The following is a 57671-nucleotide window of genomic DNA, read 5'->3' on the forward strand; positions in this document are numbered from 1 at the left end:
TTGCCTCTTGCCTCTTGCCTCTTGCCTCTTGCCTCTTGCCTCTTGCCTATTGCCTATTGCCTTTTTCAGCAATTTGTGTGTTTACAACCGAGATACAAAGGCTATAATTGATCGAGCTTAACGTCTGCTTCCGTTGGCACCACTGATTCTTCTGGAATCTTTGTTGTTGATAGATTATCATCAGCCACAGGATTACCATTTTCGTCCACGAAGGTTAAGCCTTTTTTAACAATGACTCCATTGGGATAATCATCGGATTGGGGTACCGAAAATACCGTGACTTTAATCCCCCTCCTATCTTCAGGTTCCGGTATAGGTTGGAAGACATCAATCTTCAACTTCATTGCCAGTTCAGGAGCAACGTCTTGGTTGGTTAGAAAACTAAAATCTTTACTATCAAAGGGAAAATCCTCGGCAAAATTGAAGGGAAACTCATCATTAATTGATCCAGTAGCAGTATAACAAGGATCCGGTGATGTACCTTCCGTAACAGTAATTGATTTTGCCCACATATCAGATAATGGATGATTGTCAGATAAGTTTATGGGCAATTCTTCAGTAATGCTATAGGTATTATCGACTTCCTCCATAAAGGTTGGGATATTGTTAATCTGTTCATAATTGGGGATTTTATCCTCTGCCATATTATCTCCTGTTTATCTAAATTAAATTCCACCTATTGGTTAGTTGCTTTGTAAGCATTCAGCGGTCAGCGGTCAGCGGTCAGCGGTCAGCGGTCAGTGATCAGTGGTCAGTAGTTAGTGGTCAGTAGTTAGTGGTCAGTAGTTAGTGGTCAGCTTATTTTATTCAAAAGCTGTTCGCGTAGCGTGCGCATTAGCTGATAGCTGATAGCTGATAGCTGATAGCTGATAGCTGATAGCTGATAGCTGATAGCTGATAGCTGATAGCTGATAGCTGACGTTGCTTTTAATAGTTGGACATTAAGGTTTGGTGGCGGACGCGCCACCAGATAGCTGTAGTTACTTGGCATAGGCAGCATACCAGCCAACAGCATCATTACTATCAGTGGCATCAGGATTGCCAAAGATAACAATTTCGGTTTGTCCATTGGGGGGAAATGAGAGGACAAAAAACTTAAGGGCAACCTTCTTGATTTTCAACAAGTAAGCTGTACCAGAAGTGCTAGTCGAATCAACCAGTAATTCCACCGTCTTGAAGGACAGCTTCAGTACACTCTGGAGAGGAAAACCGAGCACATCCCCACCAATTCCCGGTAGTCTCAATCCCACAAAGGTTGTTGCTCCCTCCTGGGAACCATCCTGATTGGGTTCCCAGATAATCAAGAGATTAACCACAAACTGAGCCGATCCCGACAATGCCCCCAGACTACCCAAATTAAACTCGAAGTTAAAACCAAAGCCACTGTCGGGCATAGAACCACTGCCCAAGGGAGTCTTCACAGTAAGATACCCTTGAGGCTTGCTATCGGGTTGAGCAGGGTCGAGATAGACGAAGTTAGTCAGCTTGAGGGGAAATTTGCTGTAGAGACTATGGGGGCGGGCTTTACTGCGAGCCAAATCAAAGGCAATTTCGCTGGGATCCACACTAAAGGTGATATCCTGGGTACCATTGGTATGCTTGCAGTTCATCACAATACTCAGCTTTGAAAACTGCAGGAATTGTTCGTTCTTGGCTAGCTCATCCAGTTTTTGCTGCAACTCGGCTGATGCTTGATTGAGAGTATCAATCCCTACTTGATAATCGTCTTCCAAGGCACGGGCACTGCGGTTGACCAGGTTGCTGGCAGTTAAAACTTCATCGGACAGGGAAGTATCTGACCCAAAGGATAATCCATCAAAGGTCTCTAGGTCACGGAAATTGAGACGGCCCCAGAGGGTAAATCGTCCAATGGTGAGTGTAGTATCATTACCTGGGGGATCTGTGGAAAAAGTGGCCTTAACGATGTCAACATTATTGAGAATATGACTATCGGGTAGGGCAAAATAGTTCTCGCCGCTAAAGCTAAAGCTATAGGTAATCACCCCATCGTGTTCTTCCGTAAAGCCCTGGAGAATGACAATATTCCGTCCTGAGCGACTATTGAGTAATTGGGTAGCTTCGTCAAAGAGTTTATCTAGGGTAAGATTGACCTGACTGGAAAATGCCGTGATTTGTGAATTTTGGAACTGCACCCGTAAGTTGGCCACCTGGAAGGCATAGCCCAAGGGACCGGTTTCTGGCACGGAGTTGTCTTGATAGTCCAGCAATCCAAACAGGGAAGACTGTTCCGCTACCAATTGCCCATTTTGGGGCAAAATCGGGGTGCCATTACTCCCGACATACTGAGCGTAGAAGTTATCCTGGTCTTGTATGCCACATTCTAGGGCTTTCAAGTCTGGAGGCAGTCCTGTCCCCTCTGGCAGCTTGACATTTAATGCGATCATCCCTGACCAAAAGGTGCTGCTGCCAACCCGGGCTAGAGGGGCAGCATTATCCCGGTCTTTTTCAGCAGCATTGGGGTCCTCTGCGGTTGCGATCGCATTTTCAAAGAATGTCACTAAGCGATCGCGCACTGCTTTAATCTCTTTGACCCGTTCCTCGGCATCAGTTGCCGTCCCGACAAATACCTCCGGTTGTTCCCACAGGGCGGTATCCTTGAGAATATCAATCAGGGGCTTATCTAGGAACTTAAACAGTAAGACCGTATCACTATCCCCTGTGCCCTGTCGCCAATTGTCTGGATTAAGATCAAAGGTCCACCCTTTAATAGTTAGTTGGTTGTTCTGAAAATGCTCTTTGATAACTTGAGGAGGTTCATTGGTATCAAAGGTTTTTAGGGAACTCGGGTCAGTGATCACCAGGAACATCTGACTGGACTGGAAAGCTGAACGGAGGGATGAACCCCGTTCTAAGTCCTGCAAACTCACATCCTCATTGTCGGTATCCTTTGCCAGTAATAGGCTATTGAGGGTTTGATAATCAGAGGAATAAGTTGCCAACAATCCCAGGGACGTTGTACCGGTGATGGTTTCCGTTGTTGAGCTAGCAGCAGCAGCTGTCATGGCCTGAGCGTCAGGGGTAGCTGATCTACTCAAGGCACTGAATGCTTGGGGACTAGATGTCCCGGCTCCTAGTATTCCTTGAGTGTCACCGGTAAGTTGAGTGGTGTCCGTTTCAGCAACAATTTTAATTTGTTTGCGCCGCTGGGGATTGAGGATTTGTTCCTCCATTTGCTGATAGTGAGCCAGGGTTCCACTTACTCCACCATAGGGAAACAAGGGTAAATATTCTCCCCTTGGCAGTCCTGTAACGGGAACCTCCAAAAACGTGAGGGGATCATCAGTGGGGTCTTGGTTTTCATCCTGGAACGTTGATGCTTGATACAGCAAGGACTGCTTGGGTTGGGAAAAATAGACCGGTAAATTCGTTACTTGGTCATCTTCAGTTACTTGGTCATCTTCAGTTACTTGGTCATCTTCAGTTACTTGGTCATCTTCAGTTACTTGGTCATCTTCAGTTACTTGGTCATCTTCAGTTACTTGGTCATCTTCAGTTACTTGGTTATCTTCAGTTACTTGGTTATCTTCAGTTACTTGGTTATCTTTAGTTACTTGGTCATCTTCAGTTACTTGGTCATCTTTAGTTACTTGGTGGTAATATTCAATATATCCCCAAGCTGTAGTTGTTCCCGATTCTAGACGCTGCCCAGCTTCATTCGTTTCTACAATTTGCTCCGGAACAAAATCCGGCGCAAAGGTGGGTTTTCCAGCTTCCAGATGCAGAATATTAACCTGTTGACTCGACAGTTGAATGTATTCAATCCCGGCTAATCCACACAAAAAGTTATCTTCATCTCCGATCGGTAATTCCTGACCACTGGGGATGGGGGTATTATCGTAATGGGGAACCGAGAGAGTATATTTCCCTTGGGGGACTAGATACAAGGGTGAACCAAAGATGCTAGAATTCTGCCCTGGACGCTCTGCAAAGATTAGCCTACTGTACCCATATCGGGAATCGGGAGTGACATGAATGGAATATCCCAAATTGGTGCGATAACAAGAAGGCAAGGATAAATCCGAACTATTAGAGTTTCCTGGCTCTACAAAGGATAAATCCGAACTATTAGAGTTTCCTGGCTCTACAAAGGCAAAGTAAGTGCGATCGCCATTCAAGGGTTGGAGTGGATCTAGGGCGCTATATAAAGTCAGATTTTGGCTACCATCCCCCTGCTCAGAATAATGGGAGGCAGCATCGCTATCTTCCCCCAGAAAGGGATATCGATGGCTAGAAATCAGGAAGTCCTGGTCGCTATTCAATCCTGCAAAACCAGACAAGGGGTCAGTCGGGTCTAGTAAGGAGTTTGCGGATTTGAAAAACATCCGCAGGGTAACATCCAGATAGACCAGTTCCTCAAAAGAGGCTGTGCCAGGAGATTGGTTTTGCAAGGTCAGGGCAAAGGTCAGGCAACCGGCCAACTCTCCGCTAAAGGGTAATGCCATAGCTTCCCCTGCTTCATTGACCTCAATACCTTTCAGTTGATTAGCACCATAACCTGTGGACAAATAAAAGGGGTCAGTTTTCGGTGATTCAGTTTCCGGTGATTCAGTCCCAGTGCTAGGCAGGTTGTGTAGAGACGGATCGGGGGCAAACACAAATCCGTCTTTGGTTGCGTTCAACTGACAAATTACACCACTAGCGATCGCTAATTCATAGTTCCGGAAATTGAAAAAGGTCAGTCGCTCTACAGTATCTGTTGGGGAAAGAGTCAGGGCATGAAATCGCCAGCGAGAGACTAACTCCTCTGGGTTATCAATCCACAAAAACCGGGTATTGCGTACCGAAGGTGTAATCATAAATTCACCAATGCGGTCGCTCAACACCGAAAGGTCTATGGCATCATTCCCCTCTGGCACAGCTTTGAGAAATAGATATACTCCCTGCTTTATTGTCCAAGTTTCTTCCAGGGAAAGGGTTTGAGAACCTTCTATCGATCCGCCCTTCACCCAAAACCCAATGCTATAGGGCAGGGTAGGGTTAACGGATTCAGGTAAAAAGTAGAGCGCCTGTGCTGTTGATTGGGTAAAGGTAGTCATCTGTTCACCCCCTACAGGACAATGCGATCGCCTTTGACCAGAGGCAAATCAAGCACTGGACTATCTTCGTCCAGGTAGATAAACCGATAGCTAGGTTCGTTAGACACCCCTTCGTGTAAAAGGCGGCTCAACCTCGGTTTTCCGGTAGAGTTCAGTAGGGATTCTCCTAGGGATACGGACGGAATACTGACACGTTGCTCCATCAGTTGTCGTAAAGTCGTTCCCACCGGAACAAATACCGGTTGTTCCTGTAGCACCACCGTAATTTCTGGAATCACTGTTGCTCGTCCTCGGAAATAAAAGCTAGCAACGTTTGTCTTTTTATCCAGGTCTGTTACTGTTGCGGCTCCCATAATGGTTGCAGCCTGTCCGGGATCGAGGGAACCTGCAGAGGGAGCTGCCAAACTAGGATAAACCAGCCGCAAGTAGGGTTTTTGATAGCCAACTTTAAAGGTATCCAGACTACTTCCAGCCCCTACCGTAGCAATATCTGTGGTGACATAGGGCTGAATTTGGGACAAAAACCCATCAAAATTAATCATTAGGTTAGTGCTATCCCGATAACTGTTGAGGCTGTAGTAAGACGTGCCACTGCCCACAAACCCTGAATTAGCCGTAGATTGGGCTGGATGAACGAATTGATAGTTTTGGTAATCGACCCGTAACCGCATTCCAGCTTGCAAATCCACTGAGCCATTAACAGTATCCAAGCCGTAGTAGTAGTAGAGAATTTCCTCAACCAACAACGGCATCCGTTCAGCAATGCGGGTTTTGACCAGGGTGAGGGTGCCAGCAATCAGATTACTGTTGGTATCTAGTTGAGCAATAAAGTTGTCGTAATCGGTCTTAAGTTGATCTAGCCAATTGTCACTGCTTTCCGGAGGAGTGATGGTCAGGGTGCAGCTTTGATCGACATTTTCTGTCAGGGTAAAGATGCCTGCGGTGCTGGAGATGTTATTGGAATCCGCAGCAGTGTTGAATAACTGGGGCAATGTTGTGGTTTGGGTGATAGTAGCAGGGTCGTTGCCATTCCCCAAATAAATAACAGGTTTTTCCTCCACCACCGTAAAGTAGTAGTCCGCTTGATGGCGAAACTGTTCCGCAAAGATCACATCTACTTGGGAGTTTAACCGTTCCAAAATCGCTTCCAGGATGTGATTGGGAGTCAGGGGTGGGCGGACTAGGGTAAACTCCGGCACGGTAAAAGTGTTTACCGTCCCTGCTTGATCGGTCCAATCAAAGGTTCCAGAGACTTTTGCCAAAAAGCCTAACTCAGTCAGTTCCAGGATTACAGTGGCGTTCATCACGGAAGCGATCGCTACCTGGTCGATAATCTTTTGGGAGGTACCAGGTTCAAAGATTGGACCTAAGGTAACTTCAAACGGTAGACTTAAATTTCTTTGCCCTTCCAGGACAAACTGCTCATTGCGCCACCAGCCATGGAGTACAAGGTTTTCTCCCAACCAATTGCCCTTGATAACGACTTTCCCATCGTCAATGCCCAGGGGGTCAAATTGACTCCGTTGTTGATCGTGACGAGCAAAGAGTAGCTTGAAATCTACCGTCCAATCAAATGGGCGATAATCCCTTAATTGGGGGAGTACCAGTTCAGACACAGAGGTGATGGAAGACATCTGCCATATCTCCCCCGTGCTATCTGGTTTCAGGAATAGAGACAACCCCTCTAGGGTATTAATTTGTCCTAATCCGATTGGAAGGTCTAATTCCGGTGAATTCAGGGCAAGTTTACCTGGCGCATCCCCTTGAACTGCCGTAAAGGGAATTGACGTTTTCCATAACGTGCTATCCACTTGTCCCCACTTAAAGTACCAGCTTGGGGAGCTTCCAGGTTCTGATTGCCATTCCAGGGCAATCTTGGTGAAGTCAAACTCCGGGGTAACTTCCCGGATTTCAGAGGTGTCAACCTTGAGATTGAGCTTAGACTCTGAATAGTGCTCTACATCCGGCATACTCTCCAAAGTCAGTTCAGCAGTTAGGGGTTGGTCCAAGGGACTGGGCATATTAGTCAGCGTCAGGTTGCCCAAAATTTCAATAGTGGGGTAGTAGCGCTGGTAAATCGCCTCTGGTGTCAGGGCAGAGTCATAAATTGCCACCTCGTAGAGTTGCCCTTCCCAAGGGAAATCTTGATTCCTTGGCAAGTTGCCTCTGCGTTGGAGAAATAAAACATCATTTGCTAACGCTAACTTAACAGCAGGATCATTGGTCCAAGGATGAAGCTCCTCATCACCCCTGTTTTCCCGAGGATAATCCTCTTCATCATTCCGACTTTGCCAACGATTACCCCTCTGATTCCAATTTCTCCAAAAATGACGCTCCTCATCATCGCTATTAATCCATTTTGAATTGTCTAGCTGCCCATTGAGATACACCTTGGCATTATCACTCTCATCCCCCAAGTTATTCTGCGAGAAAGTATAGACAACATAGGTTAGCTCCTCGGTTGTTACTGTCTCGGGACTCGTCGTCAGGATTTGCCAATATCGGTTTCTATCATTAGTATTAGTGCGCAATAGCACACTATACTCGTCGTGATGGTACCAATCCCCCGACCAGCGATTGCCATAATCCTTTAGCCATTCTGAATCCCCTTGAGCCAGAGTCACATAGGGATTTTGAGGATCTTCGGATAGAGTAACGACTATAGCTGGGTATTTTTGACCCGTTTGGCTAGGCTTAATCCAGGTTGCAATAGTGATTTCGTTGGTCTGTTGGCATGCCTTGATCAGTTTGCTAGCAGAACTTAGGTTTGCCGCTTCTAGGGTGGCATTTTCACTCTCGATCAAGCCATCTTTAACAGCGATAGACCCTAATCCCCACTCCACTGTTTCTGGCTCCGTTTGAATCCGTAAGTCGATAGCGGGTGCATCTTCGCTATTCCTCAAGGAGCAATCATAAACCCATTCTCCCGACTTTTCTCCAAACCAATAGAGCACCTGGGGTTGAAGAGGATTTGAACCAGGTTTGACCGTAAAAGTCGTCAACTCTAAATTGCCCCAAGGTTGAATTGGGATTTCCTGAGGATTATTGGGATTGTAATTAAAAATTAGTTCAGAGCCATCGCTCACCCCTGCCTCAAGGACGATATCTTGACCAAAAAGAACCGCCGTCACTGTTCCACTGACAGTAGCGGTTTCGGAATTAAGTTGCTGGGTAAAACTCAGATTTAAATCTTTGAAATGAGTTGAGCCTTCGGGACTAAATCCAAAAGAGTCAGTAGATTGAACTCCTAACGTAAATGAATCGCTGTCGTAGGTGAGTTCAATATTATAAAATGCATCGAAAGGTGAGGCGGGTAATCCCGGTAAAATTAGGCTACCTTGATAAAGGCTCTTATCAATGGTTTCTCCAGGTTTGAGAATTTGTGCAACTGATGATTCTGCTAGAAACTCGGATATTGTTTGTTTGCTATAGCGTTCCTTATCGAGTCCTTCAGGAATTGTAATCCAATAAATCTGGAAACCAGTCTGAGCATCAATCTCGTATTTAAAGTAGTACTCAGAACCTAGACTCAATAATGTTATAAATCCGTCTGCGAGCATAAAAACTCCTTTGAATTCTATCTAAGAGGATATCTCCCAAGTTTTTTGATACTGAATTTTGCCCCCCTAGCCCCCCAACTTTGGGGGGAACAAGAGTCAATTTGCTTCTAAAAGTCCCCCAAAATTGGGGGATTTAGGGGGCTTGGATGTAGCAAATGAGACTTCTCAGACAACCTCTAAGGATTCAGCAACGTTGGTTATAAAATCAAACAAGGAGCAAGTGCAGTTTTATCAAGTTGAGCCGGTTGAGCTTGCTCAACAAAATCTATCACAGACTACCCCTAAGCAGAGCATTTTCTTTACTAAACTTAATATTTACTAAACTTAATCAATTAGCCGATAAAATAAATTAGCAGTATCCTGAATAGATTCCCTAGGCCGAGAGCCACTCCAGGTTTTTCCTTGATGTGCTTGCTGTCTGCCTAGTTGACGTTTAGGTTTTTATCCTGTATCTTGTTTTTCTTATTTCTGAGTTTACGTTTTTTTTGAGTAGGTCTGTTGATGGCGGTTTTGATGAGATTTTGCGATCTAACTCTGCTACTTACAGGCAGTTTCTCTATTTCTTGTTTCAGTTCTTCTCTTGTTCCTTGCTGCTGAGCTATAGCCTTGGCTGCAGTCATGAGCATTTCTACCACTTCCTCCTTCGGCAACTGGTTGAATCTTTCTGGATCTAGTTCGATCGGCTTTTATTTGGTCACGATTGCAATCCTATACCTTTGTTTCGCTTTTGTCAATACCCCACACCCTTAATCCTTACTTTAGTCGGGGAATCAAAAACGACTCGGCGGTTAAAAACACCGTGAAAAGTTCCATTTTCCAACATGTCTTTTATTTGCTACACTTTTATCAGTAGAGTAAAGCGATAAAACTTTGATGTTGATCTAGGAAATAAAAATTCAGGATACTGCAGATAATTGCAGAAAATTTAATGAAGTTTACCTATAATAATATTGGCCTATAGCAATCCGTGTAGGAATTGATATAATTTTGATGCGATATTCCCTACTCCCTACTCCCTACTCCCAGATCCGCTGTTCCCTTTGCTATATAAAAGCATTATTAAAGCATGGATATACGGTAAAGAAAAAAACGAAATGATGCCTGAAATTATGGCGTTGCTGAATTAAGGAATGAATGCGCGATCATATGGTTTTGTTAAAGCCCCCTAAATCCCCCAAGCGAGCAATCCCTCGCTTGGGGGACGCAAGAAAGTTTTGTTCCCCCCAAGCGAGCAATCCCTCGCTTGGGGGGCTAGGGCGTGTCTTCAAACTCGGAGATCCCCCTAAATCCCCCTTAAAAAAGGGGGACTTTGAGTATCGCTCCCCCCTTATTAAGGGCGTACGTACGTACGTACGTACGTACGTACGTACGTACGTACGTACGTACGTACGTACGTACGTACGTACGTACGTACGTACGTACGTACGTACGTACGTACGTACGTACGTACGTACGTACGTACGTACGTACGTACGTACGTACGTACGTACGTACGTACGTACGTACGTACGTACGTACGTACGTACGTACGTACGTACGTACGTACGACGTACGTACGTACGACGACGACGACGACGTACGACGTACGACGTACGTACGTACGTACGTACGTACGTACGTACGTACGTACGTACGTACGTACGTACGTACGTACGTACGTACGTACGTACGTACGTACGTACGTACGTACGTACGTACGTACGTACGTACGTACGTACGCGTGCGCGAGNGNAGNNNTCTAAATCTTGCGGAAAACTTTGAAAACATGCCCTAGGGGGGCGAAACCATACCCAGAATCAGCAACGCCGAAATTATTGCCAAAGATTAGCTGATAATTCGTAAGCATATGCCCTAGGCGCACGCTACTTGAGGTGCATTCAGTCGTCAGCTGTCAGCCGTTGGCCTTGGGCTTTGGCCACGGTACGGGAATGGCCATGCTATGGGAATGGCCAACGGCTGAATGCTTACAATTAGATCAGCCAACTCGACGAAAGGGAAAGACTCACAGTGACGTGGGAATCCCCCGGCACGAGGATTGTTCCCCCCGGGGGAGGATGCCAATCGAAACCATACCCTAAAATGAGAGAGTTTTCCTATTTCATCAGTAAATTGGCGATATTGTTAATCTTTGTTAATTTTTAATAATTTTTATGGTGAGATCCCCAAGGGATGTTACTATCCGGTGTTTATGTATAAAAATTGTTAACGTGGATTAATGGGTGGAGAGATTTGGTGAGCCACTTAAGTCTAGAGCAAGAGGAGCAACTCCAGAAAATAGGGACTTATCTCAGCCAACTCAGGCAGGAGAAATCTATACCTATTGAGGAAGTCGCTGACACAACCTTTATTCGATTGCATATATTGCAAGCCCTTGAAGCAGGGCAATCCGAGCCCTTGCCCGAGCCAGTTTACATTCAAGGCTTCATTCGTCGCTATGCAGAGTTTCTCGGTCTAGATGGTCCAGGGATAGCCAAAACGTTTCCAGTTAATTCTGGATTGTCCTTGAAAACCGAGGAAACCGAGGAAACCGAGAAAACCGAGGAAAGCGAGCCTGGTCAGTTAGTCTTGTATACAGGTACCCCCTCACAACAGAAATCTCAGACTCTAACCTCTGCTCAAAAGATTCCTAGGATTGTAGCCAAAAGCAAGACTGTCAAGACTGTAGCCAAAAGCTTACAACCCTATTATCCTTACATCATAATAGTAAGCTTGATCAGTGTTGCTGGTGGACTAATTTATCTACTCAACACCGTGTTCACCTATCTCACTAATCGACAGATCGAAAACTCATCCGTTGCTCAGGAGCAGACAACCCCAGATAAACCAGAACAACCAGCACCAGCCCCTAAACCCGAACCTAAACCACCCCCCAAACCTAAACCTTCCCCATCTAATCCATTAATTAAAGTAAGCTTGAGTATTACAGAGCAATCTTGGGTACGAGTGGTAGTTGATGGCAAAATCGAGTTGGAAGAAACCTTACCCAAGGGATATCAGAAAACCTGGATTGCTAAACAAAAACTGACTGTGAGGTCAGGGAATGCCGGAGGTGTCTTGTACACTGTGGATCAACAGCAAGCAAAATCCCTCGGGAAACGTGGTGCTGTGGTACAGAGGAGTTTTAGCTTAGCTGCTCAGTAGATCAGTGGCAGTAGCTTGTAGGGTGGGCAAAAACAGTTTGGTTTAAATGAGTATTCATGATTAGATTACTTTGCCCACCCTACTGGAATTGGGATTTTTTTTCTAATCATTCAGTAGCTTGTAGTAGCTTGTAGGGTGGGCAAAAACAGTTTGGTTATTTTGAGTATTCACGATTAGATTACGTTGCCCACCCTACTGGAATTGGGATTTTTTTTCTAATCATTCAGTAGCTTGTCGGGTGGGCAAAAACCCTTTGGTTATTTTGAGTATTCACGATTAGATTACGTTGCCCACCCTACTGGAATTGGGATTTTTTTTCTAATCATTCAGTAGCTTGTCGGGTGGGCAAAAACAGTTTGGTTTAAATGAGTATTCATGATTAGATTACTTTGCCCTGTGGTACAGAGGAGTTTTAGCTTAGCTGCTCAGTAGATCAGTGGCAGTAGCTTGTAGGGTGGGCAAAAACAGTTTGGTTTAAATGAGTATTCATGATTAGATTACTTTGCCCACCCTACTGGAATTGGGATTTTTTTTCTAATCATTCAGTAGCTTGTCGGGTGGGCAAAAACCCTTTGGTTATTTTGAGTATTCACGATTAGATTACTTTGCCCACCCTACTGGAATTGGGATTTTTTTTTCATATCATTACCGATTGATGAACCATTATAAAATGGTAATATCAATCACTAGATCGTTAAAGTCGCGATCGCTTAGCGGCTCTGTTAGAGCATCGCTTTCTTCACTATCATTACCACTTAAATCTTCAAAAGCGAATGTGAATGTGTTGTCACTCCCATTTCCAAGTTCAAGGATGTGGCTCATGCCATCACTGTTAGCAGCTGTGAAAGCAAAGAATATGTCAGCATCACCATTTTGAACATCATCCAATTCCCCATCTGTAACTAAGTAGGGAGCTAAGATAGAGCCTCCAGGAAGTGTAACATCAAAATTCACCGTGGTCAAGTTTTCGTCTACCTTGAAATCAACCACGCTGGCATCAATGGCAGCTTCTGCATAACCCTCTTGGCCAGGAGTAAGAGATTGACCCGTGATCGAATCAATTATCGTTCCTTGTTGATCAGCAATTACATAAAAGCCAATTAAATTGTCATAGTCCGCCTCTCTAGTCACAGTTGCTGTAGCTTGTCCCGACAAGCCGGTTAAATCTAGCAGTCCATCAGATGAGGGATTGTTATCGGAGCTGATTACGAAGGCATTGTCTGGAATTGTAGTAATTTCGGTGTTGAGCTTGATAATGTCAGCAAACGTCACTTCCTTTATGGCTGCAATTTCCTCTTGGGTAAAGAAACCGCCATCCTCAATCGGTCTCTCGAACCAGAAGCGGTCAGAATCCCGTATCCGCTCGTATTGCTCCCATAGCATTGCTTGAATAGTTTCTCCCGCACTCGATGGAGCAACAGGATCTTCTGCAAACAGCCCAATCAATAAGTCGATATCTTCCACAGTCTGGTAGAGGTTTTCGAGAGTATTTGCCAACTCTGCATTTGAAGTAATTTCCGCAAAAGTCGTTACCCGTGGTAGACCGAGACTTGCTCGCACTTGGTTATAGTCAGCCAAGCCATGATCCCGTCCCCGTTGCTGATTAGCAGAGTAAAGGTCAAATCCGATCGCTCCTGGTACTAAAGCGTTGCGCAGGTCAAAAACTATATCAGTATCAACATCTTCAGTAATTGTTTGACTCGCACCGCGCAAGATATTATCTATATCGCTACTATCATTAATATTGGGTGAACCAAATGTTCTTAATAATTGCAAACTGGTGAGATTACCATCAGCATCAATAGTGTCTATACGGTTATTAGTTTGGGTATGACCAACACGAAGACCAGCAGCGGCGAATTCACTAGTGATTTCTGGGGTTTGATCAGAGTTATAGCTGCTGTAGTCAGTGATCACATCACCCACCATCAGGGGGAGCCACTCGTACAGGACAATAGTTTGATATTGGGCAATATTAATCTGGCGAGAGCGTTGATATATCTGCTCATCTGTCCAGTCAGGATGAAACCTAGAAAGTTCTTGGGCAAGGCGGTTATGATTACGCATCCAGAGGGTATGCTGGGATGCCAAACTATCGTTCTCGTTAACCCGTGTATCCCCCGCTAGAAAACCCACATCCATAAAAGCGCCTTTACCACTGATCAGTTCTCCATCAGCACCTGTGATGTTAAGGGGTAACAAGTCGTCATTAGTGGCAAATGTCTCATCTGAGAAGACGTTGAGCTGACCTTCTGAAAAAGCACGAATTGCTTGATATTCTTCTTCCGTAGACCCATAAACTACAGAAAGATCAAGCCAAGAGGTAACAGTATTAATGGCTTTTCCTGGGCTCCCAGACTCCCCAGTACCGCTGAAAAACGCATCCCGTTCAAAGTCAAACTCCAAGCCACCATCTGCCTGTGTAGAAATTTCTTGAGTGGGAGGAGTGTTTGGTGGAAAATTCGGGTCATCGGCTGGAATGTCAATGGGGAAATTGAGCAATTCTAACCGGTTCTGGTTCTCTTCTTTTGACCCATTTGCTGCTAAATCAGTGTCGTGGTTGACGAACTGACCAAAAGCCCAAATGAAAGCGCTTAAGCCATTACCATTGGGATCAGACTCTCCTTCCTCTAGGTTAGAGGTGGCATTACTGATCACTCGGGTACTAGGGCGATCGGGTGGATTAAGCAATACAAAGGGCGCATCAGATACATTGCTTAAGCCTTCTGTATTGGATATGACATTCAATCCCAATCCATTTAATCGGTCTGCTTCGGCTTGGGTAAATATCGGAATGGGTTGGCGCGTAACGGTATTGCCATCTATACCAATCAGAGCATTGCCTTCTGCATCAAATGCTATACCCGCCGGTGACTGGATTCCGTCTTCATACTCAATTGGAGACAAACGCAGCAACGGGGTATTAGGGATACCCAAAGAGACTTGGTCTAAATTATTCCTACTGCCGTCGATCAGGCGAATGGTAATCCCTTCATCGTTTACAACTAATGTGCTGTCGGCAAATGGGTCTCGTTGAAGAACACTGTTGAGATTTGTCATAACAAATGGTTAAATAAACCTAAGGCTTATCTATAAGAGTTCCCAACCATCAGGAAAAAATCCTAGAGGTTAAGTTAAATTAGGTTTTTTTTTTACAGCTGACACCATAATATTGACCTGAAAATATTGCTGTTTTTAGGTAGTTTTATGGTTGACCTCTAGGGTTGACTGTGCTTAGCTTACAAACGTCACGAATAAAGAGCCTGTTACTTTTAGAGCTCCTGAAAGTTTAGACGATAGATTTTATAATTGCTAAATTATTTGATATTTTTTTTTATTTAAGATAGTTTTAGCCATAAACTGGAGCTTTTTAACAGGTTTTATTCGAACCCAATTTAATTTGCAATCAGAGGATTGTAAATACTTTTGTCTGCTCTATATCAAATCTTTAATTCTCTGATGAGATGTATTTGATACTTTTAAATTTTATACCTTTACCTTATAGGAGCCGGGATTAGGGAGCAGGGAACAGGGAGTAGGGAGCAGGGAGCAGGTAACAGGGGAAAAATCCTGTGTACTTCATGAATATGATAACCGCTATATAAGTCTCAAAATAATCAGCTTTTTAGGTGTAATGTTTATGATAATTTTTCGCCCATTTCAACGACCTTTGATTAACTAAAAAAAATTGAAACTCTTCTGCCTTCTGCCGTAAGCATTCAGCCGTCAGCTATCAGCTATCAGCTTATGCGCTACGCGCACGCTACTTGAAGTGCTAGCAGGCGCTTTAACTGGACGGACTCGGATCAGTACAACGACCAGGGATTTTCAACTAGCCTTACCAGCCCGTCAGCTTGTTTACTACCTCCCGTTGATTAGCTGACAGCTGAGGGCTGATAGCTGAATGCTTACCTTCTGCCTTCTGCCTTCTGCCTTGGATCCAATACATTTTACTTATTACCAGCGGATGTGGTATGATTACCTTTTTACTTAGATAAACTTAAAAAAAGATAAAGAGAAGGCTTCAATAAAATTTACAAAAATCCTAACTCAAGGGATGACTGAACTTGACGGCTTAAGTTGACTAAGGTCACTTGTTTAACTTGGCCGAATAGGTCAGACTGGTTTTCGGTGCATCTCAGTGGTGCAAAAACACTAAACTCCAATACTGAAACCCCTATTATCTCGTTAGTTGAGTGATCGATTTACAAAATATGGGAGCTAGCCAAATGAACTTTGGTGTTTCTACAGGTGCGACCCGTGGAACGGGCATCTTGCCGTGGAATGGGCATCTTGCATGAAACTGGCATCTTGCCAGTTTCATGCTTATTTTCGGGCGGGCAGGATGCCCACTCTACTTCTATTCATTCGAAGATTCAGCAACGCGGATTTTTAATCAGAGTAACTATCCGGAGATCAGATTAGACACAACGGGAGAGGAGATAACGTCACTTGTAGGGCGTTGCTCACCTAAGGAATGGTTTAATAAAAATCAAACCATGCAATGCCCTAATTGTCATAGCCACAAAACTCATAAATATGGTCATCACAATTGAGACATTATTTAGCCAGACTACATCGAATTTCTCTATGCTACTCTAAATCTGAAGAGATGTTGAAGTTATCAATTAGGCTTCTTATTTATTATTTAAAGTTTCATAAAATCCCCATTTTTGGTTAATCATTCCATTATTAAGCAACGCGGTGGCGAGTGTCAAACGCGCCCTATATTTCCATGAACTCTTGTAAAGTTTTGGGTTCTTCAGTACCTACTATGCTAAATTTACAGTTAAAAATCTCCGAAAATATTACTGTGTAAGGGTTATGAGGCTATTTAACCATCAATTTTTCTGAATAATGCCTCTTCCTCCTGCTCCCTGCTCCCTGCTCCCTGCTCCCTTTGGCAAAGTGTTAATTTAGCATAACAAGTACGGAAGAGCCAAGTTTTGTAAATCAGTTGCATAAGTTTGTAAATCAGTTGCATAAGTCTGATTGCTTGGACATAGAAGTAGATAGAAGTAACAAGCTTTGAGAAAAAAGGAGCAACTGATATGGCGACTATTCAAGGAAACAACGGAGATAACTCATTAATTGGTACTGCAAATAACGATATGATGTGGGGTTATGATGGTAACGACACTTTGTGGGGGCAAGATGGTAATGACCAGCTCATTGGTGGTAATGGTTCAGACCAATTAATTGGTGGTTTTGGTAACGACACTTTGTGGGGGGAAGATGGTAACGACACTTTGTGGGGGGAAAATGGTAATGACCAATTAATGGGTGGTTCTGGTAACGACACTTTGTGGGGGGAAGATGGTAACGACACGTTGTGGGGGGAAAATGGTAATGACCAGCTCATTGGTGGTAATGGTTCAGACCAATTAATTGGTGGTTCTGGTAACGACACTTTGTGGGGGGAAGATGGTAACGACACTTTATGGGGAGGATCTGGTAACGACACTTTGCAGGGACAAGATGGTAATGACCAGCTTATTGGTGATGGCGGTTTTAACGACTTGATTGGCGGTAGCGGTGCTGATCAATTTGTCTTATCAACAGAGGGATTTACCACGATTACAGACTTTGAAGACGGAATTGATCGCATACAAGTATCAAATCGGACGTTCAATGATCTGGGGTTCATACTAAGTGGTCTGCCAAACAGTTTAATAATTGTAGATAACATTACAGGTTTTGGTATTGGCTCACTGTTAAATGTGAGCCAAGGAGATATTACAGCAGCTGATTTCATAGCTTAACAGAAGCACTTGTCAATGGCGTCAGTCCTGTTAATTCCCAGGAAATTACAATGCCCCCTCGCCATAAGCTGTTTTGCATTTAAATTGCACAACAGCAAGGCAGAAGGCAGAAGGCAGAAGGCAGAAGGTAAAAGAGTTTCAGGTTTTTTTTCCTGATTTAATCAAGCGATGCAGTTGCTCATGGGGGTTTCCCCCATGAGCAACTGCGTCAAGACAAGGTCGTTTAAATGAGCGACAGCTTATATAGCAATTTCTTACCAAAAACCATCAAGTGTTAGAACAAAACTAGGCAAAACTGGTTCTCCGAATAATTTATCAGGCTGCTCTAATACTTGTTTGGGTTTCCCAGATTGATAAATTTCCACTTGCTTGGCTAATCGGTTGAATAACCAACCCAATTTAACGCCATTATCTAAGTATTCCTGCATTTTTAGTTGGGCTGGTTTGAGGTTGTCCGTTGGAGACATTAATTCGATTACAAAATCTGGTGCTAGGGGTGGAAATTTTTCCCGTTCTGCCAGTGTTAGAGCCTCCCATCTTTCCCGCTTAACCCACGCTACATCTGGTGAACGATCAGCTCCGTTAGGTAGATGAAATCCTGTGGATGAGTCAAACACTATTCCTAATTGAGATTGTTCATTCCAGATTCCCAAACGAATCAGAAGATTAGCATTTCTTGCTCCTGTCTCTCCACCGGTTGGAGCGATAATTACCAAATCTCCTTGTACTGTTCGCTCTAGTTTCCAGTCGGGATTAGCACAACACAGGTCGTAAAACTGTTGGGATGTTAGTCTGGCATTTTCTGGCATCCTCAAGATTGATTGTGTCATGAGCAAAGGGCACAGGAAATAGGGAACAGGGAATAGGGAAAAGGGAACAGGTAAGAGGGAGGCAAGAGGCAATAGGCATGCTAGCAATAGTGGCGTAGGGTGCGTTAGGGACGGGCTCACTCTCATTTTACGCCTGTTCGTCCCTGGTTGGTACAGCCCGTCCCGTAACGCACCACTCAGGGGCTCACTCTCATTTTACGCCTGTTCGTCCCTGGTTGGGACAGCCGGTCCCGTAACGCACCACTCAGGGGCTCACCCTCATTTTACTTAGATCTTGCACCAAGTTTAAAATTTACCTGTCAAGCTAGTAAACAGGGAACAGTGATAATATTTGACTATTTTAGTACTAAAATTGATTGTTATTACTGCCGTTATTAAGTTTTTTTTACTGGTGCAATATCTCTCTTTTAGGAGCAAATTATTCGGGTGCATCTCCTAAAAGCTGTTTGACACGGTGGTGCGTTACGGGGCTGGCTATCCAAAGCCTGGCTACGAGGACGAAAATGAGGCCCCCCTAACACACCCTACGCAACTTTTTTACAAATATGAGATGCACCAAATAATTCCAACAATATCGTAAAAAAAACTAGTTAAAAATTAGCGTTTGCGTAGCATCATTTTCAGAATATTGCTGTTTTTTATTAATCCTAAAAATTCCAAAAAAAGTTTTTTAAACCCTTGACAATCATAATTATAATCATTACAATAATCATTAAATGACCACAATGAGTTCAATTATTAACTTATGCGATAAGGATTTACTAAAAACTTCAAAAAACAACCTGCTAAGCACACTTTGAAAGGGTCTCGGGAAGCAGTAATTTATAGTATGCAAACCATGTATGCCCTAGGGTATGCGGAGATTTGCGAATGGACTCCTCTGGAGCCGACTGAGGTTCCAGGCGAAGTGATAACTACACTAAACAAGTATTGGTTGTTGCCATAACACCTTGAATTTCTGGGGGGTTTTCCCCCCAGTCAAAGGTTCCGGTCTGCTTAAATAGGATCACATCAGGTTAGGTTTAGTAACTGAGTGACATAGCAGAAGTCAGAAGTCAGAAGTCAGAAGTCAAAAGTAAAACTCTTGCGCTTACTTAGCTTTGAGACTTTTGTAATGTCCTAACTGCCCTGTCTTGATGCAGTCGCTCATGGGGGAAACCCCCAAGACCGTAATGGTGCGCTTTCCGTTGGCGAATTAAATTCGCCACGGGTCGCACCTCTGCATCGCTGGCGACTGCTATATAACAATTTCAACGGACTTATTGTGGAGTTTAAATAGCCGTGGATAGTATTTCTACGGCTATTTTTTTGTAAGTATTCAGCTATCAGCTATCAGCTATCAGCTATCAGCTATCAGCGGTCAGCTATCAGCGGTCAGCTTAAGCGCTACGCGCACGCTACTTGAGGTGCTATCAGCTATCAGCTTATGCACTACGGGCACGCTGTCTTGATGCAGAGGTGCTTTTGAATAAAATAAGCTGACGGCTGACGGCTGACGGCTGACGGCTGACGGCTGACGGCTGACGGCTGACGGCTGACGGCTGACGGCTGACGGCTGACGGGCTGTTGATTCGATTGATTGAGAAACCCTATAGTCTTAAGAGACAAGCCGCTGGGAAAATTAAATATTCCAGGAAAAACAGTTTCCAGATAAACTGATAAAAACTAGCGATCGCATTTTTATCCTCCAAGTCTACCTGGTAAGAGCGCCACCACATTACTGCTAATGCTACCAGATGGGTTCCTACCAAGAAGAGGATATTTACTGAACCGAGGAGCAGCACACTAGCTAGCACCATGGCGAGATAGCAAGCAGTAATCACCCCCCGTGCTATATTAAATACCGCCAATTTACCGAGGCGGATGGTAAAGGTAGTGATATTGAAAAGCTTATCCCCATCGATATCTGGGACATCTTTGAATATTGCGATCGCAACGGTAAAGACTAAGATAAACCAGGTCAATGCCCACACTGCTGCGGTGGGCATCATCACTTGTCCCTGTTGCAATGCCCAACTAAAGTGTAAAAACAGACCTACATTAACGATTGCTCCCCGTACTGAAAAAATACATAGCGCTGCCCAAAAGGGAAACCGCTTCAGCCGGATCGGTGGCAAGGAATAGCTTGTACCAATTGCCAAACTAATACTGACCATCAACAACAACCACGGTCCCAATAACCAAGCAAACAGTAGCGCTAGGATACCAGTTATCGCCACAATCCCCTGACCTTGTTGCAGAGAAAACTCCCCTGCAGCAATGGGAAGATGGGGTTTATTAATCTGGTCAATCTCCACATCGTGGACTTGATTTAGTCCTACGATATAGACATTACCGCACAAACAAGCAATCCAAGCTCCCAACAGTTGACCGAACCCTTGCCAAGTCCAACCACTGTTAGTCATGGACACGGCAATGGGATAGAGGGCAAAAATACTTAAACTCGTCCCAATAATCGTATGGGGACGAGAAAATTTCCAGAAACTGTACAGCCAAGCGGCTGGTTGCTCCAATAGATTAATCGAGGGAGGAGTAGATGTTTTAGAGGAAATCTGACTCATGGATCAGGTTAATGGTATTAGGGATTAAAGTTTAGGTTAATGGTTTTACTACTTAAACTTAGTGTAAGGGTTCTTAATACGTAAGCATTCAGCGGTCAGCGGTCAGCGGTCAGCCGTCAGCCGTCAGCTTATTTTATTCAAAAGCTGTTCGATGTAGCTTGGCCGTAGGCCAATGGCTGTTCGCGTAGCGTGCGCGTAGCGCATAAGCTGATAGCTAATGGCTGAATGCTGATAGCTGAATGCTGATAGCTGATAGCTTACCTAAATCCCTAATCCCTAAAGCTCTACACCTGTACCGGCGTCCGATAATCTCTTCTCTCCTCGAAATTCCCTGCTGGTTCTTCCTCAAGGTTGGTAATTAAACGAACCCCGCGCTTAAAGGTAAGGTAATGCCATGCCCACTGAATCATTACCAGCAACTTGTTATCAAACTCAATCAGGAAGAAGATGTGGATAAAAATCCAGGCTAGCCAAGCGGGGAAACCAGAGAACTTAACAAACCCCAAATCCACTACTGCGGCATTCCGTCCAATCACCGCTAAATTACCATAATCCTGATAATGGAAATCCGGTACTGTCTCCTCCTTGAGGCGCTTCTGAATCAGAGTAGATACATACTTGCCTTGTTGCATCGCCACTGGCGCAACTCCTGGTAGGGGCTTACCGGTTTGATGAGAGAAATTCGCCAAATCACCAATCACAAAAATATCCGGATGTCCGGCCAAGCTCATATCCGGTTGTACTATCACCCGTCCAGCCCGGTCTAGCTCGACACCAGTAGCGTTTGCTAGCGCCTTGCCCATGGCAGATGCTTTCATCCCTGCTGCCCACAGAACAGTTTTGGCGTTAATTTCCTCTACCTGCTCTCCTCGACGCATGGTAACTATATCATTATCAATATTAGTAACTAGAGTCTTTGTCTGTACTGTCACCCCTAACCGTTCCAGAGAATTTTGGGCTTTTACTGATAACTCCGGTGGGTAAGGAGGCAAAATCCGATCCATCCCTTCCAACAGCACAATCCTCGCTTCGGAGGTATCAATATCGCGGAAGTCATTTTTTAAGGTGTCGTAAGCCAATTCTGCCATGGCTCCGGCTAATTCCACTCCAGTTGGTCCGCCTCCTACCAACACAAAGGTCAACCAAGCGCGACGTTTCTCGGGGTCAGTTTCTTTTTCTGCTGCTTCAAAGGCAGAATAAATCCGACGTCTAATGTCTAGGGCATCTTCAATGGTTTTCAAACCAGGAGCGTCTTGTGCCCATTGATCATTACCGAAGTAGTGGTGGCTAACGCCAGTGGCCACGATCAAGGAGTCGTAAGATATTTCTTTGTCTGCTAGTTGAACGGTTTTCTGGTTCGGGTCAAGACCAATTACTTTCCCCATCAGCACTTGAGTATTTTTCTGGTGACTCAGGATTGCCCGCAGGGGTGAGGAAATATCACCAGCGGATAAGCCCCCGGTAGCCACTTGGTAGAGTAGGGGCTGGAACAAATGAAAGTTCCGTTTATCGATTAGAGTTACTTTCACTGGTGCCTTTCTCAGAGCCTGAGCAGCATAGAGTCCACCAAATCCGCCACCAACAATGACCACATGGTGAGGAGATTGGGTCTTTGCTTCACTAACCATAGAACTAACCATAGAACTAACCATAGAATGTCTTACCTCTCCTGAATTTGTTTACGATTGATTACGAATAACGTCCCTGCCTTAACCGTAGACCTTTTGTAAAAGTCAGTTTTTAGGAGGTAACTATCTTGACATCTCCCCCGGTTGAAACACGGGGGATTCTACAAGGTTGTTACGCGGCAGGTTGAAACCGTGCCGCTCCACATCTTGTTCGATATGATCTAGACAGAGATCCAAAAAGATCATATCGATGTGGGAGTGTCAAGCTCCCTCTACCCACCTTGGTAAGGTCGAGACCTAACTGTGTGGCTACTTTCCTGGCGATATTGGCGGCACCATTGCAATCCGCATTTACCAGGTCACCTTTAGAAGTTTTGTACATTCCACGCTTTACCCGTTTTCCTGACGGTGTCCATCCTTGGGGTTTTTCACCATGTTTTGGGAGGCTGTCGTCATCTAGGTAAGACGCTTTACTGGTGTACGCTTCTTCGGTAACTGTTAGTTTTATTCCATATTCGCAGGCTAGTTGCTTTAATCGCTCAATGAGTCTTTTAGTGGGAATTACGACGAAGTTTTGATTTCCCCGTCGCCCCATATTTATTGAATCTTTTTGTCGTTCATTCCACCCAATAATTAGATTTCCAATACGATCACTCAAACACCGATTGATAATAAAACGGGCAGCCTTGTTGATCCCATCACGCATCTGGTTATTGCGTTTTCTTTGAACCCTATCCAGGTTCGCATCCCAATAAAACTCAGGCTTTCCGGCTTTGTACTTAGCAACCAACCGGGCATAACCCTGATTCAGAGATTTGAGCTTTCTGCCATCAATAATTAGGCTTTTCCCATGAGTTGAAACTCCGGTCAGCCAATTATCTCCACCATGATCAAAGCTCCAAGCTTGAGAATAATCTAAATTAGAATTTTGTTCTACTGGTTGCTTTCCATTATCAATAACCCAATCGATCCAGAGCTGTCCTAGATATGGGCGAATGGTTACCTCTTTTACCCAGTCTGGATCTATGAACCATGGTGGCTCTAAGGTGATTTCAGTAAGTAATTCTGGCTTACTTTCTTTGCTAATAGACGGATAAAATAAACCTTTTTTGTAAGTAAGTGCCTGGCGAGGAAAGGTAACAGCAGCTAGACCACCTTTTTGGCGATACCTGATCAGCTTTGGTCTATCTACCTGACCTTTATAGTAAAGGCCGACTAATTGGTTATAGCTAGCAATTGACTCGGCTACAGTTTTGAGGTTTTGTTGCGCTGATTGAGCCGCCATCGCCTTGTAATGAGGGTTTTCTTTAAGGCTTTTACATAGCTCAGCATACTTCACAGCGCACTTGTACGTTTTCCATCCGTACCTTAGATCGTCTCCGCGCCAGTAAGTTGTAAATGCTTCTGGTTGCTGCTCCAACCAACTATAATGTTTTTGCTTGGAGTAATAGGTGGCACAATTCCACAAACTATTGGCCTGTTCGCACTGAAATAACCAAAAAGCATTTTCTTCGTCCGTGAATTTCGCTTTGATTGGAATTGTTCTGTACATATTTATATCACCTCCTTACTTATTATAACTTACTTGAATGGATACGGCGGGTTTCAACCCGCCGCGTCTGTTTCATCCCCTCCTTAGAAAGAAGGGGCTCTCACATTCCCGGATTTCTTGGTAGTTATCACGCTGTTGTTGGCTATTTACGCAAGAGGTCTCCTCTTTCCCGATGCTTCTTAATATAACTTAACATTAAAAACTATTAAGTGTGTCGTGAAAACAACCGAATTTCATAATATAATGATAAGTTTAATTTTTAATTAACATAAGAGCCCCAAAACAAGCTCAACCCGGATTGTCAATCCTAGGAATTGTAAGGGTTTGGTAACAGTTGGTTGTTATTCGAGTCAGTGTGATGCACATTGGATTTCTCAACCCTCACGGTAATTTTGACCATAAAAATAGCTACATTAGCGAACATCCCGATTTCGGTGGTCAGTTGGTCTATGTCAGGCAAGTGGCAGATGCGATCGCAAAACAAGGTCACCAAGTAGATATTCTCACCCGCCACATCATTGATCCGGATTGGCCAGAATTTGCCGAGAAATTTGATGGCTATGGGAGTGTAGACAACCTTCGGATTATCCGATTGCCAGCCGGACCACAAGAGTTCCTGCGCAAGGAGTTGTTATGGCCCTATCTCGTCCAAGACTGGGTACCAAACATCCTGGAGTTTTATCGAGAGGAAGGTCGATTCCCTGATATCATGACTACCCACTATAGTGATGGGGGACTGTGTGGAGTGCTGATTGAGCAACAGACCGGGATACCTTTTACTTTCACAGGTCATTCCCTAGGGGCTCAAAAAATGGATAAACTCCACGTCACTCCAGAGAATCTGGCGGAAATTGATCACTATTACAATTTCCGATACCGGATCCTAGCCGAACGGTTGAGCATGAACCACTCAGCCCTCAATATTACTAATACGGCACAAGAGCGGTTCCAACAGTACAGTCATCATGCTTATCGTGGAGCAGTGGATATAGAAGATGATCATCGATTTGCCGTGATTGCACCGGGAGTGAATGCTTCTGTTTTTGGTTCCGATGCGATCGCTAATAATGAACAAGCGACTTATCAACTGATTGAAGAGCGATTGCGCCGGGACATCAGTGAGTCACGGCGCAATCTACCAGCTATCTTGGCATCCAGCCGTTTAGATCCCAAGAAAAACCTCCTAGGTTTGATGCAAGCATTTGCTGATGATGTGATAGTGCAACAGAAAGCCAATGTGGTGCTGATTACTGGTGGATTGGATAACCCCTTGCAAGAAAAAGTCCACGATCAACAGACCGAAAAACTAGTAATAGGTCCAATCCGGGAAGTAGTACGAGAAAAAAATTTGTGGGGTAAAATTAGCGCTTTCTCAGTACCCGATCAACCAGCATTAGCCGCCTCCTATCGGTATTTTGCTCAGCGTGGTTCGGTGTTTACTCTTACCTCCCTGTTTGAACCCTTTGGTCTTGCTCCTTTAGAAGCAGCAGCAGCTGGATTACCGATAGTGGTAACAAAAAATAGTGGTATCAGTGAAAGTTTAAAAGTCGGGGATGAAGACTATGGGATGTTAGTTGATCCCAACAATACAGCAGATATTGCTAGAGGCATCAGGGAAATACTTTGTGATCAAAAACTGTGGCAAAGGTTACAGAAACGTTGTCAGCAGTATGTTTTGGAATATTACACCTGGGATAGCACCGCTTTAAACTACTTGAGTCGAATCAAACAGATTGTTTCTGAAGCATCAGCCAATCCTGCTGCGGAATTACTTCCGATCCATTCCTATTTCCGTGATCCACAGCCAGAGAATCATATTTCTTTGGAAGAATTGAGCTACTGGTATTTTGTTAAGGATTAGTTGTAGGGCTTTTTCCAAGACTTTCATTCTCATTAATCTCGAACTATAAAATTCTCAAGGGCAGAGGTTTATTTTAAGCTGTTCGCCTAGCGTGAGCCTGTGGCTGACGGCTGACGGCTGACGGCTGACAGCACCTCAAGTAGCGTGGCCTACGGCCAACGGCTAAATCCTTACAAACCAACCGATTTTTTTTCCTGAAAAAAGTACCCTTGTGGGTACTGTCAGAGTCATAAATTACTTTTTACATTTGAATAGACATCTTCAAAACATATCAAAATTCTTTTTCGTAAGGAGTTCCCATGGCAAATCGTTCAGAGAAGTCTTTTGACGTTCGCCTCGACGCTGCAAAACTAGCCAGAAGTCGAGACTATCCTACCCATAAAGCCAATGGGGATGAACAGCGACACGCTGATGATCAGTATTTTATGTCCTTTACCAAAGGGCTACCTCACAACCCTGATACAGGGCTACTAGAAGACCCACAGGATTTTGTGGAGTTTCGCCGTGCAGTGGACGATGGCTTTATTGATCCCTTCTCTGATCGGGTACGTCATGGGGCCAAATTTGAGGTAGTATTTACAGGTCAAGACTACACTATTAAACCTGAGACTAACCCTGATCTGCTTGAGCAATTTAGACAATGGCAAGCACCAACTGCAGGGGTTGTCTTTGAGCTAAACGGACCCGATCCACAAGCGGTTACCATGCCTCCAGCACCACCGTTAATGGATGCTAGCGGTAAGGCTAACCCAGAGCTAATTTTTGAGATAGCAGAGGTCTACGAATTAGCCATACTGCGGGATCAGCCCCTCAATGACTTTGAGAAAAGAGGAGCGAATAGCAAAATCGAGAGTTCAATCAATCGTCTCAATGCCCTCGACTATATTCGCAACCAAACTGGACGACCTCGCAAGGTTAATTCCAGAGGCAGGCTTGATGAGCAAAATGTATTCCGAGGCTCTTCTCCAGGAGTGGAAGTCGGTCCCTATCTCTCTCAGTTTCTACTGATAGGTAATGTTGATCTCAATGGTGGTGGCAACGTTGCAGAGGGGAAAATTACCTATGGTGCTTTGCAAATTGATCAAAAGGTTCCCATTGCAACACCCTGCCAAGATTACATGACCAACATGGAAGACTATGTCTTGGTTCAGCGTGGAATTAAGCAAGACAGAGAAACCTATGTTTTAGAGAATGATCAAAACCCTAAGCTACCAGATCGTCCAGCTCGTCGATTTATCTCCACTCCCCGGGATTTAGCAACCTATGTTCATTACGACGCTCTTTATGAACCTTATCTCAACGCTTGCATCATTCTCCTGGGGATGCAAACACCCTTCGATCCCGTTTTTGATCATCTTTCTGGGGGTGGTGTGGCAGCAGCTAATCCAGCAACCCGTCGCAATGCTGGTGGTTTTGCCCTCTATGGCGGTCCACACATCTTAACTTTGGTTACCGAAGTAGCGACACGAGCACTCAAAGCTGTTCGCTTCCAGAAGTTCAATAACCATATTCGCCTGCGACCAGAGGCATTGGCAGCCCGGATTGAACTATTACGGCGATTTCAAGAGCTACCTAATCAAGCTAAAGCTAGTGTACCCAGAGCATTAATCAAGTACATTAGAAGGTTTGAACGTGAACTAGAAAGCAACGGTACTCTCAAGTCGATTTTGGAACTAGCCAATCAAAATGGCTCTGGCTCACAGAATTATCTACTACCAATGGCATTTCCTGAAGGGTCTCCCATGCACCCTGCCTATGGTGCAGGACATGCCGCTGTTGCTGGGGCATGTGTGACCATGCTTAAGGCATTCTTTGATACCAGTGCAGTTTTAGTAGAAACACCAGTCAAAAACCCAAAACCGGGACAAGCAAGGACACAGATCAGATTTAAACGCTATAGCCCCAAAGATCAGGGAATTGTGTTCCGTGCCCCTGATCTATCTGCCTATAAGAAAGGTGAGGCGACACTTGTTTCAGAGCGTACGAGGGATTTTTTGACTCTGGAGGGTGAGTTGAACAAACTCGCTGCCAATATTTCCATTGGTCGCAATATGGCTGGCGTTCACTATTTTACTGATTATTATGATAGTTTGCGCATGGGTGAAGAAATTGCCATCGGTATTCTGGAAGAACAGGCATTGACCTATTCCACTGATCCCTTTGTGCTGTCACTCCCAACCTTCGATGGAGATGTGATTCGGATTGGTGCTCGTTGAGATCTGACCTGCTTAATGATGGGGATTTCTTTGAATACTCATCATTAAAGAGATGGGGAGATAGGGGAGATGGGGGAGATTTTGATTAAGGGTAATTGTAAGCTATCAGCTGACGGCTGATAGTTTACGAGTAATTATACTCAAATGATATAATTAACCTAAGATAATCGACCCTTGTAATCCAAGATGATCTATATTTTTTATCATGATTTAATCTGAATTTAACACAGTTTTTAGATACCAACTCTGGATAGACCACAAGTCGATGATTTCACTTTTTATGGGATTGTTCCATCCGTATTTATACTTAGACAGCAAGACCATCCGCTCTGTAACCTTTGGTACTACAAAACGAAGTACGGAATGTGGGATGGACAAAATACCAAATAGCACCAATGTGATTTTCAAGGGATTTGGACCTGATGCAATTAGCGATCGCCTATCAAGTTTAACTTTTCTAGTGCAGCATCAGACTTTTATAAGAATGGAATTCCAATTTTTCGATCCATTGTAACCGTACATATCCTGATAGTAAGTATCAATCAAATACTCATCTTCATGGTCAAGCAACCAACTTCTTAAATTAGACATTTTTTGCCTTCCTTTTTCATATTCTTCTTGATCCTCCCAATTCTCGCTCCCATAATCCCAGATAGATTTGTTAGTATCTTCTACAATTAAATAGTCTCCACTGGTTAGACCATTATTGTGAAAATACTCCACTACTCCCAAAACATTGACATGGGCATCTTCTATAACTAACCAAGGATGAGGAAGTTGATTGAGCATTGTTTTTGGTAAAACAGCACTCAAATTATGACAATCTCCTTCAAGAAAATTTACTTTTCGATAATCTCTAGCTTTTTGATCTAGAAGAGATAAATCGATATCGATAGAATAAACCGAACCTTGAATCCCAAAAAGTTCTAAGTTATCTGCTAGCCAAACAGCACTACCACCATTGAGAGCACCAATTTCAATTATGGTTTGGGGTTTAAGTTCCCATAAAAGCATAGGGTAAATTCCTATTTCGGTGACACCTTTGTTCAGAATTATTCCTTTCCAATTCTGTAAATAAGTATTACTTAAGAGTGTGTTCCAAGTTGCGGATGGTAGATCACATCGATCTTCTCTGGCAGAAATCTTGACAAAGCGATCAGGTTTGCTCAGTTGCTTAATATGTTTGGCATCAGTTACTACCTTTTGATAACCCATGTTAGAAATACCCCTATGAATTAGATGTGCCAGTTACGTAAACCCTATTTATTTTTCTAGATATAAATGCTGAAATTGCTTAAAATTGTGTCTTCCTTTACAGTAGTCCCAATCCAAGAACACTCCCTCAAGATGTCTAGTGCCATAATTAGCATCATAAGCTGTTCTTCCATGCAAAATCCTGAAATTCTGTTCTACCAAACAATCTCCTGCTTTGAGGCGAGAGCAATATTGATAATCAGGGCTTTTTAAATAATTAAAAAAAGTTTTATACGCTTCATAAAAAGATTCTACTTTATCAAATTTTAAATTGGGTTTGCAGTTTTTGTGACTGAAGTAAATTTCGCTTACTTCACCTTTTTGATTGAGTTTTAAGATAGGATTAATATTGCACAAATAATATTGACTATGTAAATCAAACTGTTTAAAATGTATTGGAGTTTCAGCTAAGGTATTAAAGTATTCAGGATGATTTTGGCGAAAATCTCTAGCTACACGATAGCCATCTACAACTATTGATTCGCCACCAGAAGCATTATTCTCTACACAATAAAGAAACTGTAATACTCGCCCTATGTTAAGGTAAGTGAAATCAGTATGAGGTAATAAAGGATGAACAGACGAATAGGCTAAATCTACAGCTTCAGTACCCTTAATTGGCTTTACTGGTATAAATCTTCCATAGTAAGTTTCATAAATCGGTCCCAAAGAGCAAACCAAAGACTCTAATTCTTTTGTCGATTGAATATTTTCTAGTATTGTAAAACCCAAACTAAAAAGCTGATTCACCCACACATCAGAATCACAATTGTGAAAATCGTGTCTTACCGTTCGTTCTTTTTGTAAGTCAGCTTTATTCCATAAGATAATCTTTCTTGAAGATTGCACTGGAGTATCGAGTTCATTAACATGAGCCATTAACCAAGAAATGGGAAAAACACTTTGGTGAATCGGTTGTTCTTGCCAAGTAATAGTTAATTTATCGTCCTCCTCCACTACAGATACAGGTTTTGGGGGAGATTGAGCTTCACTAATGTCATAGATTTTCTGAAATGAATTAGGATCGCGACATTCTGGACATAGACAGTTATCTCGCAACCACATATAGTGAAAACGGTTGCCATTAACTGTTATAAAATTTTCTTCTTGCATAAGTTTAATTTCTAATTTAAAGATTATCGGATTTTCTAAAGGACGTAAAAGCTAATTATCGAAGCATTAGACTTCACTGAAACTCCCAGGAAGTGATAAGCAAAGTGGTATTTACTCCCACCCCTGCAAAGAGTTAGCTTACCAGTTGTTTTTCGCATATATTCCACAATTTATCTAGTGTATCGGCAGCAGTAGATAAAATGTGGTAATTAGCTATTTCTGAAAGTACGGTCTCAGCAGGATTTATCTCTACTATGGGCACATTTAACCTACGAGCTTTATACAAAGGTTTAGTAATGTATTGGTAGTCTCTGGAGGTGCCGATCAAAAAAATGATATCAATGGGAGCATTATCTAGGATCTTGAAAGTTTCTTCCGACGAACTCATATGATGTTCACCAAATAACTCAATATCCGGACGAATTAATCCTTCGCAAGCTGGACATTTTGGTGGTAAATCCATCGGTTTACTATATCCGGCTAGGAGTTCTTCTGCAGTTGTCCTGTAAGAACAATTTACACAAAATAGTTCGGAGAGTTGTCCATGTACTTGAATCAAGTTTTTACTTCCGGCTGCGCGCTCGAAACCATCTATATTCTGCGTCAATACCCATGTACCTGGTTTCCAAGACTCGATTTGTGCAATTATCTCATGACCGCGATTGAATTTTGCTTTATGACAGGCTGCTCCAATTTGCCACAGATATTTCCACGTTACTTCGGGACGAGTTTGTAACATATTTTTACTGATTGCTTCTTCGATTGGTACACCTTCTTGAGTGAGAATCCCCTCGAAAAGTCCACCAACACCACGATATGTAGGTAAGCCAGAGTCTGCAGATAAACCCGCTCCAACAATGAAAAGAATAGACTCTGCCTTGAGAATACAATCAGCAACAACACTTAAGATCTCATCCATTAGTTTCTAAAACGCGCCATCCTAACTTTAGAACATTTCTGGATTCGAGTTAACCACTAATTGGCATAACCTGTAAACAAGCAAGCTTGTATAGAACTCTAGCCCCTACATTGCCATCCCACTTATCTCCAACATCACCAGGCGCAACCTCGCACAAATCAAAACCAATAATTGTTTTGCCTGTTTGAACTAGCGATCGCAACAAGTAAATTGCTTCATTAAACTCTAAGCCACCTGGTACGGGAGTGCCTGTATGGGGACAATAGGAGGGGTTTAAGCCGTCAATATCAAAGCTAATATATACCTGATCAGGTAAATTAGATATAATTTTATGGCACTGAGCTGTCCAAGTGAAACCTTCGTAAGCATTGGCTGTGAGCTGCCAATCATCAAACATGACAACTCGGCTATCACTATTTACCATTGCCATTTCTGCCTCACAAACATCTCGGATGCCAACCTGAACTAAACGACTAATCTGACTGTTTGGCGATCGCATCATCATCAACATTACCACCTGTTTCCATATCTCTAATAATCTTCTTAGCAATAGCTCGTATGGCGCGATTTTTATCTTGAATAAGTGATACTTTCAAAAGCGGATTTAGTATAACCCATGATTTTGGTTAGTTCCCATGGCAATTTGCCTAAGATAATCGACTCTTATAATCTTCGTAGCCAAATTCTCTAACCAAGTTAAAAGTACCATCAGAGCGCACAATGCCGATGGCAGGATGTTTGATGCCATTAAACATAGAAGTCTTCACCATCGTATAGTGAATCATATCTTCAAAAACAATTGTGTCACCAACCTGCAAAGGCGTTTCAAAGTAGTAATCTCCCATGCCCATAAAGTCTCCTGCAAGGCAGGTAAGACCCCCCATCCGGTATCTAGGCTCTTTCTGTTGCGGATCTCTTGCACCTCGAATGCGAGGTTTATAAGGCATCTCCAAACAATCAGGCATATGAGCGGTAAATGAGACGTCAAGCATGGCAATAATCAGGTTTGAAGTTTCAATCAGATCAAGAACTGTTGCTCGGAGTACCCCAGTTTCCCATGCCACTGCCGATCCAGGCTCCAGATAAATATGCAAGTGAGGATAACGGGATTTAAAACGGGTCAAAACTTCGATTAGGTGTTCGATATCATAGCTTTTAGAGGTGATCAGATGTCCTCCCCCTAAATTAAGCCACTTGATCTGGGGAAGGTGATGCCCAAACAGGGTTTCAATCTGCTCTAAAGTACGTGCTAAAGCCTGTGAGTCGCTTTCACATAAGTTGTGGCAATGTAACCCTTCAATGCCCTCCGGTAACTTATCACCTAATTTTTCAGCGCGTATTCCTAGACGAGATAAGGGAGACGAGGGATTATAGATCTCCGGTTCCACCGGAGAATACTCTGGATTAATGCGCAGACCCGGTGATACTTGGGTCAAGAGAGTTTTTTCTTTAAATCGCTCCCATTGGCTTAGGGAGTTAAACGAGATATGTGTTGCCCCTTGAATCAGTTCTGGAAATTCTTTTTCCTGGTAGGCAAGCAAGTAAAGGTGGAGCTCTCCACCAAACTCTTCTCGCCCTAGCCTTGCTTCAAACAGAGAGCTAGCAGTAGTACCTTGTAAGTATTGTTTGACAATGGGAAAGGCACTGAACATCGCAAACCCCTTCAAGGCAAGAATGATCGTAATTCCTGCTTTTTTCTGAACCGAGTCAATTAACTCAAGATTCTCAATCAGCTTTTCGGACTCAAGCACATAGCAGGGGGATGGGATTTGGGAATAATCAATCATCTTGCTTGTTAATCCCCAAATTCTTCTGAGTTGTTAGTTGACTCATGCCAAGGTAAACCATAGGTTCCCAACTTTGCCAAAAAAGGATCAGGGTTAAGTTGTTCCACATTAAAGACTCCCTCACCTTGCCATTCGCCAGTTAAGACTAGCATTGCACCAAGCATTGCAGGTACTCCTGTTGTATAAGCAACAGCTTGTGCCCCTACTTCTTGATAAGCTTTTGCATGGTCACAGTTATTGTAGATATAGTAGGTTTTTGGTTTTCCGTCTTTTATTCCTCGAATATGGCAGCCAATAGATGTTTGACCTTCATAGTTCTCACCTAGTGAAGATGGTGCAGGTAGAACAGCTTTGAGGAATTGCAAGGGGACGATTTGATGCCCTTCATACTCAATCGGTTCAATACTAGTCAATCCCACATTCTGGAGGACTTGCAGGTGTGTCAGATAACTTTCACTAAAAGTCATCCAGAAGCGAGCCCGTTTAATGGTGGGAATGTGTTTTACTAAAGACTCAAGCTCTTCATGATACAACAGGTATGATTCTTTAGCTCCAATCTCAGGGTAATTAATGGAGCGATGCACTGAGAAGGGTTCAACTTCTACCCAGTTAGAGTTTTCATAGTATTTTCCTTTTTGAGTAATCTCTCTGATGTTAATCTCAGGATTAAAGTTGGTAGCAAAGGGATGACCATGATCGCCTGCATTACAATCTACAATATCTAGATAGTGAATCTCATCAAAGTGGTGCTTGAGGGCATAGGCGGTAAAGACTCCTGTGACTCCAGGATCGAATCCGCATCCAAGGACAGCCATAATGCCAGCTTGTTTATATCTTTCGTGGTAGTCCCACTGCCATTTATACTCAAATTTGGCTTCATCAGGAGGTTCGTAGTTAGCTGTATCGAGATAATTTACTCCTGTTGCCAAACAAGCATCCATAATTGGCAAGTCTTGGTATGGCAAAGCCACGTTAATAACTATGTCAGGCTGAAAATCCTTAATTAGAGCGATCATTTCAGCGACTTTGTCTGCATCAACTTGTGCTGTTTGCAGAGATGGATGGGTAATAGTAGCAGCAATGCGATCGCATTTTTCTTTAGTCCGACTTGCTAAGAGAATTTCCGAGAAAACATCTTTCAACTGGGCGCATTTTTGAGTGACGACATTACCCACTCCACCTGCACCAATAATCAAAACTTTTGCCATAACTGTACTATGTTAAATAGATGTTTAAAAGTGTCTATTGCTATAACTCCAGTACAAGAATAACTTATTGTGAGTTAGCTCCAAAGTCAGATGTATACCAATTCCAATTACCAGTCTGATCCTCAAATCCCGATTTGTAAAGCCCATCCTTAATCGCAGAATCAGGAAGTTTCTCTAGGGGGATGTAGGGGTGGGATTCTTGAGATTTTTCTTCAACAGGTTGGTTGGAGACAGCGTTATAGTGGCAATGCATGAGGATACGAGTATCACCTGTTTTATTTCCTTGAGAACCATGTATCGTGTTCGCATGGAAAAATACAGCATCACCAGGTGCCATTTCGCAATCGACAATTTCTAGCCTTTCTATGATCTTTTCCATCCGCTGAGGATCGCATACATCTCCATTACCTCGCAACACAGGGTTAATACGACCCATTAAGTGCGACTTTTTGATAACTTGCAAGCAACCATGGGCTTTAGTATTCTCAGTGATAGCTACTGTACAAGTTAAAATGTTGGGGAAAAGACAGCCGTCACCATACCAATAGGTGTAACCTTGATGCCAGTCAATAACGGTATCATCATAGGGCGATTTTTGAACAATTTTTGAGTGCCAATGATAGCACTCCTCGCCTAAGATAAGTTCTGCAGTATCGACAATCCGAGCTAGTCGAGTCATTACGCTAACCAGACTATCGTTTAAACCATTCCAAACAGCAGCACGCCAAGGTTCACCCTTTTGGTTGATGACAGTTCTGAGTGCATTAGAAAGATTGGGATCCTTATCGCAAACTTCCCGGATTAAGCTAACCTCCTCCAAATCAAATAACCCAGGGACAATAAGATATCCATCTTCGTGATATTGAGTGAGTTGTGCTTGAGTTAAGGGATTAGTTTTCCGTACATCTGTGTCAAATTTCGATGCAATCATTTGAGAGTCCATTTTCTACTGTTATTTTAGAGATTGAGATTTTTGAATCAGATTTCCATCAGTTGTTGTGGAATATGAGTATTGGATTGATATCCGCTATAATAGCGTTCCTTTATCCTTTCCCCAACAACTTCTGCGAAGACAAATAAATTGTATCTGATTTTAACGACGGGTTTACCACATCCATTCTGGGAGAGACAGTCTTTTTAGATGCTCCCAAATCGCCTAATATATTTCCATCTATGCTTACAGGAATCATCCTACGGATGTAATCATGAAACTGCTTTTGACCTGCTTCTTTAGTAGGATGATAAGGACCACAGTGTTGCTGACCTTGTTGGTAAAGTGCTTTCCTTCCCTGATGGATCTTGGTCATCAGATCATGGTCTTCATATTCTATTTCATACATATACTGGTCAAATGCATTTAGAAAGTCTTGATGTTGAGAAAACTGCTCTTCTACCAGACGATATTCGTGAATTGAGCATGTGTCGATGCTTTCTGGTATAACAACGGCAACTAGGGCAAAGCACTGAGAAATTTCAATAATAATATTAGGATAAATACAAAGCCAGACAGCACCATAGTCTTCTGGGAATTTACCAACATATTTGTTATAGCAATCTATATAGTCTCCCAGAGCAGAGGTTTTTATTTGGATTTTTTCTCTAAGATGTATCGCTTGAACACTAAAATCATCTCGGAAAATCGATTCAATATATCTTGAATCTAGAAAGGTTTTAAAATTAGGATGACATGCTTCTAAGTGGTAATTATCTAGAAAGGTATCCATATAGCTTTTCCAATTTACCTTAACGAAGAAGCAATCATGGGCATATAAACTTAGCTTCTCGAAGTTAATATTTGTAAATGTTTTAGAAGTTTCTAGAGCACCTTTCAAGGCAGAATCGTTTTTAGGAAACACAAAACCATCATAAATATCGATGGATTCCTTTTCTAGAGAGTGTAGGGCATGATCGCATTCTATATTAGCCGAACTCAACATCTTCCCATTGAGATCATATGACCAGGAATGCACTGGACAGACAATGCTGCGACAATGTCCCTTGTCTTTGAGCATGGTTGCATAACGATGTTTACAAATGTTTGGCAGAACCTGAATGTTCTCTCCATCATGGATGAGAACCTTTGTGTCCTTAGTGTGTGGCAACACAAAATAGTTCTGAGATTCGTTGACAAAGCTACTGTGTCCTAGAAAAATATCCTTAAATTGACAACGCTTCTTTTCTAAGGCAAAGATTTCTTCGGAAAAGTAAAATTCGTGAGGAAGGGATAGCATATTAATTGCCCTCAGTAGGTAGGTTTAATTAACTGTCAAATGGAAAAATATTAAAACTTGAAAAAACTCTATTTAAGTTGAAGAGAATGCCGCTAAGGCATCACCAGCAAGGCGACAAGTCCGCCAGTCGTTGAGAAAGGTTGCACCTTGCTGTTTGTAGAATGCGATCGCACTTTCATTACAATTGAGCACACTCCACTCAACTCGCCCACATCCTTTATCAAGTGCCATCTTTGCCAAATAGCCAAAAATTTGACTTCCTACACCCTGACGACGATAGTTAGGTAAAACAAACAGAGCTTCTAAAAATAGACCGGGTTTCATCAAATAAATAGAGAAATTGAAGAAGTAAAGAGCGAATCCAGTCGGTACACCATCTGCACAAGCAAGGATTGCCTCGGCCTCAGGATGAGAACTAAACAAACTTTTATGAAGTTGCTCACATGTGCCAGTGACCTTGTGGGAGAGCTTTTCATGGTCAGCCAGAGCCATGATTAGCTCGAATAGAATAGGTACATCATCAGGTATCACCGGACGAATGTCAATTGAGTAAGAATTCATAATTTCTAATGATACCACGGCGTTGATGAATTAAGAAATGAATGCGCGATTATCTGGTTTTATTAAACACTCCTAAATCCCCCAACTTTGCGGTGCCGCGCACCGGGGGGGACTTTAAGAGTTTTGTTCCCCCCAGAGGGGGGCTAGGGGGGCGAAACCATACCCATAATCAGCAACACCAGAAATTTACTGGCGTTTAATCGACTTTGAAGATGAGTCTGGTAAAATTGAGGTAACATTTTCTAACATAGCGGTCTTGTTGACAATCGAGACCGTTCTTTTTTTAGCACAAGTTGCTCTAATTTTAAAGCCATAAGGCTTGTAGCTGGGTTGTCACCCCCTCAGCTTCAATTGATAATTTTTGTGAAGCACTTCCCCCAGGATTAGCCGGACTTTTTGATTGTAAATTTTTTCTTGATGTTGACGATGTAATAACTTAGCTTGTTCTATAAGTTGAGATAGTTGATCATAATTTAATCAAGCGCAATTGTTTGGTTTGTTTAGGACTTTTTTAGATTTAATCCCAAGTTCAGCTCATGGTTCATGAGCCCCATAAAATTATATAATATACTCTTATTTTATCAAAAACTTTTCTTTGGATAGGTCTAAGGTATAATAAAATATTTTGCTTCCATACTTGTTTAAGTACCGTTACAAGGGCTGTGAAGTTTTCCGGATTTCCTCGATTGTTTGATGTGAAAAGAGTATAGAGAGGAAACTGGGCACATCATGAGCAATCTATATCTGTTAACAACAAGTCTACTCACTGGCGGAGCAATGTCTGCTCCACCACCACCACCCCTACCTGCCAATCCCTCAGATAGCCTCTCAAGCCTGTTAGTGTCAACAGCTAATAAAACATTGCAGGCTGGGGTTAGTCATAAGATTGTTCCTACCGTAGAAACCACTGTCGAAACCTCCTCTCCTCAATTTAGTAGTCAATGGCAGAAACGTAGCCCTACTAAATTGTTACAGCCGTTTTCAGATGAATTGACCTCACTACCTTTAGCTGCAAGCCCCCTAAATCCCCCAATTCTGGGGGACTTTAACTCAATTTCCCCCTCCGGTGCGCTTTCCGTTGGCGAATTAAATTCGCCACGGGTCGCACCGCAAAGTTGGGGGGCTAGGGGGGCGAAACTTGGTGTAAAGTATCAGCAAAGTTTACCCAACTATCGACCTGCTACTCCTTCACCAAAGTCAGGAACGGAACTATATTACCAACGATTAGCTGCCCTCAGAGCTGGCAAACTTTATACTCGCTTACCTGCTCATAGTTTCTCATCGTTTTGGGCAAAGGGATTAAATCACAAAGGAGTCCCTCTCACAAAACCTACCTATCAGCAATGGAAACAACTCCTGGCACAGGAAGCGAAAGCTGTTGCTTACGGACAGGGTAACAATCGTCTGTCTATGGTAGTGGGAGATTCCCTAAGTTTGTGGTTACCGGCACAGGGATTACCTAAATATCAACTTTGGCTCAATCAAGGGATTTCTGGTGAGAATACCAGTCAAATTTTGAGTCGATTATCGGCATTTTCCCAGACTCGTCCTGATACAATTTATGTGATGGCAGGTATCAATGATTTGCGTCAGGGGAAAACCGATCAAGTTATTGTCAACAATCTGCGCCAGATTACCCGTCAATTGCGGCAAAATCACCCACAAGCTCAACTGATTATCCAGTCGATTTTACCGACACGAGCTACTGCTATTTCTAATCAGCGCATTCGTAATCTTAATAAACAAATTGCTCAGATTGCTCAACAAGAAGGAGCAGCCTATCTCAATCTTCACAAGTTGTTTACTGATAGTAAAGGTCAGATGGAGCACAACTTGACAACCGATGGTATACATTTAACGCCTCTTGGCTATCAGGTTTGGCAAGAGGCGCTACAGTATACAGAATCGTTGATTGCTGCAAATCGCGCTAGGGCTTCATCTCTATGAACGGGATTGTCGGGAGGCCAGTTTCTCACAATTAGCTTGGGTTTGCTGCAATAGTTGCTCTCTACTATCTGCTGCTGTAGTGAGGTTAGGAACTAATTTTCGGGCGTGGAGTGCCATGTGAAACTGAAGCTCGGCGACATAATCGCTAATGCCTTCACAACCATGATCATTGTGGGGTTGAGTAGAATGCAAATCCAAAGTGTTCTCCTTGTCTAACTTTACCATTAGGTAGTTCGAGAGCGGGGATGCTGCGTGTTTAATTAGCCCATAGGAACCCCGACTCGATGTATGTTACAGAACATATCATGGTATGCCAAGGCCATATCTGATTTTGTAATGAAGTTTAAAATATTTGTTAAGATTTATATAGTTTAGGTAATTTATACAACGTCGTTGTCAATTTTATGGTATAAAATGTTGACGATAAATTTTACCAAATGATAAATGTAAGCATTCAGCAGTCAGCATTCAGCGGTCAGCCGTGAGCTTTTAGCTCAAGCTACGCGAACAGCCGTGAGCCATTCGCTTAGCGTGGCACAGGCTTTGGCCTTGGCCTTTCGGCCACGCGTGCGCGTTTGGCCACGCTGTGCGAACGACGCTGGGACTTTCCCGTAGCCCATAAGCACCTAAAGTAGCGTCGCCACAGGCCCAAAGCTGATAGCTGATAGCTGATAGCTGATAGCTGATAGCTGATAGTACCTCAACTAGTGTGCGCATTAGCTGATAGCTGATAGCTGATAGCTTAAAACTAAATTAAAGCGATCGCATGACCTGTAGCTGCGGACTCACGTAATCCATCTGCAACCTTGAGAGTATAACAACTATCTACGGTCGAGACATACAGGGGTGTTCCTTTAACTAGATGGTCAATTACCATAGCGGTATCTTTAAGAAACAAACCCCGTCGCCCTGCTACTTCAATTGGTTTGGTTTCCTCTGCCTTAATCAGATTACCTTGGTCTCCCTCAAACAGCAGTGTGCCTTGGTTTCCATGCACCTCAAAATTCCGTAACCTCTGCCAGAACATTTCCCCTTTACCATAGGTAATATCTGCGATTAGACCACAAGTAAAGCGCAGTTGGGCATTACATAGACAAGCAGTAAAGTACTGATCAGCAGCATCCCAAAATTGGGATTGACAATACACAGAAGCGACTTCACCAAACAAGTCTGTAAAGCGGTGAATGCGAGAAAGAGCAGCAATGAAGGGAAAGCCAAATAGTTCCAGATTGAATGTCCAGCCCCGGGGTGCAGGGTGTTTCGGCGCAATAGTTACGTAACGGGCATAAACCGGTTCACCAATTTTGGGCAAAGATTGGCGCAAGGCTTGATGCAAGCCCCCTAAAAGCTCAATATGTTCTACATGGAGGAGCTTGCCCTTAGCGTTGGCTAGGGTAATCAGGGATTCGGCATCTTTGGGGTCAAGGGAAAGGGGATATTCAGTGACAACATGTTTCCCGGCATTAAGGGCAGCACGGGCAATTGTGCCATGATCCCGATTAATCGTGCTAATAAATACTAGATCAAGCTCCGGGTGTTCTACCAATTGCTGCCAGGAATCCACCACTGTAGTGCCGTGGGTTTCAGCAAAATCTTGTGTTTTGGCAGGGGTATGACCACAGACCGCCACTAAATGCGATCGCGAATCCGTTTGCAATGTCTGAGCTCGTAGCTTAGCCGCAAACCCAGTACCAACAATACCAGCTTTAATGGGGAGATCAGTAATAGTTTTTGTCACAAGGAAATATCAAGGATTAAGGGTTAAGGGTGATTTTGACATACTCACCGCCCTGGAAGGGCAGTGATTCTTGACAGATCATCGGGACGCGCTACAAAAGCAGTCTTACCTTCCCTCCTTGTCCGTTTATGGTCGTGCCGATGCCCCATGCCGACCTTTTCTATGTTTCTTGCCGCATTAATGTCTCTATCTTGCTCAGCTCCGCAACTCACGCAAAGTACAGAGCGCACAGACAGATCTAATTTTCCCCATTTAAAACCACAATCTGAGCAGATTTGACTAGTTGGTTCCCAACGACTAATAACCCTAAATTCTCTTTCGTATTTTTCTGATTTTGCTTCACACAGAGTTCTAAATTCCGCCCAACCTTGTTGACTTATTACTCTAGATATTTTGCGGTTCTTTAGCATCCCTGACACATTGAGATCTTCCAAGACGATTACTTGGTTTTCGCTGACCACCTTGCTTGACAGTTTGTGTAAGAAGTCGCTTCTTTTGTTGGCTATTTCATTATGGATCTTAGCTATCCTTAGTCGAGTCAAGTTTTTCCGATTTGACCCTTTTGACTGCTTTGCAAACTTTTTTTGAGCTTTTCTTAGCTTGCGATCTAGTTTTGAATAATCAGGACTTTGAACTTCACTTCCATCGCTCATTGCAGCAAAAGTCTTGATACCTAGGTCGATTCCAATACTTTGGTTATCAGCATTGATTTGAACTGGCTCAATATCTACCACAAAACTCAAAAAATAGTTATTTACACAATCCTTAATGATAGTCACAGAACTAGGGTCATCAGGGAGGTCTCTAGACCAAACTGGTTTTACTATTCCAACTTTAGCTAGATAGACCTTGTCGCCCTTTATGGAAAATCCTCGGCGAGTTAACCTGGCTGTTTGTTTGCTAGTCTTCTTCTTGAATCTTGGAGGATTAACTTTATTTCCTTTTCTTTTACCTTTCCAGGAATCAAAAAAGTTCTTGAAAGCTACCCCAATGTCTGCTACAGATTGTTGCAAAGGAACTACTGAAACCTCAGACAACCACTGTCTTTCTTCAGTCTTTTTAGCTTGAGTTATTACTAGTTTTTGTAATTCCCCTGACTTTAATACCTTGTCTGAGTTTTTACATATAGCCAGAGCATCGTTCCAAACTACCCGGACGCAACCAAACAGCCTGGCTAGGTCATTCTTTTGTTGGTCTGTAGGGTAGAATCGGTACTTGTACCTGGCTTTCACATGTTTTCTCCTAATTTCTCTGTACGTAGGATTATAGTGTAATCTAAAAGTTTTGACAATGGGATTCCGGAATATTGGCACAGCTTGACTAGTTTGCCGATGCATTTAATCTGTGTCACCAAGTACCGCCAAAAAATATTAACGCGCCGCTTGCCTTACAGCTATAGAGGAATCATTCAAAGAAGTAGCAAAAAAAATAAATTTTAATATCAAAGAGTTCAATGGAGAGTCTGATCACATTCATGTACTCATTGAATACCCTCCAAAATTATCAATATCTCAGATGGTTAACAGTCTTAAAGGGGTTTCAAGTCGCAGATATGGACAGAAAGGGTTTTTAAAGCCAAATGGCAAAACAGCTTTGTGGAGTCCTAGCTATTATGCTTCTTCTGTTGGAGGAGCCCCTATAGCCGTACTGAAAGAATATATCAAGAATCAAGAAAAGCCGTCCTAGAAGGACGGGGCTTCAAACCCATTATTTTGGTGAACATATTCCCTTAAGGAAAGGCAAGAGGCAAGAGGCAAGAGGCAAGAGGAAAGGCAAGAGGCAAGAGGTAATAGGTAATAGGTTGGAATTAGGCAAAAATTCCCAGGACACTTACCGCGCCCCCGCCCCATCTTCCCATCTCCCCATCTCCCCATCTCCCCATCTCTCCATCTCTCCATCTCCCCATCTCCCCATCTCCCCATCTCCCCATCTCCCACACCGATGGCTAGATTAGGTGGCGGGAGCTCCTGGTGGTTGCTGCTGACTATAAATATTTGTCTGGGTGCCATTGCGAGCCCATTGACGATAATCCAACAACAGCTGGTGCATCAATGTTTGCTTAATCCTGACCAAAACGCTTTTGAGCAAACCATTGCCAGTGGTTTCTAAGATTGGCTTGGGAGTAAGGGAAAAAGGTAAGGGCACATCAACCTTGACAGTTAAATCCGCTCTGCCGGTGAGCTTAGTCACTCCTTGATCGTCCCAAGGATGCAGTTTTCCGGTTAATTCTAGGGCAAACCGTTGATTTATATAGTCCAATCCCAGAATTTTACAACCGACAGACCTCAGATGAACGGTAGCGTCAGATTCTGCCCACACTTCCAGATCTACCGTGGGCTGAAATGTCAAGGACATAAAGTGTAATGGATTCATTTTCAGGCGAAAACGCTTCTGAGTCAGTTGTTGGATGCGATTCAGGTCTGCGATCGCATAAACTATCCGTTCCGGCTGACGCAAGTAGTGCTGAATCGGCACAGATTCCTGTGGCACAGTCATTTCGACACGCTGGGAAGCAAAAAACTGGGTGGTCATAGAGGAAAAAACACTCAATCGATGTATGCCTTTACTTAATATTACTTTACAATTCTTCAGTTTTGGTATTATAGTTTTCATTTTACCGGAGCATGTTACTCCAGAGAGTACTTTTTTTATTTTCTAGAGATTTTTCTATAGATTTCTAATCGTCTTTTTCCCCTTTCTCCATTCCCTCAACCGTTACTGATACTCTGACCGGTGGGGATGGTAACGATACCCTCAACAGTGGGGATGGTAATGATCTAATTGATGGCAAAAATGGCAACGATTTGCTTAACGGCAATGCAGGTAATGATGCGATCGCAGGTGGACGTGGAGATGATAGACTAATTGGTGGTAGTGGCAATGATAGTCTTTACGGACAATTAGCTATTACTATCAACGCTAATATTATCGCCACTGGAATTTCTTCTTCCTCTACAACAGAAGATCAGAATTAGCTAAGTACCTGGACAAAAATCAACCTCACTTCTTGATGCAAAGCGCTCATGGGGGAGACCACGGCAGTCGCTCATGGGGGAAACCCCCAAGACCGCGCTGCCTCCCCAAGACCGCGCTGCCTCCCCAAGACCGTAATGGTGCGTTTGACCCGTAATTAAATTCGCCACGGGTCGCACCTCTGCATCGCTGTATTAACTTGTGTAAAGTTGCCAAAAGTCCGTCTGCTCCCTGCTCCCAGCTCCCTGCTCCCAGCTCCCTATTTCAACAGTTAATTTTACTTTTGTCCGACTACTTAGATGAGAGAGATGGTGATGATATTCTCGGTGGTGGCGGTAACGATGTGATTTTAAGTATTAATAGTTAGTAGTTATCTAAGCATTCAGCTATCAGCCATCAGCTTTCTGTAATAGAGATTAAACGAATGCTTACCTATGCAGGCTGTTCCCTTTCGCCTAGGGTGCGCCGTTCGCGTAGCGTGCGCCAATGCGCATTGCGCATAAGCTGAATGTTTACATTCTTAGTAACAACTTCTTCCAACTATATTATTCCCAACAAATGAGCTCTTGTTAGGAAGTTGAGAACCCCAAGAATCACCATCAAAATATTCGACTTTAGTTCTACCATTTAAAGTGTATTCAGCCAAGGTACCATCCCATGTCCAAGAAGAACCCAATTTACTTAAAGCGCTATTAGAAAGTTTTACTGTTGCTATTCGAGAACCGAATCCTGATAGACCAAACTTTTCTACAGCTACGAAAGTACCTGAGCTATTTACTAATAAAAATGAGGCTATTCCTTTTTCCTCATCCCAATCCCATCCGCGAATGCTATCACTATTTGAAATATTAATAGTCGCTAGTTTACGACCGAATTGTCCTGTGTCTGGATTAAATTCCTCTACAATGACAACTGATTTACTACCGTTGAATATAACGTAACTAGCTAGACGACCTTTATAACTCCAACCTCTAACTGAATTAGATTGGGAAATTGTCCTGCTACTTGCATCACCTTGTACATTCCTATAACGAAGCTTGGCAGCCGAACCATTAAAATCAACAGTAGAACATGCCTGATTAGCAAAGGCAGGTTGAGAAGATAAAAGTGTGAGTAAGGATGTAGCCATCAAAAAAAAATTGATATTCCATCCATTATTAACTAATTTAAGCATTTTTATCTCTTAATGTTTAGTTTGTGACATTTAGAGGATATCTGAAAAGTTTTTTTATACTGAATTTTGCCCCCCTAGGGCGTGTCTTCAAACTCGGAGATCCCCCTAAATCCCCCTTAAAAAAGGGGGACTTTGAGTATGGCTCCCCCCTTTTTTAAGGGGGGCTGGGGGGGATCATAATCTTGCCGAAAACTTTGAAAACACGCCCTAGCCCCCCAATTATGGCGGGAACAAGAATATTTGCTGCTAAAAGTCCCCCAAAATTGGGGGATTTAGGGGGCTTGGATGTAGCAAATGAGACTTCTCAGACAACCTCTTATGCATAAATTATACAAAATCCGGGTTGGGTTGAGGTCAAGATGCTGTTGGCGAATTATTTCTTAATATCTGAAAGCGTTATTATGCGGTTATTAACTTAACAAAAATACATAAAAATTAACTAGCTTGCTCAATTAACCCTAAAGGCAATTCTGCTAACTGTTTCAACTCCAACCCTCCCTCAAATATCTCATCAATCGGCAGCATTTGACCATCAATCGTCATAAACTTATGATCTTTTGTAGCTCGAATCACTGAGCCATCGTCTAGAGTATATTCAAACACCTCTTGCTCTCCCCGGTTATGCCACTGAGCAATAGGTTGGGTATAGACATAGCCATTACTATCAACGCTATAGACAGTACATGGGATACCTTTTTCGACAATCTCACCAATCGCTATTGGACCATACTCTACTGTGATAATCTCCGTATCATAGCTGAGACAATATTCGGCAAATTTAATCATTTGGTCAAATAACTCCTCAGCTATGTCTTGAGTCACGCCATTTTTGGTTGAACCATCGATAAAAATCTCCCGATGCTTCTGCATCTCAGCCACTTTCTTCTTACCCATGCAATTGTGAGCAATAAAGTCATTGGCAAGAAAGTTATGAGTTTCAGCAATACTTAAATCAAAAACATCCTCTTGGCCAAGATACTTCAGCTCAACAATCTCATCCCAGAAAATATCTGAGTCAGTAATCCCCATCAAGGCTTGATTCTGAAAAGCCCTAGGTAAATTTTCCCCTTTCAGAGTTGGATAGCTAGAAGCTAGAGGTTTTATAGAAAAATCTCCATCACCAATGATCTCAGCAGTTACCTTAACTTTACTATTCGACAGTTCACGACTGTAGGGAATTGGTAATGTTTTCGCTAAACCGATCGGGCTTCCTATGGTAAACTCTTTGAGAGGCTTCCATCCCAGACTCGTGTAGAAAAGATGATCATCCGTAGCGCGAATGTTGCGGTTAGTTTTGGTAGTAATCTCCCAAACATCACGAATCCCATTAGGATGAATTTCGATAATTGGTCGTTGGGTAATTTTTTGGGTCTTTAAATCCAGGGAAAAAACCTTTCGTCCCAACCAGTAACTAGATTTAGAAGCAATCTCCTTCAGAGAAACTAAACGACCGGTTGCTGGATCCACTATCTCAGTTGATCCACTCAAACACCGCCTCAGTAAATCGGCTTGACCTAGAGAATAACCGGCCAAATCCTGGGCCATCCGCATGATGCTTTCCTGAAAGCAGTTATGAACGACTACGCCATGAGCCAGAAAGTATGGGGAAGATTGTTCCTCCATTTGTAGATCAAAACACTCCTGTTGCCCACTCTCTTCAACAGCGGTAACATAAACTATCCGAACATCCCAGTCTTTAACCCTTGTCTTGTACTGTAACTCTTTCGGTCTGGATAGCGTTGCCTGTTGAGATGACTGTTTGACTAGCGTTTTAGTTACTAAACCCAAGTGAGCATCATTTGGCCACAGTTTTTTACTGTTGCTCGCTCCGGGATATTTTTCATAAACTTCAGAACCAAAACCATCAGCATTCTTGAGGACCGGGTTTGCTGGTTTCAGCTCATAGGCAAATTTATCTCCATCTGGTGTTAAAAAGCGATGGTTTTTACTGGAATAGATAACTGTACCACTAGATAACGTAATTTTCAGGATGTCTTTGACACCACTGCACCATTGCTTGGCTACCCTTGCTGGCCAAACTCGTTTACGATCAGAGGTTAATACTAGGTCGCCAGATTTAATTTCCTCAATGGGCACATAAGAACCATCGGGCTTATCAATTAAGGTACCTTTTGGTAAACATAGAATTCCATAAGTCTCCCTTAAAATAGGCTCTAATAGAGGATGTTGATACTCTACTTTTTCTCGACCATGTTTACGATTAATAAACTGAGGAATCAGACCAGCATCCAGAGGACCAGGGCGATAAAGAGCTAAAATTGAAGATATATCTTCAATACTGTCAGGTTTCAGGTCTCGCACCACCTGACGCATTCCGGAAGATTCTAATTGGAATACTCCTTCTAACTGGCCTTTCTCTAGGAGCTCGTAAGTTTCTTGAACACCTGGGGGTTTTTTCTTCTGTTCACCCTTGGCTAAAATTTTCCTAGATTTAATTTCCTCTAGGGGAATATCATCTAAATCGAGTTCAATATTTTGAGTCTTTTTAACTAACTCTTTGGTTTTCTGAATAGTGGTTAAGTTCTTTAGTCCTAAAAAATCCATTTTCAGGAGTCCCAGAGATTCCAGGTCTTCCATAAAATACTGGGTGATCACTGCACCATCATTATTCAGTTGTAATGGCACAATTTCATCTAAGGGGTCTGCTGAAATAACCACACCAGCAGCATGGACACCAAAGGTTTTATTTGTCCCTTCAATCCGAATCGCCATATCCACCCAACGACGCACTTCCGGATCTTGATCGTAAGCTTCTTTAAACTCTGGTGTTGGTGTCTGATCAGAAATCATGACTGAGAGTTTGGCTGGCTTACCTCGCGCCACTGGAATCATCTTAGCCATACGATTCGATTCTTGGTAGGCAATTCCTAACACTCTCGCTACATCTTTTAATACCGCTTTAGAGGTCATGCGGTTAAATGTAATAATCTGGGCTACTCGGTCTTCACCATAGAGATTGGTGACATATTTAATCACCTCATCCCGTCTTTCAATGCAGAAATCTGTGTCAATATCTGGCATGGATTTCCGCTCTGGATTTAGAAAGCGCTCGAACAGTAGCCCATGATGTACAGGATCAATGTTGGTAATTTCTAGGGCATAAGCCACTAGAGAGCCTGCTGCTGAACCACGACCCGGACCAACGGGAATATCATTGTCTCTGGCATATTTGATGTAGTCCCAAACCACTAAAAAGTAGGTAGAAAACCCCATCTGCTGGAGCATTTTTAACTCATACTCCAGCCGGGCTTTATACACTGGATCAATTTCACTACGAGAGCGACACTTTAGCCGCTTCATCAGTCCGTTCCAGGTAATTTCTTCTAAATAGGTGTCAGGGGTATAATCCTTGGATACCTTGTAGTGTGGGATGCGAGGTTCCCCCATAATATTGTAGTGCTTGACTTTATCGGCCACTTCTAAGGTATTTGCGATCGCATCCTCTATCACCTGCGACGGTAAATGATCTCGAAACAGCCGTTTCATTTCCTCTGCTGACTTGAGATACTCCGTGCCACTATAGCGCATCCGTTTCTCTTCTGTAACCAGTTTAGCGGTTTGAATACACAGCAAAGCGTCATGGGCTTCTACGTCATAGCAGGAGATAAAGTGGGAGTCATTAGTCGCAACAATTTTAATTCCTAATTCACTGGCAATCTTGACAATCGCAACATTAACCACTCTGTCTTCTACAGAGCCGTGGTCTTGAATCTCTAAATAGTAATCATCCCCAAAAACATCTTGGTACCACTTAGCTACTTTACGGGCTTGATCTAAGTCACCTTTTAGGATAGCTTGGGGAACTTCGCCCCCCAAACAAGCACTGGTTACAATTAACCCTTCGTGATATTGCTCCAGTAATTCTTTATTGATACAGGGACGAGCAAAAATACCTTTACCTGGCATCCCTTTGAGGTGAGAAATAGTTGTTAGTTTTACTAAGTTTTTGTAGCCTTGGGTATCTTTTGCTAAGACAACTTGATGATATTTTCGGTAACGCTTATTGACCTCAATATCCCCGTTTATCACATACATTTCGTTACCGATTATCGGCTTAATGCCCTTTTTTAGGCAAACTTTAATCAGTTCAATAGCACCATACATCACACCATGATCTGTCAGTGCGATCGCAGGCATTCCCAAATCAACAGCTCGATCGATCAGTGCTGGTAGCTGAGATGCTCCATCCAGTAGGCTATAATCACTGTGAATGTGTAGACCAACAAAAGACATAGTTACTGTTAATTATAAACCGATGTTGCTGATTATTTTAATGATTAACGAACCTACGATCCACGTCTAGTACCAAAAGAAACTAGTACCAAAAAACTAGGACTTATCTTAAGCACGGAAATCCGTTAAACGACTTCCAACCCTTCTCACATCCAATGGTGGATTTTTAACCTGATTAGTATTCAAATTGCTGTTAAGTTCCCGAATACGGCGGGACAGCATACGAATAATCTTAATTGCAAATTCTGGTGTCTCATCAATGGCATCATAGAGTTGTAGCTGTGTCAACATCAAACAATGGCAAGGTTCGATGGTGGTCACAGAAGCGGAACGAGGTTCTGCATCAAACAAGGACATCTCCCCAAAGCAGGCTCCTTGCTTGAACTGTGCCAAATTCCGCTCACCAATGTGAACTCTTACCAAACCTGAGACTACAATATAAAGTTCCCTACCCTCTTCCCCTTGAGCAAAGATGGTATGGTTAGAAGGAAAGTCTAGCTCGTCCATCACAGAGGCTAGTCGCATCAGAAAATCGTCCCGCAATTCGTGAAAAATTGGGACACCCCTGATAAAAATTAAACGATCAATGCTAGATAACATTGGTTAGCGGTTGGGTTAGCGGTTGGCTGCTAGCGAATAGCCGTCCTGTAGTAAACTACAAGTTTAACCCATACCGATAGTTGTTTCGCTAATTGTTTATAGTTAATGGCTCACTAGACCTAGAGCTCTAATTAAGATTCAACCACTGTACTGTGGTAATTTCAGACGTAAGTATTCAGGGGTCAGCGGTGAGCTAAAAACTCACGCTAATTGAGGTGCGGTCAGCTTATTTTATTCAAAAGCTCTTCCCACCTCAAGTAGCGTGGCCACAGGTCAATGGCTGATAGCTGATACGCGACACGCTGATACGCGACACGCTGATGGCTGAATGCTTACTTTCAGACATTATTTCACCCCTAGCTCTACTGTCCACTGCCATGATAAATTAGAGATGATGCCAGCAAAGTTTACAAACAATAGGCAACTATACTGATCAAACTATCCGATAATCTCTTGTGCTTGAGCAGCTACCAAGGGATCTGGGTCATTCCTAAGCACTGGCAACAACTCTGCACAAGCACGAGGTGACATCTCTTTGAGATAAGCCACAACCGCTTCCCGCACAAAACCGGTAGGATGACGTAAGCAACTCATAGCCGCTGCTGGTGCTAGAGAGCAGTGTGCTGCTCTGGCCACATGAAAACAACACGCTAGGGGCCAATCTGACATAAAATGTCGTAACTCGATTAACCGACGTAAGCGATCGCTTACACTCATGGGTTGATAAGGCACTAAATCCACGAGGGCAGCTAATTTTTCTTTCAGAGAACGCCGGTCTAAAATTGACAAAAATGCTTTCTTATTAGGAATATCTAGGGTATTATCCAAAATTTCTAACCCTAGGGCAATGTTTGACCGAGAATGGGATGCTAGATTAAACTCAGCTGCTTTGATGGCACTCGATGGATAAAGAAACTTCATCAGTAAGAAACACACCTCCACCAGATCTTGTTGAAGATCATTAAGCCCCTGCCGCAGCAAATCTGCCTCCAGTCCAGCTATTTTCTTTGAGGTCAAATCCAGCAGTGCGCCATAAATTTGACCCAAAAACATCAATTCTTGCTCAATTAAGGCTTCTACGACCCTACGCCCTAACTCGTTCATCACCGCTTCAATTCCAACCTCCCCTGGAATCTTCAGCAGGATCGTGAGAATATTACGACGGGTTGTCCCCCAACTACTCATCAACTGTTGCACCAAATGCTTCATAGCTTCAGGAGTACCCTTCTGAGTTATAGCCTGGAGTCTGCCAATCTCACCGAGAGCCATCCAAGCTTGCCGCCTTACTGGGTCTGGCTTATGAATATCTTCAGACAAAACCCTCAATAAAGCAATGGCTTCATCCCCTTGCTTGACCAACGCTCTACGAGCAGCATTGCGGGTAGATGTGTAGTAAAGTGCCTTGACTAAAGACGGATAGTACTTTTCAAATCGTTTAGCAGCAATCACCTCTAAACAAGCACACCGTACCTTTAATGACTTATCCCTTAACAGGTCATCAATATAAACTACCAAGGATTCCAAGTAATCCATCTCTGCCAAAGCTCGGGTACCCATCAACCGTTCTTGCTCTTTTTTTGAGGTGAGCATCCGCCGCAGGGTTTTGACGGCTTCAAATTTCTCTTTTGGTGTACCCCGACCCATAATTAAAGCAGCTGCTGTAGCTCTTACGGTTGGGTCAACAGCAGGTTGTAGATAAGGCTTAATTGTCCGAATATTCAGGTCTTTCTGAGCCAGCCAAAAATAGCGCAATGCTAAGGCCAGGACTTCTACTGGTGGTCTTTGATCAATCAACCGAGACACATCTTCTAGACAATCTGGGTTGGGATAGGGCAACATCACCTCTAAACTCTGGCGCTGCAAATCTGTAGACATTTCTCCCAGCAAGGGAGAAAGAACCTGACTCGCTGTTTCTGGAGCGATTTGAGACAACAGTTGAATGTAAGCAGAGCGGTTCTTCGGCTCAGTTTTCAGTCGCTTTACCGCTTCCTCAAAGAGGGTCTTAGTATCCAGGAAATTGGTATTGGCAGAACCCAAACGTCCTTGCTCAGCATTGATCAGCAGCAATGAACCATAATTAGCCCGCATCAACCGGGTACTCAGCAGCCATAATAGGGCAAAAATCACTACCATTAGAATAAACACCCAATGGCGCAATGGCTCAAAATTGGGGAAAGCCCAATCCAGCAGCCCAATGGTGGCTAAAATTCCAATGCCAGTAATGCCAGTAGTCATGGGTTTGGCAATCCCTTGCACAGTAGTCTGCACCACAGAGCGTAACCCTGACGGTAAGGCTTGGAAGAGTACAGGTTCAACACTAGCAATTAAAGTAAAGCGCAATAGTTCATCAACGAATCGGAGTAAGACTACACCAATAAATAGCCCTGTAATCCAGCTAGGCAAGAACCCAATATCAAACTTTAGCCAACTTGCCATGTTAGCTAGGGTCACTAAGCCAATCACAGATAAAGCACCAGGTAATACCATAGCGCTTAGGAAAAGACCAAAGCGATCAATCACCCGACTAGAGATAAACCATTGGGTCACCAGTTCAAAAAGTCCCAACGTACCACTGAATAGACCCAGAAAACCAGCAATTGCTGAACTATCCAGGGTTTGCTCCAATTGACCCATATACTGAAATTCAATTAGGAGGTACAGGGCTTCCCCTAAGATAAAAAAGGCAAATAAAGGGATGACATAGCGTCTGAGGGATTCACTCGGCTGACGCACAGCAAAGTCTGGCTCCATTTCTTCCCACTGTCGTGCTGGGGAGTTAGGAAAGGCTTGCTGGTAGTGCTGACATATATAAACCAAGGTCAGTGCTCCGATGAGCATCATGCCAGACCCAAAAGCCACCACATTGTTGAGTCCCACTAACAGCAATAATAGAGGTAATGAGAACCCAGAGAGGACATCAGCTACCAAAAGCCCACTGGAGATTAGGGGGTAGGTACGCTTAATTTCCCGAATGTTGAATAACTGATTAGCCGTCACCTGGGAATTAAGGTCATTGAGGATGTACACCGCATCCATCCACAATCGCAATAGAAAGATGGTGACTACAGTAATATAGCCATACTCGATCTCCAAGCCTAGGCGGAACACTAACAGGGGTAAGGCAGCTAGGATAGCGATCGCTACCAAGACTGACCTCAAGGGTAAAATGCTCTGCAACCAGGAGTATAATACTCCCAGCCCAGAGCAGATCACGGAACTAGCAATATAAATCACCGGTAACCACTTCGCGCCATATTTCTCTAGAAACAAGGCAATGGCACTGTACTCTAACCAAAGCAGTCCCATGGAAGTGGTGGTATGGAAGGCGAACATCAACAATGTCCGCTCGCCTTCTTCTGGGCGAAGATTCACCCACTCTAGGATTTTTCTAACCCAGTAACCCTTCAGGCGAGTCGGAGATGGCAATTTCATAGAGTCATTCGTCCTTCGTCACTAGTCCTCAGTCAGTAGTCCTTGGTATTTTAAGCTGCTTGCTCCGTGCATGGGTATTCAGACATGAATTCCAGGCACCTGCCCATGTGGGTACCAATGACTAATAACCAATGACTAATGACCAATGACTAATGACCAATGACCAATGACTGATGACCAATCACTATAACCACTATTTTTTGGGGGAGAGTAACATCATCATGTTACGACCTTCCCGCTTCGGTGCTTGCTGGACTTCTGCCAATTCTTGTAAATCCTTAGCCATGCGCTCGAGTAGTGCCTGGGCTAAATTACTGTGTTGAATTTCTCGACCTCGGAAGGTAATGGTAGCTTTGACCTTATCGCCAGATTTCAGGAAGCGCTCCGCTTGATTGACCCGCACATTGTAGTCATGGTCTTCTATTTTGTAGCGCATCTTCACTTCTTTTACATCAGCCGTGTGCTGCTTCTTCTTTGCTTCACGGGCTTTCTTCTCTTGTTCAAATTTGTACTTGCCATAGTCCATGATGCGACACACTGGCGGATCTGCCTTGTCACTAACCAGGACAAGATCTAACTCCTTTTCCTCAGCGATCCGCAGGGCGTCTTGAGGTGTGATTATACCCAGCTGTGCCCCATCGGTATCAATGGCTCTAATCTTCGGAAACCTTATTCTTTCGTTAATTTGGGGTAGATCGCGTTGGCGTCTTCTATTATCACTCACAGGCGTTTGTTTATTTTCTTAAGTGGATTAATCAAAAAATCGACTTACTACATACACTTGCCATTTTACTAATTCCTTTCTTGTTTCTGTTCAAATTATTAACATCACTTAGGAAACCAAGGCCGATGGAATAGTTATAACTTACTCCTTTGCCTGATAGGCAAGGCATAATGGACTCAAGTTGCTTTGTAAATATTTTTGAAGTTGAGGCAGGTTGTGACCAAATCTTTGCATTGGCAGCAACGAGTTGGTAGTCAAAGGGATTGGGTCTGGCGGGGTTGGCCGATCCGTTATACCTATTTTCGCCCACCCCAACCCCTAACTGTCCAGCCGACAACACCAGTTATTCTGCTTCATGGGTTTGGTGCTTCGGTAGGGCATTGGCGTAATAACCTAGACGTAATCGGTCAACATCATACCGTTTATGCTTTAGATCTGCTGGGTTTTGGGGCATCCCGGAAAGCTTCGGTTGACTATACCATTGACCTTTGGGTAGCTCAGGTTTATGAATTTTGGCAAACTTTTATCCAAAAACCGGTAGTGTTAGTAGGTAACTCCATTGGTTCGCTAGTTGGTCTAGGAGCAGCAGCAACCCATCCAGAGATGGTTAAAGGTCTGGTGATGATTAATTTACCAGATTTCCAAGCCCGAGAAGAAGCGATTCCTAGTTGGCTCGGACCGATAGTCTCAACTGTTGAGAGTCTAGTGGCATCACCAGTGCTACTCAAAACCCTATTTTACGTGGTAAGACGTCCAGGGATTGTGCGTAAGTGGGCAGGGTTAGCTTATGCTAATCCAGAGGCAGTTACAGATGATTTAGTAGAAATTCTGAGTGTCCCTGCCACCGATCCTGGAGCTGCGGCCACCTTTAGTAGACTTTTGAGAGGGATGACCGCTCCTAACTTTAGTCTACCGGTCAAATCCCTATTACCTACATTAGATATTCCTATGCTATTGATGTGGGGACTAGAAGACCGGATGATTCCCCCTATGTTAGCTCGCAAGTTTGTTAAACTCAATCCTAATTTAGAGCTATTGGAGTTAGATCATGCTGGTCACTGTCCCCACGATGAATGTCCGGAACAGGTGAATCTGATCCTGTTAGAGTGGCTGGGAGCTAAGGTTTGATTATCCCCACAATTGGTATTAGCCGACGCTCACTTGATCAGTTTCAACCTCCGTGCAACCATCCACACCTGAGGCAACATTAACCATCTTATCTAGAACCTCCTGGCTAGCTACTTCTCCTTTTAGCACAACTTTACCGCCAGTTTGAGCAACCCAGAGCCTTTCCTCGTCATCCAGCTCGTCGTCTTGGTCAAAGGCCCAAACAACTCGCTTGGCAAGGCCGCTTTGGTCGTATTCCCCGTTTAACCCCATTCGTTCTGGGGGAATGTCATCTCCTGCTGGTGCATCTTCTGAAGGGGTACTAGCTGCGGCAGCTTCCTCTGGGCTCCCAAATCCAAACATTCGCTTTAACCAACCCATAATTATTTTGTTTCACTCCAATCAGTTTTTACCGATTTTTATGTTACCGAGGAATTTGGCAATTAGCTGCCTAGTTTCATAAAAAATATATCTTTAGATACAGCACACTGTTACTAGAGTTCTTGGTTACTCAAAACCTGGATAAAATGGTAATTGGTTTGTAAGCATTCAGCCGTCAGCTGTCAGCCGTCAGCTAAAAGCTCACGCTACTTGAGGTGCTTAAAATAAAATCGAAAGTCTGGGGAAAATATCTTGGCCGTTGGCCAAACTACTTGAGGTGATTTGTGGCACAGGCTTCTAGCCTGTGACCTAACCTCTGGCTGATCGCTGATCGCTGATCGCTGATCGCTGATCGCTGAATGCTTACATTGGTTTACCGTTGACCGTTGACGCTTAGCTTCAAGAAACTTAACAGTTAACCGTTGCTACTCCCTTATACCCCCTAAAAAAAGGGGCTAGTCAACACTTAACAGTCAACAGTCTCACCAATAAATCACGTTGATAGCAATTTAGGCAGCACACGCCCCCACCACTCCCAAGTCAACTCCCAAGTCAACTCCCAAGTCAAACTATGAAACATACCCTTTCCGTTTTAGTTGAAGATGAAGCCGGTGTTCTAACTCGCATTGCTGGTTTATTTGCCCGTAGAGGCTTCAATATCGAAAGTCTTGCCGTTGGACCAACTGAGCAGGTTGGTATATCTCGAATTACGATGGTAGTACCTGGAGATGACAGCAGCATTGAGCAGCTGACTAAGCAACTCTATAAGCTAATAAATGTCCTTAAAGTACAAGATATTACCTCAATTCCCTGTGTCGAAAGGGAGTTGATGCTGCTAAAGGTTAACACTACTAGTTCCACCCGCTCCGAGATTATTGAATTAGCCCAGGTGTTTCGTGCCCATGTCGTAGATACATCTGAGGAGTCACTAACTCTAGAAGTTGTGGGAGACCCTGGTAAAATGGTAGCACTGACCCAAATGCTGAATAAGTTTGGTATCCGTGAAATTGCCCGGACTGGCAAAATCGCCCTAACCCGAGAATCGGGAGTCAATACTGAATATCTCAAGTCTTTGCACGCAAAAGTTTAAGTAGCCATTAGTCATTAGTTATTGGTCGTTAGTCATTGGTGATTGGTTCGTCTATTTTACCTGCAAGCCTTGATGATATGAACCTACAGGAATTGCGATCGCAAATTCTGTTCCCTTACCCGGATTAGAGGTACATAGGATTTGACCGCCATGCTGTTCAACAACGATTTTCTTGGAGATATCTAGCCCTAAGCCAGTTCCCTTGTCGATTGATTTGGTGGTGAAGAATGGTTCAAATATCTTCTGTTTGACCTCTTCTGTCATTCCCGGACCATTATCGATAATTCTGATCACGACCTGTCCACCAGAACTGTCCCCTTGATCACCATCGCTGCCTAGAAATTCTGTCCGAATGGTGATCTTAGGGGGGGCTGGTGCTTTTTGCTTTACACCTTGCGGGCCATAATCAGAAGACTGAGGGGAAACTGGAACAAAGAACCTGTCTGCTTGAACAGCTGCAGAACCTGTAACAAAGAACCTGTTAACCTGTGACTCTTCCAGAGCATCAATGGCATTGCACAGCAGGTTCATCAACACTTGGTTGATTGGACCAGAGTAGCACTTCACTAAAGGGAGTTTTCCATAGTCCTTGGTCACGGTAATCCCGGGATTCTTTCCTTTGGGCTTTAAGCGGTTATGGAGGATAGTCAGATTACTATCAATGCCCTGATGAATATTCACTCGCTGCTTTTCCTGGTCATCCTGTCGGGAAAAGTGGCGCACTGATTGCACAATCTGTTGCAAGCGTTCTGCACCTAATCCCATAGATGATAGGGTTTTAGGAAAATCTTCGATCAGGAAATCTAGATCAATTAGATCAGCGTACTGTTGAATTTCGGCTACAGGCTGGGGATAGTGTTTGGCATATAATCCCAACAGTCTTAATAAATCTTCGCCATAGTCCCTTGCTGGAGTCACATTTCCACAGATAAAGTTAAGTGGATTGTTGATTTCGTGAACAACACCAGCGCATAACTGTCCTAAGGTGGACATTTTTTCACTTTGCTTTA

43 protein-coding genes and 2 pseudogenes (1 of these 45 running past the window's edge) are annotated in these 57671 nt (G+C 43.4%); 11 read left to right on the forward strand and 34 right to left on the reverse strand.

Annotated features, from left to right (window positions below; translation table 11 throughout):
* Window positions 1-101: 101 nt before the first annotated feature.
* The 4 genes from LYNGBM3L_RS26755 to LYNGBM3L_RS26780 all read right to left on the reverse strand — a co-directional run bounded on the left by LYNGBM3L_RS26755 (window position 102) and on the right by LYNGBM3L_RS26780 (window position 9237).
* On the reverse strand, window positions 102-644 hold the full coding sequence (locus LYNGBM3L_RS26755) for a hypothetical protein (protein ID WP_008188785.1): 543 nt from the start codon (window positions 642-644) through the stop codon (window positions 102-104).
* A 336-nt stretch (window positions 645-980) separates the two neighbouring features.
* The gene (locus tag LYNGBM3L_RS46155; RefSeq protein ID WP_008188789.1) at window positions 981-5057 is read right to left on the reverse strand and encodes a hypothetical protein; all 4077 of its coding nucleotides are present in this window, start codon (window positions 5055-5057) and stop codon (window positions 981-983) included.
* An 11-nt stretch (window positions 5058-5068) separates the two neighbouring features.
* On the reverse strand, window positions 5069-8617 hold the full coding sequence (locus LYNGBM3L_RS26770; RefSeq protein ID WP_008188791.1) for a LamG-like jellyroll fold domain-containing protein: 3549 nt from the start codon (window positions 8615-8617) through the stop codon (window positions 5069-5071).
* Window positions 8618-9039: 422 nt separating this feature from the next.
* Window positions 9040-9237 carry a hypothetical protein gene (locus LYNGBM3L_RS26780; RefSeq protein ID WP_131827074.1) on the reverse strand — a complete coding sequence of 66 codons (198 nt, stop codon included), beginning with the start codon at window positions 9235-9237 and terminating at the stop codon, window positions 9040-9042.
* A gap of 1612 nt (window positions 9238-10849) precedes the next feature.
* Between LYNGBM3L_RS26780 and LYNGBM3L_RS26785 the strand changes: the two genes are divergently transcribed.
* The gene (locus LYNGBM3L_RS26785; protein WP_008188798.1) at window positions 10850-11758 is read left to right on the forward strand and encodes a helix-turn-helix domain-containing protein; all 909 of its coding nucleotides are present in this window, start codon (window positions 10850-10852) and stop codon (window positions 11756-11758) included.
* Between the two features lie 663 nt (window positions 11759-12421).
* On the opposite strand, the gene LYNGBM3L_RS26790 is transcribed toward LYNGBM3L_RS26785, so the two are convergent.
* Window positions 12422-14818, reverse strand: a complete 2397-nt coding sequence (locus LYNGBM3L_RS26790; protein ID WP_008188800.1) for a peroxidase family protein — start codon at window positions 14816-14818, stop codon at window positions 12422-12424.
* Window positions 14819-16301: 1483 nt separating this feature from the next.
* Here LYNGBM3L_RS26790 and LYNGBM3L_RS37170 point away from each other — a divergent pair.
* Window positions 16302-16439: pseudogene (locus tag LYNGBM3L_RS37170) on the forward strand (IS1 family transposase); the annotation flags it as partial.
* Window positions 16440-16809: 370 nt separating this feature from the next.
* On the forward strand, window positions 16810-17520 hold the full coding sequence (locus LYNGBM3L_RS26795; protein WP_008188803.1) for a calcium-binding protein: 711 nt from the start codon (window positions 16810-16812) through the stop codon (window positions 17518-17520).
* Between the two features lie 254 nt (window positions 17521-17774).
* On the opposite strand, the gene LYNGBM3L_RS26800 is transcribed toward LYNGBM3L_RS26795, so the two are convergent.
* The 5 genes from LYNGBM3L_RS26800 to LYNGBM3L_RS26815 all read right to left on the reverse strand — a co-directional run bounded on the left by LYNGBM3L_RS26800 (window position 17775) and on the right by LYNGBM3L_RS26815 (window position 24091).
* Entirely contained in the window at window positions 17775-18350 is a 576-nt protein-coding gene (locus LYNGBM3L_RS26800; protein ID WP_044494972.1) for a Uma2 family endonuclease, read from the reverse strand.
* Between the two features lie 1431 nt (window positions 18351-19781).
* The gene (locus LYNGBM3L_RS44400; RefSeq protein ID WP_154659930.1) at window positions 19782-19958 is read right to left on the reverse strand and encodes a hypothetical protein; all 177 of its coding nucleotides are present in this window, start codon (window positions 19956-19958) and stop codon (window positions 19782-19784) included.
* Window positions 19940-20911 carry a homogentisate phytyltransferase gene (locus LYNGBM3L_RS26805; RefSeq protein ID WP_008188806.1) on the reverse strand — a complete coding sequence of 324 codons (972 nt, stop codon included), beginning with the start codon at window positions 20909-20911 and terminating at the stop codon, window positions 19940-19942. Before LYNGBM3L_RS26805 ends, LYNGBM3L_RS44400 begins: the two co-directional genes overlap by 19 nt.
* A 284-nt stretch (window positions 20912-21195) precedes the next feature.
* Window positions 21196-22539 carry an NAD(P)/FAD-dependent oxidoreductase gene (locus tag LYNGBM3L_RS26810; RefSeq protein ID WP_044495002.1) on the reverse strand — a complete coding sequence of 448 codons (1344 nt, stop codon included), beginning with the start codon at window positions 22537-22539 and terminating at the stop codon, window positions 21196-21198.
* A 172-nt stretch (window positions 22540-22711) separates the two neighbouring features.
* Window positions 22712-24091: an RNA-guided endonuclease InsQ/TnpB family protein gene (locus tag LYNGBM3L_RS26815; protein WP_008188808.1), complete on the reverse strand. Its 1380-nt coding sequence runs from the start codon at window positions 24089-24091 to the stop codon at window positions 22712-22714.
* Between the two features lie 358 nt (window positions 24092-24449).
* Between LYNGBM3L_RS26815 and LYNGBM3L_RS26820 the strand changes: the two genes are divergently transcribed.
* Entirely contained in the window at window positions 24450-25952 is a 1503-nt protein-coding gene (locus LYNGBM3L_RS26820) for a glycosyltransferase (protein WP_008188809.1), read from the forward strand.
* Window positions 25953-26251: 299 nt separating this feature from the next.
* Entirely contained in the window at window positions 26252-28168 is a 1917-nt protein-coding gene (locus LYNGBM3L_RS26825) for a phosphatase PAP2 family protein (protein ID WP_008188810.1), read from the forward strand.
* 210 nt (window positions 28169-28378) lie between these two features.
* On the opposite strand, the gene LYNGBM3L_RS41845 is transcribed toward LYNGBM3L_RS26825, so the two are convergent.
* From LYNGBM3L_RS41845 to LYNGBM3L_RS26870, 11 genes are all read right to left on the reverse strand, one after another.
* Window positions 28379-28576: a hypothetical protein gene (locus LYNGBM3L_RS41845; protein WP_131827075.1), complete on the reverse strand. Its 198-nt coding sequence runs from the start codon at window positions 28574-28576 to the stop codon at window positions 28379-28381.
* A 60-nt stretch (window positions 28577-28636) separates the two neighbouring features.
* Window positions 28637-29383 (reverse strand): CmcI family methyltransferase, encoded by a 747-nt coding sequence (locus tag LYNGBM3L_RS26830; RefSeq protein ID WP_008188812.1) that lies wholly within the window; start codon window positions 29381-29383, stop codon window positions 28637-28639.
* 48 nt (window positions 29384-29431) lie between these two features.
* Window positions 29432-30535: a TauD/TfdA family dioxygenase gene (locus tag LYNGBM3L_RS26835; RefSeq protein WP_008188813.1), complete on the reverse strand. Its 1104-nt coding sequence runs from the start codon at window positions 30533-30535 to the stop codon at window positions 29432-29434.
* A 133-nt stretch (window positions 30536-30668) separates the two neighbouring features.
* Entirely contained in the window at window positions 30669-31454 is a 786-nt protein-coding gene (locus LYNGBM3L_RS26840) for a Sir2 family NAD-dependent protein deacetylase (protein WP_008188815.1), read from the reverse strand.
* Between the two features lie 49 nt (window positions 31455-31503).
* Complete coding sequence (locus LYNGBM3L_RS26845) at window positions 31504-31965, reverse strand: arginase family protein (RefSeq protein WP_008188817.1); 462 nt, start codon at window positions 31963-31965, stop codon at window positions 31504-31506.
* Window positions 31928-32050, reverse strand: a complete 123-nt coding sequence (locus tag LYNGBM3L_RS49035) for a hypothetical protein (RefSeq protein ID WP_267872104.1) — start codon at window positions 32048-32050, stop codon at window positions 31928-31930. Before LYNGBM3L_RS49035 ends, LYNGBM3L_RS26845 begins: the two co-directional genes overlap by 38 nt.
* Before the next feature lie 51 nt (window positions 32051-32101).
* Window positions 32102-33241: a carboxynorspermidine decarboxylase gene (gene nspC, locus LYNGBM3L_RS26850; protein WP_008188819.1), complete on the reverse strand. Its 1140-nt coding sequence runs from the start codon at window positions 33239-33241 to the stop codon at window positions 32102-32104.
* Window positions 33242-33249: 8 nt separating this feature from the next.
* The gene (locus tag LYNGBM3L_RS26855; protein ID WP_008188821.1) at window positions 33250-34449 is read right to left on the reverse strand and encodes a saccharopine dehydrogenase family protein; all 1200 of its coding nucleotides are present in this window, start codon (window positions 34447-34449) and stop codon (window positions 33250-33252) included.
* A 64-nt stretch (window positions 34450-34513) separates the two neighbouring features.
* Complete coding sequence (locus LYNGBM3L_RS26860) at window positions 34514-35392, reverse strand: phytanoyl-CoA dioxygenase family protein (RefSeq protein WP_008188823.1); 879 nt, start codon at window positions 35390-35392, stop codon at window positions 34514-34516.
* A gap of 100 nt (window positions 35393-35492) precedes the next feature.
* Window positions 35493-36680 carry an aromatic ring-hydroxylating oxygenase subunit alpha gene (locus tag LYNGBM3L_RS26865; protein ID WP_008188825.1) on the reverse strand — a complete coding sequence of 396 codons (1188 nt, stop codon included), beginning with the start codon at window positions 36678-36680 and terminating at the stop codon, window positions 35493-35495.
* A 72-nt stretch (window positions 36681-36752) separates the two neighbouring features.
* Window positions 36753-37241 (reverse strand): GNAT family N-acetyltransferase, encoded by a 489-nt coding sequence (locus tag LYNGBM3L_RS26870; protein ID WP_008188827.1) that lies wholly within the window; start codon window positions 37239-37241, stop codon window positions 36753-36755.
* Between the two features lie 729 nt (window positions 37242-37970).
* On the opposite strand from LYNGBM3L_RS26870, the gene LYNGBM3L_RS26875 reads away from it, so the two are divergent.
* Window positions 37971-39188: a GDSL-type esterase/lipase family protein gene (locus LYNGBM3L_RS26875; protein WP_008188831.1), complete on the forward strand. Its 1218-nt coding sequence runs from the start codon at window positions 37971-37973 to the stop codon at window positions 39186-39188.
* Here LYNGBM3L_RS26875 and LYNGBM3L_RS26880 read toward each other — a convergent pair.
* The 3 genes from LYNGBM3L_RS26880 to LYNGBM3L_RS26890 all read right to left on the reverse strand — a co-directional run bounded on the left by LYNGBM3L_RS26880 (window position 39183) and on the right by LYNGBM3L_RS26890 (window position 42158).
* A complete protein-coding gene (locus LYNGBM3L_RS26880; protein ID WP_008188833.1) occupies window positions 39183-39413 on the reverse strand; it encodes a hypothetical protein in 231 nt (76 codons plus the stop codon). The genes LYNGBM3L_RS26875 and LYNGBM3L_RS26880 overlap by 6 nt on opposite strands.
* A gap of 523 nt (window positions 39414-39936) precedes the next feature.
* Window positions 39937-40926, reverse strand: coding sequence for a Gfo/Idh/MocA family protein (locus tag LYNGBM3L_RS26885; protein WP_008188835.1), 990 nt, complete (start codon window positions 40924-40926; stop codon window positions 39937-39939).
* 44 nt (window positions 40927-40970) lie between these two features.
* Entirely contained in the window at window positions 40971-42158 is a 1188-nt protein-coding gene (locus tag LYNGBM3L_RS26890; protein WP_044494974.1) for an RNA-guided endonuclease InsQ/TnpB family protein, read from the reverse strand.
* A gap of 99 nt (window positions 42159-42257) precedes the next feature.
* Between LYNGBM3L_RS26890 and tnpA the strand changes: the two are divergent.
* A pseudogene (gene tnpA, locus LYNGBM3L_RS37175) lies at window positions 42258-42612 on the forward strand (IS200/IS605 family transposase).
* On the opposite strand, the gene LYNGBM3L_RS44405 reads toward tnpA, so the two are convergent.
* Both LYNGBM3L_RS44405 and LYNGBM3L_RS26895 read right to left on the reverse strand, forming a co-directional pair.
* A complete protein-coding gene (locus tag LYNGBM3L_RS44405; protein WP_161603194.1) occupies window positions 42609-42848 on the reverse strand; it encodes a hypothetical protein in 240 nt (79 codons plus the stop codon). The pseudogene tnpA and the gene LYNGBM3L_RS44405 sit on opposite strands and share 4 nt — an antisense overlap.
* Before the next feature lie 28 nt (window positions 42849-42876).
* The gene (locus tag LYNGBM3L_RS26895) at window positions 42877-43458 is read right to left on the reverse strand and encodes a DUF1997 domain-containing protein (RefSeq protein ID WP_008188841.1); all 582 of its coding nucleotides are present in this window, start codon (window positions 43456-43458) and stop codon (window positions 42877-42879) included.
* A 272-nt stretch (window positions 43459-43730) separates the two neighbouring features.
* On the opposite strand from LYNGBM3L_RS26895, the gene LYNGBM3L_RS49545 reads away from it, so the two are divergent.
* On the forward strand, window positions 43731-43901 hold the full coding sequence (locus LYNGBM3L_RS49545) for a hemolysin-type calcium-binding repeat protein (RefSeq protein ID WP_008188843.1): 171 nt from the start codon (window positions 43731-43733) through the stop codon (window positions 43899-43901).
* On the opposite strand, the gene LYNGBM3L_RS44410 is transcribed toward LYNGBM3L_RS49545, so the two are convergent.
* Window positions 43902-44069, reverse strand: a complete 168-nt coding sequence (locus LYNGBM3L_RS44410; RefSeq protein WP_154659932.1) for a hypothetical protein — start codon at window positions 44067-44069, stop codon at window positions 43902-43904.
* Between the two features lie 29 nt (window positions 44070-44098).
* Here LYNGBM3L_RS44410 and LYNGBM3L_RS44415 point away from each other — a divergent pair, with 29 nt between their 5' ends.
* Window positions 44099-44266 (forward strand): hypothetical protein, encoded by a 168-nt coding sequence (locus LYNGBM3L_RS44415; protein ID WP_008188845.1) that lies wholly within the window; start codon window positions 44099-44101, stop codon window positions 44264-44266.
* Window positions 44267-44419: 153 nt separating this feature from the next.
* Here LYNGBM3L_RS44415 and LYNGBM3L_RS26900 read toward each other — a convergent pair whose 3' ends face one another.
* From LYNGBM3L_RS26900 to infC, 5 genes are all read right to left on the reverse strand, one after another.
* Complete coding sequence (locus tag LYNGBM3L_RS26900) at window positions 44420-45073, reverse strand: hypothetical protein (RefSeq protein ID WP_008188846.1); 654 nt, start codon at window positions 45071-45073, stop codon at window positions 44420-44422.
* 435 nt (window positions 45074-45508) lie between these two features.
* A complete protein-coding gene (dnaE, locus tag LYNGBM3L_RS47915) occupies window positions 45509-49327 on the reverse strand; it encodes a DNA polymerase III subunit alpha (protein WP_008188848.1) in 3819 nt (1272 codons plus the stop codon).
* Window positions 49328-49435: 108 nt separating this feature from the next.
* On the reverse strand, window positions 49436-49927 hold the full coding sequence (locus LYNGBM3L_RS26910; RefSeq protein WP_008188849.1) for a Crp/Fnr family transcriptional regulator: 492 nt from the start codon (window positions 49925-49927) through the stop codon (window positions 49436-49438).
* A 438-nt stretch (window positions 49928-50365) separates the two neighbouring features.
* A complete protein-coding gene (locus tag LYNGBM3L_RS26915; protein ID WP_008188851.1) occupies window positions 50366-53359 on the reverse strand; it encodes a hypothetical protein in 2994 nt (997 codons plus the stop codon).
* A 193-nt stretch (window positions 53360-53552) separates the two neighbouring features.
* Window positions 53553-54083, reverse strand: coding sequence for a translation initiation factor IF-3 (gene infC, locus LYNGBM3L_RS26920; protein ID WP_008188853.1), 531 nt, complete (start codon window positions 54081-54083; stop codon window positions 53553-53555).
* 216 nt (window positions 54084-54299) lie between these two features.
* Between infC and LYNGBM3L_RS26925 the strand changes: the two genes are divergently transcribed.
* Window positions 54300-55211, forward strand: coding sequence for an alpha/beta fold hydrolase (locus LYNGBM3L_RS26925; RefSeq protein ID WP_008188855.1), 912 nt, complete (start codon window positions 54300-54302; stop codon window positions 55209-55211).
* Window positions 55212-55229: 18 nt separating this feature from the next.
* Here the strand turns inward: LYNGBM3L_RS26925 and LYNGBM3L_RS26930 are convergent, their stop codons facing one another.
* A complete protein-coding gene (locus LYNGBM3L_RS26930) occupies window positions 55230-55571 on the reverse strand; it encodes a BON domain-containing protein (protein WP_008188859.1) in 342 nt (113 codons plus the stop codon).
* Between the two features lie 571 nt (window positions 55572-56142).
* Between LYNGBM3L_RS26930 and ilvN the strand changes: the two genes are divergently transcribed.
* On the forward strand, window positions 56143-56661 hold the full coding sequence (ilvN, locus tag LYNGBM3L_RS26935; RefSeq protein WP_008188861.1) for an acetolactate synthase small subunit: 519 nt from the start codon (window positions 56143-56145) through the stop codon (window positions 56659-56661).
* 51 nt (window positions 56662-56712) lie between these two features.
* Here ilvN and LYNGBM3L_RS26940 read toward each other — a convergent pair whose 3' ends face one another.
* Window positions 56713-57671 carry the 3' portion of a sensor histidine kinase gene (locus tag LYNGBM3L_RS26940; protein ID WP_008188865.1) on the reverse strand. The gene runs 628 nt beyond the window's last position, so 959 of the gene's 1587 nt are visible here — the last part of the coding sequence; the start codon falls outside the window, past its right edge — the gene reads right to left on this strand; its stop codon occupies window positions 56713-56715.

It is taken from the genome of Moorena producens 3L (genome assembly GCF_000211815.1).
Taxonomy (GTDB): domain Bacteria; phylum Cyanobacteriota; class Cyanobacteriia; order Cyanobacteriales; family Coleofasciculaceae; genus Moorena; species Moorena producens.

Excerpts from the sequence above, each read along its gene's own strand:
- LYNGBM3L_RS26755 (WP_008188785.1), bottom strand. The coding sequence starts at position 644 with ATGGCAGAGGATAAAATCCCCAATTATGAACAGATTAACAATATCCCA.
- LYNGBM3L_RS46155 (WP_008188789.1), bottom strand. The coding sequence starts at position 5,057 with ATGACTACCTTTACCCAATCAACAGCACAGGCGCTCTACTTTTTACCT.
- LYNGBM3L_RS26770 (WP_008188791.1), bottom strand. The coding sequence starts at position 8,617 with ATGCTCGCAGACGGATTTATAACATTATTGAGTCTAGGTTCTGAGTAC.
- LYNGBM3L_RS26780 (WP_131827074.1), bottom strand. The coding sequence starts at position 9,237 with ATGACTGCAGCCAAGGCTATAGCTCAGCAGCAAGGAACAAGAGAAGAA.
- LYNGBM3L_RS26790 (WP_008188800.1), bottom strand. The coding sequence starts at position 14,818 with ATGACAAATCTCAACAGTGTTCTTCAACGAGACCCATTTGCCGACAGC.
- LYNGBM3L_RS26795 (WP_008188803.1), top strand. The coding sequence starts at position 16,810 with ATGGCGACTATTCAAGGAAACAACGGAGATAACTCATTAATTGGTACT.
- LYNGBM3L_RS26800 (WP_044494972.1), bottom strand. The coding sequence starts at position 18,350 with ATGACACAATCAATCTTGAGGATGCCAGAAAATGCCAGACTAACATCC.
- LYNGBM3L_RS26805 (WP_008188806.1), bottom strand. The coding sequence starts at position 20,911 with ATGAGTCAGATTTCCTCTAAAACATCTACTCCTCCCTCGATTAATCTA.
- LYNGBM3L_RS26810 (WP_044495002.1), bottom strand. The coding sequence starts at position 22,539 with ATGGTTAGTGAAGCAAAGACCCAATCTCCTCACCATGTGGTCATTGTT.
- LYNGBM3L_RS26815 (WP_008188808.1), bottom strand. The coding sequence starts at position 24,091 with ATGTACAGAACAATTCCAATCAAAGCGAAATTCACGGACGAAGAAAAT.
- LYNGBM3L_RS26820 (WP_008188809.1), top strand. The coding sequence starts at position 24,450 with ATGCACATTGGATTTCTCAACCCTCACGGTAATTTTGACCATAAAAAT.
- LYNGBM3L_RS26825 (WP_008188810.1), top strand. The coding sequence starts at position 26,252 with ATGGCAAATCGTTCAGAGAAGTCTTTTGACGTTCGCCTCGACGCTGCA.
- LYNGBM3L_RS26830 (WP_008188812.1), bottom strand. The coding sequence starts at position 29,383 with ATGGGTTATCAAAAGGTAGTAACTGATGCCAAACATATTAAGCAACTG.
- LYNGBM3L_RS26835 (WP_008188813.1), bottom strand. The coding sequence starts at position 30,535 with ATGCAAGAAGAAAATTTTATAACAGTTAATGGCAACCGTTTTCACTAT.
- LYNGBM3L_RS26840 (WP_008188815.1), bottom strand. The coding sequence starts at position 31,454 with ATGGATGAGATCTTAAGTGTTGTTGCTGATTGTATTCTCAAGGCAGAG.
- LYNGBM3L_RS26845 (WP_008188817.1), bottom strand. The coding sequence starts at position 31,965 with ATGTTGATGATGATGCGATCGCCAAACAGTCAGATTAGTCGTTTAGTT.
- nspC (WP_008188819.1), bottom strand. The coding sequence starts at position 33,241 with ATGATTGATTATTCCCAAATCCCATCCCCCTGCTATGTGCTTGAGTCC.
- LYNGBM3L_RS26855 (WP_008188821.1), bottom strand. The coding sequence starts at position 34,449 with ATGGCAAAAGTTTTGATTATTGGTGCAGGTGGAGTGGGTAATGTCGTC.
- LYNGBM3L_RS26860 (WP_008188823.1), bottom strand. The coding sequence starts at position 35,392 with ATGGACTCTCAAATGATTGCATCGAAATTTGACACAGATGTACGGAAA.
- LYNGBM3L_RS26865 (WP_008188825.1), bottom strand. The coding sequence starts at position 36,680 with ATGCTATCCCTTCCTCACGAATTTTACTTTTCCGAAGAAATCTTTGCC.
- LYNGBM3L_RS26870 (WP_008188827.1), bottom strand. The coding sequence starts at position 37,241 with ATGAATTCTTACTCAATTGACATTCGTCCGGTGATACCTGATGATGTA.
- LYNGBM3L_RS26875 (WP_008188831.1), top strand. The coding sequence starts at position 37,971 with ATGAGCAATCTATATCTGTTAACAACAAGTCTACTCACTGGCGGAGCA.
- LYNGBM3L_RS26880 (WP_008188833.1), bottom strand. The coding sequence starts at position 39,413 with ATGGTAAAGTTAGACAAGGAGAACACTTTGGATTTGCATTCTACTCAA.
- LYNGBM3L_RS44405 (WP_161603194.1), bottom strand. The coding sequence starts at position 42,848 with ATGGGGAGATGGGGAGATGGGGAGATGGAGAGATGGAGAGATGGGGAG.
- LYNGBM3L_RS26895 (WP_008188841.1), bottom strand. The coding sequence starts at position 43,458 with ATGACCACCCAGTTTTTTGCTTCCCAGCGTGTCGAAATGACTGTGCCA.
- LYNGBM3L_RS26900 (WP_008188846.1), bottom strand. The coding sequence starts at position 45,073 with ATGCTTAAATTAGTTAATAATGGATGGAATATCAATTTTTTTTTGATG.
- dnaE (WP_008188848.1), bottom strand. The coding sequence starts at position 49,327 with ATGTCTTTTGTTGGTCTACACATTCACAGTGATTATAGCCTACTGGAT.
- LYNGBM3L_RS26910 (WP_008188849.1), bottom strand. The coding sequence starts at position 49,927 with ATGTTATCTAGCATTGATCGTTTAATTTTTATCAGGGGTGTCCCAATT.
- LYNGBM3L_RS26915 (WP_008188851.1), bottom strand. The coding sequence starts at position 53,359 with ATGAAATTGCCATCTCCGACTCGCCTGAAGGGTTACTGGGTTAGAAAA.
- LYNGBM3L_RS26930 (WP_008188859.1), bottom strand. The coding sequence starts at position 55,571 with ATGGGTTGGTTAAAGCGAATGTTTGGATTTGGGAGCCCAGAGGAAGCT.
- ilvN (WP_008188861.1), top strand. The coding sequence starts at position 56,143 with ATGAAACATACCCTTTCCGTTTTAGTTGAAGATGAAGCCGGTGTTCTA.